Origin of the sequence: Streptomyces sp. NPDC006393 (genome assembly GCF_040628575.1) — a bacterium.
In the GTDB taxonomy this organism is placed as follows: Bacteria; Actinomycetota; Actinomycetes; order Streptomycetales; family Streptomycetaceae; genus Streptomyces.
Window position 1 is genome coordinate 1 of record NZ_JBEXZD010000032.1, and the last position, 56,453, is coordinate 56,453.

51 protein-coding genes, 1 tRNA gene and 2 pseudogenes are annotated in these 56,453 nt (G+C 71.5%); 17 read left to right on the plus strand and 37 right to left on the minus strand.

Annotation, left to right across the window (positions count from 1 at the left end; translation table 11 throughout):
• From ABZ484_RS15810 to ABZ484_RS15870, 13 genes and pseudogenes are all read right to left on the minus strand, one after another.
• Positions 1-391: pseudogene (locus ABZ484_RS15810) on the minus strand (kynureninase); the annotation flags it as partial.
• Positions 384-1,241 (minus strand): tryptophan 2,3-dioxygenase family protein, encoded by an 858-nt coding sequence (locus ABZ484_RS15815; protein WP_358866454.1) that lies wholly within the window; start codon positions 1,239-1,241, stop codon positions 384-386. The pseudogene ABZ484_RS15810 and the gene ABZ484_RS15815, both read right to left, overlap by 8 nt.
• Positions 1,242-1,538: 297 nt before the next feature.
• A complete protein-coding gene (locus ABZ484_RS15820; RefSeq protein WP_030182530.1) occupies positions 1,539-1,952 on the minus strand; it encodes a DUF3151 domain-containing protein in 414 nt (137 codons plus the stop codon).
• 57 nt (positions 1,953-2,009) lie between these two features.
• Positions 2,010-3,596, minus strand: coding sequence for an MFS transporter (locus ABZ484_RS15825; RefSeq protein WP_358866455.1), 1,587 nt, complete (start codon positions 3,594-3,596; stop codon positions 2,010-2,012).
• 126 nt (positions 3,597-3,722) lie between these two features.
• Positions 3,723-4,754: a class II fructose-bisphosphate aldolase gene (gene fbaA / locus ABZ484_RS15830; protein ID WP_358866456.1), complete on the minus strand. Its 1,032-nt coding sequence runs from the start codon at positions 4,752-4,754 to the stop codon at positions 3,723-3,725.
• 211 nt (positions 4,755-4,965) lie between these two features.
• Entirely contained in the window at positions 4,966-5,514 is a 549-nt protein-coding gene (gene pyrE / locus ABZ484_RS15835; RefSeq protein ID WP_358866457.1) for an orotate phosphoribosyltransferase, read from the minus strand.
• A 10-nt stretch (positions 5,515-5,524) separates the two neighbouring features.
• Positions 5,525-6,322 carry an aldose 1-epimerase gene (locus tag ABZ484_RS15840; protein ID WP_358866458.1) on the minus strand — a complete coding sequence of 266 codons (798 nt, stop codon included), beginning with the start codon at positions 6,320-6,322 and terminating at the stop codon, positions 5,525-5,527.
• Between the two features lie 74 nt (positions 6,323-6,396).
• Entirely contained in the window at positions 6,397-7,482 is a 1,086-nt protein-coding gene (locus tag ABZ484_RS15845; protein WP_358866459.1) for an SRPBCC domain-containing protein, read from the minus strand.
• A 168-nt stretch (positions 7,483-7,650) separates the two neighbouring features.
• On the minus strand, positions 7,651-8,328 hold the full coding sequence (locus ABZ484_RS15850; RefSeq protein ID WP_358866460.1) for a response regulator transcription factor: 678 nt from the start codon (positions 8,326-8,328) through the stop codon (positions 7,651-7,653).
• Entirely contained in the window at positions 8,325-9,530 is a 1,206-nt protein-coding gene (locus tag ABZ484_RS15855; RefSeq protein WP_358866461.1) for a sensor histidine kinase, read from the minus strand. The genes ABZ484_RS15850 and ABZ484_RS15855 overlap by 4 nt, the downstream gene beginning before the upstream one ends.
• 460 nt (positions 9,531-9,990) lie before the next feature.
• Positions 9,991-11,646, minus strand: coding sequence for a polyamine aminopropyltransferase (locus ABZ484_RS15860; RefSeq protein ID WP_358866462.1), 1,656 nt, complete (start codon positions 11,644-11,646; stop codon positions 9,991-9,993).
• Positions 11,647-11,883: 237 nt separating this feature from the next.
• Positions 11,884-12,411, minus strand: a complete 528-nt coding sequence (locus ABZ484_RS15865; protein ID WP_358866463.1) for a DUF2617 family protein — start codon at positions 12,409-12,411, stop codon at positions 11,884-11,886.
• A 380-nt stretch (positions 12,412-12,791) separates the two neighbouring features.
• On the minus strand, positions 12,792-13,142 hold the full coding sequence (locus tag ABZ484_RS15870) for a hypothetical protein (protein ID WP_358866464.1): 351 nt from the start codon (positions 13,140-13,142) through the stop codon (positions 12,792-12,794).
• A gap of 141 nt (positions 13,143-13,283) precedes the next feature.
• Between ABZ484_RS15870 and ABZ484_RS15875 the strand changes: the two genes are divergently transcribed.
• Positions 13,284-14,486: a pyridoxal phosphate-dependent aminotransferase gene (locus ABZ484_RS15875; RefSeq protein ID WP_358866465.1), complete on the plus strand. Its 1,203-nt coding sequence runs from the start codon at positions 13,284-13,286 to the stop codon at positions 14,484-14,486.
• A gap of 131 nt (positions 14,487-14,617) precedes the next feature.
• Here the strand turns inward: ABZ484_RS15875 and ABZ484_RS15880 are convergent, their stop codons facing one another.
• Complete coding sequence (locus ABZ484_RS15880) at positions 14,618-15,163, minus strand: YbjN domain-containing protein (RefSeq protein WP_358866466.1); 546 nt, start codon at positions 15,161-15,163, stop codon at positions 14,618-14,620.
• A gap of 138 nt (positions 15,164-15,301) precedes the next feature.
• On the opposite strand from ABZ484_RS15880, the gene ABZ484_RS15885 reads away from it, so the two are divergent.
• Entirely contained in the window at positions 15,302-15,823 is a 522-nt protein-coding gene (locus ABZ484_RS15885) for a hypothetical protein (protein ID WP_358866467.1), read from the plus strand.
• A gap of 63 nt (positions 15,824-15,886) precedes the next feature.
• Here the strand turns inward: ABZ484_RS15885 and clpB are convergent, their stop codons facing one another.
• Entirely contained in the window at positions 15,887-18,484 is a 2,598-nt protein-coding gene (gene clpB, locus ABZ484_RS15890; protein ID WP_358866468.1) for an ATP-dependent chaperone ClpB, read from the minus strand.
• Between the two features lie 154 nt (positions 18,485-18,638).
• Here clpB and ABZ484_RS15895 point away from each other — a divergent pair, with 154 nt between their 5' ends.
• Positions 18,639-19,055: a TIGR03618 family F420-dependent PPOX class oxidoreductase gene (locus ABZ484_RS15895; protein WP_358866469.1), complete on the plus strand. Its 417-nt coding sequence runs from the start codon at positions 18,639-18,641 to the stop codon at positions 19,053-19,055.
• A gap of 195 nt (positions 19,056-19,250) precedes the next feature.
• Here the strand turns inward: ABZ484_RS15895 and ABZ484_RS15900 are convergent, their stop codons facing one another.
• Entirely contained in the window at positions 19,251-19,586 is a 336-nt protein-coding gene (locus ABZ484_RS15900; protein WP_358866470.1) for a hypothetical protein, read from the minus strand.
• Between the two features lie 297 nt (positions 19,587-19,883).
• Here ABZ484_RS15900 and ABZ484_RS15905 point away from each other — a divergent pair, with 297 nt between their 5' ends.
• Positions 19,884-20,897, plus strand: coding sequence for a helix-turn-helix transcriptional regulator (locus ABZ484_RS15905; protein WP_358866471.1), 1,014 nt, complete (start codon positions 19,884-19,886; stop codon positions 20,895-20,897).
• 119 nt (positions 20,898-21,016) lie between these two features.
• Positions 21,017-21,967 (plus strand): helix-turn-helix transcriptional regulator, encoded by a 951-nt coding sequence (locus ABZ484_RS15910; RefSeq protein ID WP_358866512.1) that lies wholly within the window; start codon positions 21,017-21,019, stop codon positions 21,965-21,967.
• On the opposite strand, the gene ABZ484_RS15915 is transcribed toward ABZ484_RS15910, so the two are convergent.
• From ABZ484_RS15915 to ABZ484_RS15945, 7 genes and pseudogenes are all read right to left on the minus strand, one after another.
• Positions 21,930-22,973: a LuxR C-terminal-related transcriptional regulator gene (locus ABZ484_RS15915; RefSeq protein ID WP_358866472.1), complete on the minus strand. Its 1,044-nt coding sequence runs from the start codon at positions 22,971-22,973 to the stop codon at positions 21,930-21,932. The two genes, ABZ484_RS15910 and ABZ484_RS15915, sit on opposite strands and share 38 nt — an antisense overlap.
• A 182-nt stretch (positions 22,974-23,155) precedes the next feature.
• The gene (locus tag ABZ484_RS15920) at positions 23,156-24,262 is read right to left on the minus strand and encodes a substrate-binding domain-containing protein (RefSeq protein ID WP_358866513.1); all 1,107 of its coding nucleotides are present in this window, start codon (positions 24,260-24,262) and stop codon (positions 23,156-23,158) included.
• Positions 24,263-24,701: 439 nt separating this feature from the next.
• Positions 24,702-25,151 carry a helix-turn-helix domain-containing protein gene (locus tag ABZ484_RS15925; protein WP_358866514.1) on the minus strand — a complete coding sequence of 150 codons (450 nt, stop codon included), beginning with the start codon at positions 25,149-25,151 and terminating at the stop codon, positions 24,702-24,704.
• Positions 25,152-25,156: 5 nt separating this feature from the next.
• Positions 25,157-26,329, minus strand: coding sequence for a molecular chaperone DnaJ (dnaJ, locus tag ABZ484_RS15930; RefSeq protein ID WP_358866473.1), 1,173 nt, complete (start codon positions 26,327-26,329; stop codon positions 25,157-25,159).
• A 93-nt stretch (positions 26,330-26,422) separates the two neighbouring features.
• Complete coding sequence (gene grpE, locus ABZ484_RS15935) at positions 26,423-27,118, minus strand: nucleotide exchange factor GrpE (protein ID WP_358866474.1); 696 nt, start codon at positions 27,116-27,118, stop codon at positions 26,423-26,425.
• Positions 27,115-28,962 carry a molecular chaperone DnaK gene (gene dnaK, locus ABZ484_RS15940; protein ID WP_358866475.1) on the minus strand — a complete coding sequence of 616 codons (1,848 nt, stop codon included), beginning with the start codon at positions 28,960-28,962 and terminating at the stop codon, positions 27,115-27,117. Before dnaK ends, grpE begins: the two co-directional genes overlap by 4 nt.
• Before the next feature lie 655 nt (positions 28,963-29,617).
• Positions 29,618-30,586: pseudogene (locus ABZ484_RS15945) on the minus strand (MraY family glycosyltransferase); the annotation flags it as partial.
• 205 nt (positions 30,587-30,791) lie between these two features.
• Here ABZ484_RS15945 and ABZ484_RS15950 point away from each other — a divergent pair.
• Positions 30,792-33,074 (plus strand): (Fe-S)-binding protein, encoded by a 2,283-nt coding sequence (locus ABZ484_RS15950; RefSeq protein ID WP_358866476.1) that lies wholly within the window; start codon positions 30,792-30,794, stop codon positions 33,072-33,074.
• Positions 33,075-33,261: 187 nt separating this feature from the next.
• Here the strand turns inward: ABZ484_RS15950 and ABZ484_RS15955 are convergent, their stop codons facing one another.
• Complete coding sequence (locus ABZ484_RS15955) at positions 33,262-33,591, minus strand: antibiotic biosynthesis monooxygenase (RefSeq protein WP_358866477.1); 330 nt, start codon at positions 33,589-33,591, stop codon at positions 33,262-33,264.
• A 181-nt stretch (positions 33,592-33,772) separates the two neighbouring features.
• On the opposite strand from ABZ484_RS15955, the gene ABZ484_RS15960 reads away from it, so the two are divergent.
• Entirely contained in the window at positions 33,773-34,777 is a 1,005-nt protein-coding gene (locus ABZ484_RS15960; RefSeq protein ID WP_358866478.1) for a Yip1 family protein, read from the plus strand.
• Between the two features lie 156 nt (positions 34,778-34,933).
• Here the strand turns inward: ABZ484_RS15960 and ABZ484_RS15965 are convergent, their stop codons facing one another.
• The 3 genes from ABZ484_RS15965 to dcd all read right to left on the minus strand — a co-directional run bounded on the left by ABZ484_RS15965 (position 34,934) and on the right by dcd (position 36,330).
• Positions 34,934-35,122 carry a hypothetical protein gene (locus ABZ484_RS15965; protein WP_358866479.1) on the minus strand — a complete coding sequence of 63 codons (189 nt, stop codon included), beginning with the start codon at positions 35,120-35,122 and terminating at the stop codon, positions 34,934-34,936.
• A 120-nt stretch (positions 35,123-35,242) separates the two neighbouring features.
• Positions 35,243-35,740 carry a phosphoribosyltransferase gene (locus ABZ484_RS15970; protein ID WP_358866480.1) on the minus strand — a complete coding sequence of 166 codons (498 nt, stop codon included), beginning with the start codon at positions 35,738-35,740 and terminating at the stop codon, positions 35,243-35,245.
• Between the two features lie 14 nt (positions 35,741-35,754).
• Complete coding sequence (gene dcd, locus ABZ484_RS15975) at positions 35,755-36,330, minus strand: dCTP deaminase (RefSeq protein WP_358866481.1); 576 nt, start codon at positions 36,328-36,330, stop codon at positions 35,755-35,757.
• Between the two features lie 501 nt (positions 36,331-36,831).
• Between dcd and ABZ484_RS15980 the strand changes: the two genes are divergently transcribed.
• A tRNA-Gly gene (locus ABZ484_RS15980) sits at positions 36,832-36,905 on the plus strand.
• Positions 36,906-36,954: 49 nt separating this feature from the next.
• Here ABZ484_RS15980 and ABZ484_RS15985 read toward each other — a convergent pair.
• The 4 genes from ABZ484_RS15985 to ABZ484_RS16000 form a co-directional block, all read right to left on the minus strand.
• Entirely contained in the window at positions 36,955-37,191 is a 237-nt protein-coding gene (locus ABZ484_RS15985) for a hypothetical protein (protein ID WP_358866482.1), read from the minus strand.
• Positions 37,192-37,477: 286 nt separating this feature from the next.
• Positions 37,478-37,996, minus strand: coding sequence for an SMI1/KNR4 family protein (locus tag ABZ484_RS15990; RefSeq protein ID WP_358866515.1), 519 nt, complete (start codon positions 37,994-37,996; stop codon positions 37,478-37,480).
• Positions 37,997-38,249: 253 nt separating this feature from the next.
• Positions 38,250-39,890 (minus strand): VCBS repeat-containing protein, encoded by a 1,641-nt coding sequence (locus tag ABZ484_RS15995; protein ID WP_358866483.1) that lies wholly within the window; start codon positions 39,888-39,890, stop codon positions 38,250-38,252.
• Positions 39,891-40,337: 447 nt separating this feature from the next.
• Positions 40,338-41,075, minus strand: a complete 738-nt coding sequence (locus ABZ484_RS16000; protein WP_358866484.1) for a DUF4232 domain-containing protein — start codon at positions 41,073-41,075, stop codon at positions 40,338-40,340.
• A gap of 186 nt (positions 41,076-41,261) precedes the next feature.
• On the opposite strand from ABZ484_RS16000, the gene ABZ484_RS16005 reads away from it, so the two are divergent.
• Positions 41,262-42,692, plus strand: a complete 1,431-nt coding sequence (locus tag ABZ484_RS16005) for a helix-turn-helix transcriptional regulator (RefSeq protein WP_358866485.1) — start codon at positions 41,262-41,264, stop codon at positions 42,690-42,692.
• Between the two features lie 221 nt (positions 42,693-42,913).
• Positions 42,914-44,677, plus strand: coding sequence for a SpoIIE family protein phosphatase (locus ABZ484_RS16010; protein WP_358866486.1), 1,764 nt, complete (start codon positions 42,914-42,916; stop codon positions 44,675-44,677).
• A gap of 44 nt (positions 44,678-44,721) precedes the next feature.
• On the opposite strand, the gene ABZ484_RS16015 is transcribed toward ABZ484_RS16010, so the two are convergent.
• Positions 44,722-45,399: a hypothetical protein gene (locus ABZ484_RS16015; protein WP_358866487.1), complete on the minus strand. Its 678-nt coding sequence runs from the start codon at positions 45,397-45,399 to the stop codon at positions 44,722-44,724.
• A gap of 463 nt (positions 45,400-45,862) precedes the next feature.
• Here ABZ484_RS16015 and ABZ484_RS16020 point away from each other — a divergent pair, with 463 nt between their 5' ends.
• From ABZ484_RS16020 to ABZ484_RS16045, 6 genes are all read left to right on the plus strand, one after another.
• Positions 45,863-46,297 (plus strand): DUF5994 family protein, encoded by a 435-nt coding sequence (locus ABZ484_RS16020; protein WP_358866488.1) that lies wholly within the window; start codon positions 45,863-45,865, stop codon positions 46,295-46,297.
• A 421-nt stretch (positions 46,298-46,718) separates the two neighbouring features.
• Positions 46,719-47,057: a MerR family transcriptional regulator gene (locus ABZ484_RS16025; protein WP_358866489.1), complete on the plus strand. Its 339-nt coding sequence runs from the start codon at positions 46,719-46,721 to the stop codon at positions 47,055-47,057.
• 229 nt (positions 47,058-47,286) lie between these two features.
• A complete protein-coding gene (locus ABZ484_RS16030) occupies positions 47,287-47,490 on the plus strand; it encodes a cold-shock protein (RefSeq protein WP_030173795.1) in 204 nt (67 codons plus the stop codon).
• Between the two features lie 244 nt (positions 47,491-47,734).
• Complete coding sequence (locus tag ABZ484_RS16035; RefSeq protein ID WP_358866490.1) at positions 47,735-49,231, plus strand: DEAD/DEAH box helicase; 1,497 nt, start codon at positions 47,735-47,737, stop codon at positions 49,229-49,231.
• A 78-nt stretch (positions 49,232-49,309) separates the two neighbouring features.
• On the plus strand, positions 49,310-49,717 hold the full coding sequence (locus tag ABZ484_RS16040; protein WP_358866491.1) for a CBS domain-containing protein: 408 nt from the start codon (positions 49,310-49,312) through the stop codon (positions 49,715-49,717).
• A 66-nt stretch (positions 49,718-49,783) separates the two neighbouring features.
• A complete protein-coding gene (locus ABZ484_RS16045) occupies positions 49,784-50,071 on the plus strand; it encodes an SCO5918 family protein (RefSeq protein WP_358866492.1) in 288 nt (95 codons plus the stop codon).
• A 49-nt stretch (positions 50,072-50,120) separates the two neighbouring features.
• Here the strand turns inward: ABZ484_RS16045 and ABZ484_RS16050 are convergent, their stop codons facing one another.
• Positions 50,121-51,494: a deoxyribodipyrimidine photo-lyase gene (locus tag ABZ484_RS16050; protein WP_358866493.1), complete on the minus strand. Its 1,374-nt coding sequence runs from the start codon at positions 51,492-51,494 to the stop codon at positions 50,121-50,123.
• 392 nt (positions 51,495-51,886) lie between these two features.
• Positions 51,887-52,840 carry an RNA polymerase sigma factor SigJ gene (gene sigJ / locus ABZ484_RS16055; protein WP_358866494.1) on the minus strand — a complete coding sequence of 318 codons (954 nt, stop codon included), beginning with the start codon at positions 52,838-52,840 and terminating at the stop codon, positions 51,887-51,889.
• A 150-nt stretch (positions 52,841-52,990) separates the two neighbouring features.
• Here sigJ and ABZ484_RS16060 point away from each other — a divergent pair, with 150 nt between their 5' ends.
• The gene (locus ABZ484_RS16060; protein WP_358866495.1) at positions 52,991-54,127 is read left to right on the plus strand and encodes an LUD domain-containing protein; all 1,137 of its coding nucleotides are present in this window, start codon (positions 52,991-52,993) and stop codon (positions 54,125-54,127) included.
• Positions 54,128-54,207: 80 nt separating this feature from the next.
• Here the strand turns inward: ABZ484_RS16060 and ABZ484_RS16065 are convergent, their stop codons facing one another.
• From ABZ484_RS16065 to ABZ484_RS16075, 3 genes are all read right to left on the minus strand, one after another.
• The gene (locus ABZ484_RS16065; protein ID WP_358866496.1) at positions 54,208-54,906 is read right to left on the minus strand and encodes a hypothetical protein; all 699 of its coding nucleotides are present in this window, start codon (positions 54,904-54,906) and stop codon (positions 54,208-54,210) included.
• Positions 54,907-55,044: 138 nt separating this feature from the next.
• Positions 55,045-55,782 carry a hypothetical protein gene (locus tag ABZ484_RS16070; RefSeq protein ID WP_358866497.1) on the minus strand — a complete coding sequence of 246 codons (738 nt, stop codon included), beginning with the start codon at positions 55,780-55,782 and terminating at the stop codon, positions 55,045-55,047.
• A gap of 61 nt (positions 55,783-55,843) precedes the next feature.
• Entirely contained in the window at positions 55,844-56,389 is a 546-nt protein-coding gene (locus ABZ484_RS16075; RefSeq protein ID WP_358866498.1) for an RNA polymerase sigma factor, read from the minus strand.
• Positions 56,390-56,453: the final 64 nt, after the last annotated feature.

A 56,453-nucleotide genomic window follows, 5' to 3' on the forward strand; every position in this document is an offset into this window, starting at 1 on the left:
ATCCGTCCGTGGGGAACGTCGTCGCGTCCACCAGGATCTCGTCCCGGCCCTCGCCCGCGAGCCGTACGGCGCCCACGAGTGCCTTGAAGACGTTGACACTGGTGGAGTCACCCACCACGATCTGGCCCGGCGCCGCGCCGACCAGCGGGGCGATCGTGTCGCCGATCCGCTCCGGCGCCGTCCACCAGCCGCTCTCCCCCCAGGAGCGGATGCGCAGCTCGCCCCACTCACGGCGGACCACGTCGGCGACCCGGCCGGGGACGTTCGCGGGCAGCGCGCCGAGCGAGTTGCCGTCCAGGTACACCACGTCGTCCAGCACGAACCGCGAGCGCACCGGCGCCAGTTCGTCGGCGGCGTCCAGCTTCTCCGCGCGCAGTGCCAGTTCAGACATGGGACCTCGCCGTCCACAGCTCGGGGAACACGTTCTTCTGCGCCCGCTTCTCCAGCCAGGCCACTCCGGCGGAGCCGCCCGTGCCCTGCTTGGCGCCCATCGCGCGGCGGGTGGCGACCAGGTGGTCGTTGCGCCAGCGCCACACCAGTTCCGCCACGTCCGTCAACGCCTCGCCTAGCCGGGCGAGTTCGTCCTGCCCGTCGCCGGAGTAGAGCTGCGTCCAGACGGTCTCCACCTGCTCGGACGGCTCGTAGCGCAGCGATACGTCACGGTGCAGGACGGTGTCGGGGATCGCGTGCCCGCGCCGGGCCAGCAGCCGCAGCACCTCGTCGTAGAGGCTCGGCTCGTGCAGCGCCTTCTCCAGTTCGGCGTGGGCGCGGGGCGCGCCCCGGTGCGGGACGAGCATCGAGGCGGACTTCTCGCCGAGCAGGAACTCCATGCGGCGGTACATCGCCGACTGGAAGCCGGAGCCCTCGCCGAGGGCGCCGCGGTAGCTGTTGAACTGGGCCGGGGTGAGCTGTCCGAGCGGCTTCCAGGAGGCGTTCAGCGCCTCCAGTTCGCGTACGGACCGCTTCAGCGCGGCGATCGCCGACGGCACGTCGTCGGCGCGCAGGGCTGCCGCCGCGGTCTCCCACTCATGGACGATGACGGTGAACCACAGCTCCATGACCTGGGTGGTGACCAGGAAGACCATCTCTCCGGGATCGTCGGAGAGGGTGTGCTGGAGGTGGGTGAGCACGTCCGCCTTGACGTAGTCCTCGTACGGCGTCGTGCCCTCGAAGTCGAGATGCGGGGTCTCGGGCTCAGCGGCCTCGTCGGGCCGAGGGGTCGGGTGAGCCTGGTGGGACATCGCTGTCTCCTGCATGTACTCCGGGTAGCGGTCCGCCCCTGCCGATGCCGGCACGGGGGCCCCGGTCCCCAACCGAATCCTGCGCAACACCCACGGAGATCGCAAGGCCCGCCTGATCACACAGGCGGGCCAGGTCGGACAGGCGGGGCAGGTCGGACAGGCGGGCCAGACCGCACGGGCCGGCCAGACCACACGCACGGGCCGGCCAGACCACACGGGCGGGCGGGCCAGGCCACACGGGCCGGCCAGGCCGCGCGGCGCGGCCGGCGTACGTCCCCGCGTGTCTCCGCCTACGGCTCAGCCCAGCGTCTGGGCGGCCGTCTCGGAGGAGTCCTTCAGGAACTGCGAGCAGCGCGCGTACTCCTCCTGCTCGCCGATCGCCTGGGCGGCGCGGGCGAGGGCGTGCAGGGCGCGCAGGAAGCCGCGGTTGGGCTCGTGCTCCCAGGGGATCGGGCCGTGGCCCTTCCACCCGTTGCGCCGCAGGGCGTCCAGACCGCGGTGGTAGCCGGTACGGGCGTACGCGTACGACTCCACGGCCGCGCCCCGCTCGAACGCGTCGTCGGCCAGCTGCGCCCAGGCCAGCGAGGACGCCGGGTATCGCGCGGCGACGTCGGCGGGCGAGGTGCCCTGCGCGAGGAGCTCGCGGGGCTCCGGGTCGTCGGGCAGGTGGGTGGGAGGCGGGCCGCCGAGGAGGTTCTCGTGAATACTCATGGGTTCAGTCTGCTGCATCCCTCCCGGCGGAGTGCGCCCGCCCGACGGCCCCTCGTGTCAGGCTCGCTGGTCGGGTTCCAGTGGCGGGGTCGTCACGAAGCCGTGGGTGCGGCACTCGGGACGGCGGCACTCGGGGCCGGGGCGGCGGACGGTCGCGAAGGCGAGGACCGACCCGGCCACCAGCACCGCCGCGATGATCGGCATCGCACGCCGGAACGCGGCGTCGAAGGCGTCCGCCGAGCGGTACGCCTCCGGGCCCATCCCGGCCAGCAGCGGCAGGGCGGCCACCGCGATCAGCCCGGCCGCGCGGGCCGCCGCGTTGTTGATGCCGCTGGCCAGGCCCGCGCGGGAGGTGTCGACGGAGGCGAGGACGGTGGCGGTCAGCGGGGCGACCAGGGTGACCATGCCGGCGCCCATGACCAGCAGGGCCGGCAGGACGTCGGTGACGTAGTCCGCGTCCTTTCCGACGCGCAGCATCAGCAGCATCGCGCCCGCGCACAGCAGCGGGCCGACGGTGAGCGGGATGCGCGGGCCGATCCGGTCGGCGAGGGCGCCCGAGCGGGCCGAGAACAGCAGCATGAGGGCGGTCGTGGGCAGCAGGGCGATGCCCGCCCGCAGCGGCGAGTAGCCGGCCACGACCTGGAGCTGGAGCGCGGTGAGGAAGAAGAAGCCGCCGAAGGCCGCGTAGACGCACAGGGTGACCAGGTTGACCGCGGTGAACTGGCGGGAGGCGAAGATGCCGAGCGGCAGCATCGGGTCGGGCACCCGCTTCTCGACGTAGACGAAGGCGACAGCGGCCGCCACTCCGGCCGTCGCGGTCAGGGCGACGGCCAGAGAGCCGCTGCGGGCCTCGATCAGGGCGTACGTCACCAGGGCGAGGGAGACGGCGCCGAGGGCGGCGCCCAGGACGTCGAAGCGGTGGTGGGCGCGGACTCCCCCGGCCGCAGCGCCGGTTTTCCGCGCCGCTTCGCTCGTTTCCCGGGCCGCTCCGCCGGTTTTCCGCGCCGCTGCGCCGGTTTCCCGGGCCGCTTCGCCGGCTCCGCCGGGCTTGGCCAGGGCGACGCCGCCGGTCGACTCGGGGACGTGCCGCAGGGCGACGGGGACGCAGACCAGGGCGAGCGGGACGTTGAGCAGGAAGACCCAGCGCCAGCCGGGGCCGTTCACCAGCCAGCCGCCGAGGAACGGGCCGACCGCCGCGCCGATGCCGCCGAACCCGGACCACAGGCCCACGGCCCGGCCCCGGTCGTCGGGGTGGAAGGAGGCCTGGATCAGGGCGAGGGAGCCGGGGGTCAGCAGGGCGCCGCCGATGCCCTGGAGGGCGCGGGCGGCGACGAGGACGGTGGAGCCGGGGGCGAGGCCGCACAGCAGGGACGCGGCGGCGAACCAGACCACGCCGAGCACGAAGATCCTGCGCCGGCCGTACAGGTCGCCGAGGGAGCCGCCGAGGAGGATCAGGCCCGCCAGGGTGACCATGTAGGCGTTGACCGTCCACTGGAGGGTGGCGAGGTCCGCGTTCAGGTCGCGGCCGATGCGGGGCAGGGCGACGTTGACGACGGTCGAGTCCAGCATCGCCATGCTGGAGCCGAGCACGGTCGTGAACAGGATCCACCTGCCCTGAGCGGACGACAGCCGGATGTCGGGCATGGGTGGATCATCCCGCGTCCGCCGCCACCCGGCCAGACGAGCGACGGACCCGGCGCTCGGCGCACCGGGTCCGTCACGGACAGGCGAAGAGAGGGAAAGAGGGGGAGGACCGGAGAAGACCGGGCGTTACTTGATCTTCGTGCCCGTCGAGCGCAGGTTGCCGCAGGCCTCCACGACGCGGGCCGCCATGGACGCCTCGGCCAGCTTGCCCCAGGTGCGCGGGTCGTAGGTCTTCTTGGAACCGACCTCGCCGTCGACCTTCAGGACGCCGTCGTAGTTCTTGAACATGTGGTCGGCGACCGGACGCGTGAAGGCGTACTGGGTGTCGGTGTCGATGTTCATCTTCACCACGCCGTTCTCCAGCGCGGTGCGGATCTCCTCCTCCGTGGAGCCGGAGCCGCCGTGGAAGACGAAGTCGAACGGCTTGCTGTCGGCCGGGCGGCCGAACTTCGCCGCGACACCCTCGCTGAGCTCCTTCAGCAGGTCGGGGCGGAGCACGACGTTGCCCGGCTTGTACACGCCGTGGACGTTGCCGAAGGACGCGGCCAGCAGGTAGCGGCCCTTGTCGCCCAGGCCCAGGGCCTCGGCGGTGCGGATCGCGTCGTCGACCGTGGTGTACAGCTTGTCGTTGATCTCGTGGGTGACGCCGTCCTCCTCGCCACCGGTCGGGGTGATCTCGACCTCGAGGATGATCTTGGCGGCGGCGGTGCGGACCAGCAGCTCCTGCGCAATGGTCAGGTTGTCGGCGAGGGTCTCCGCGGAGCCGTCCCACATGTGGGACTGGAACAGCGGGTTGCGGCCGGCCTTGACGCGCTCCTCGGAGACGGCGAGCAGCGGACGTACGTACCCGTCGAGCTTGTCCTTCGGGCAGTGGTCCGTGTGCAGCGCGATGTTGACCGGGTACTTCTCGGCGAGCACGTGCGCGTACTCGGCCAGGGCCACGGCGCCCGTGACCATGTCCTTGCTGTACTGACCGCCGAGGAACTCGGCACCACCGGTGGAGATCTGGACGATGCCGTCGCTCTCCGCCTCCGCGAACCCGCGCAGCGCCGCGTTCAGGGTCTGGGAGGACGTCACGTTGATGGCCGGGTAGGCGAACTTGCCTGCCTTCGCCCGGTCGAGCATCTCGTTGTAGACCTCGGGGGTTGCGATGGGCATCTGTCCGCTCCTTGTATGTGCGGGGTGCGTTCTGCGTGCTTACGGCCCTGACCTAGGGAGTGACGTCATCGTCGGCCCCATCTTCGCAGAAGATGCCGGATGCTTCGGACACCCTGTCCAGCCTGTGGATGACAGGTCGCGCGGCCCGGACCCCGCTCCCCGGACCCCGCTCCCCGGACCCCGCTCCCCGGACCGCGCCGACGGCCGCGCCTCAGTCGAGGCCCAGGTCGTCCTTCGAGTACGCGAACAAGTACGGCACGCCCGCCTTCTCGGCGATCGCCTCGGCGGCGCCCGTCGCCCGGTCCACGATCGTGGCGACGCCGACGACCTCGGCGCCGGCCTCCCGCAGCGCCTCGACGGCGGTGAGCACCGAACCGCCGGTGGTGGAGGTGTCCTCGACGGCGAGGACCCGGCGGCCCGCGACCTCGGCGCCCTCGATACGACGCTGGAGCCCGTGCGCCTTGCCCGCCTTGCGCACGACGAACGCGTCCAGCGTCCTGCCGCGCGCGGCGGAGGCGTGCAGCATCGCCGTGGCCACCGGGTCGGCGCCCAGGGTGAGGCCGCCGACCGCGTCGTAGTCCAGGTCGGCGGTCAGGTCGAGCATGACCTGACCGACCAGCGGGGCGGCCACGCCGTCGAGGGTGATGCGGCGCAGGTCGACGTAGTAGTCGGCCTCCTTGCCCGACGACAGCGTCACCTTGCCGTGCACCACGGCCTTGTCCTTGATCTGCTGCAGCAGCTCGCCGCGAACGTCACTCATGGCAGCCAGCTTAAGCGCGGCGCCAGCTCCAGGTCGTCGTGGCCTCCAGCGGTTCCAGGGGCGTGACCAGGCGCGGGTGGGTGTTCAGGCCGTCGGGCGGGCCGGTCTGCGGTTCCACGCACACCGCGGCCTCCTGCTCGTCGTAGACGACGACCCACTTCTCGGGGCTGGTCACCTTCAGCTCCAGCTGCCCGGGCCAGGTGAGCGTGACGTCGACGCCGTCGGGCATGCCGAAGCAGTCGTCCCAGGGGCCGGGCTTGGGGTCGATGCGGTGACCGGTGGGCAGGTGGTCGTCGCCGCGCTCCTCCTGCCAGGCGGGGGCGAAGTCCGGCCGCACGTCCTGGGCGCCGGGTCCGCCGAGGTTGCGACGGAACCACGGGTGCCAGCCGATCTGCGCCGGGAAGGAGGAGGCATACGTCTCCACGGACATCGTCAGCGTCAGGGAGTCCTCGGTGAGGACGACCACCTGAGTCACCCGGCCGGGGTAGGGCCAGGGGTCGACCAGGTCGTACGTGATCACCGCCTCGTTCGCCGAGACGCGGGCCGTGTGCCAGGCCCCGTCACGGGCGGTGCCGTGGATGGCGTGCGGCGGGGAGTTGAGCGGCATCTGGTGGACGGTGGCGCCGTCCCGGAACCGGCCCTCACGGATCCGGCCGCACCAGGGGACCATGGGGAAGCAGCCGAACCTCTCGCCCTGGCGAAGCAGTTCGAGCCCGCCCACCCGGAGCCCTCCGATGCGGCCGCCGTTGCCCGGCTGCACGGTCGCTTCCGCGTCGCCCGCGGTCAGCGTGATGTCTTCGTTACTCACGGGACGAGGCTACTGGCCCGATCAACAGGGCGTTCCGCGCGCCGTCTCCGCACGCCGTGGCGCGTGCCGCGTCGTCACCGGCGGCGCCTGAGAGCCCGGCCCACGACGATCGCCGAGGCCACGACCAGCGCGGCGGCGGGCGCCGCCCAGCGCAGGGTGGGCGTGGCGGAGACGGTGAGCGGGGCCGGGACGGGTGCGTAGCGGCCGCGCGGCGGGGCGTGGTCCACCTCCTCCGCGCTGCGCCCGATCATCGTCCGCCGTGCGTGCGCCGCCTCGGCGGGCGGTTCGGCGGCCTCCTCGAAGCCTTCGGCGAGGGACATGTCCTCGTCGTCGCGGTCCGGTTCGTCCTGCCCGCCGTCCGCGTCGTCCGCCCCGTCCACCCCGTTCGCCTCAGCTGCTTCGTCTGCTTCAGCTGCTTCGTCTGCTTCGGTTCCTTCGTTTGCCTCGTCTGCTTCGGCCTCGTAGTCGTCGTCCTCGGCGAGGGGATCGAGGGAGGACGGCGGGACCTCGGTGTCGAAGACGGAGACGTGCTCGGCGGAGCCCGGTTCGGACAGGCGCGGTCCGGGGGCCTCCTCCGGGGGCGGTACGGGCGCGTCGTCCGCGTCCGGTGTCGCCTCGAAGTCGCCCGTCGCCAGCGGGGCGAAGTCCTCCGTCGCCAGGGCCTCGGCGGACTCGGCGGACTCGGCGGGCTCGGTGGGCTCAGGGGGTTCGGTGGGCTCAGCGGGCGCGGTGGGCTCCGCCGGTTCCGCCGCCAGGTTCTCCGCGAAACGGTTCAGCAGCCGGATCACCGCGGCCCGTACGGCATCCGGGGCGAGCTCGGTGAGCCGGCCGCCGGCCGAGGCGGTGCCGTCGAAGGCGAGGGCCGAGCCGTCGTCGGTGTCGCGCAGCCGGATGACGAGCGCGATGTCCACGGAGCCCGTGCCGCGGGACTCCGTGGCGGCGCCCTCGACGCCGTACGACCCGTCGTCGCGGGCGGAGACGCGAAGGGTGCCGCGGTAGGTGACGGAGTGGCTGCCGACGCGCACCTTGAGCCGGCCGGCGAGGGGCTCGGCGCCCGAGTCCTGCTGGAGTCCGGGCACCGCCCGGGCGACCCGCGCGGGGTCGGCGAGCGCCGCCCGCAGCCGCCGGACCGGAACCGGAACGAACACCTCGTGCTCCATGTCAGCCGAGCGTACCCAGTGCGGGCCGGGAATACCCTCTCCTCGCCCGCAACGTCCCCACGCCCCGCTCCCCCGTGCCACCCTGCCCTGCTCCCGGCGTCAGGCGCCCGCACCACGGGCCGGCACCACGCGCCCGCACCGCGGGCCGGCGTCGGGGGCCGGCGTCGGTCAGGGGTCGCCGCCGGGGCGCACAAGGCCCGACTCGTAGGCCAGTACCACGGCCTGGGCCCGGCTGGCCAGGCTCAGTTTGGCCATGGCGCGGTTGAGGTGGGTCTTCACCGTGGCCTCGCTGATGAAGAGGCGGTCGGCGGTCTCGGCGTTGGTCAGGCCCCGGGCGACCAGCCGGAGGACCTCCAGCTCGCGGCTCGTCAGCGCGCGCAGGCCGGCCGGCGCCTTCGCGGGCACCGGCGGGGTGTCCGCCCGTTGTGTGAACGCCTCCACCAGCCGCCGGGTGACCACCGGGGCGAACAGGGAGTCCCCGCCGTGCACGGCGGTCACTGCCGCCAGCAGCCGCTCGGGGCCCGCGTCCTTGAGGAGGAAGCCGGCCGCGCCGGCCCGCAGGGCGCCGTACACGTACTCGTCGAGGTCGAAGGTGGTGAGGATCAGGACGCGCGGCGCGGGGTCCGCCGTCTCGGCGAGGATCCGGCGGGTCGCCTCGATCCCCGTCATCCCGGGCATGCGGATGTCCATGAGGATCACGTCCGGCCGGGTCTTCGCGGCCAGGGTCACCGACTCCGCCCCGTCGGAGGCCTCCCCGACGACCTCCATGCCGGGGGCGGCACGCAGCAGCGCGACCAGCCCGCTGCGCACGAGGAACTGGTCGTCGACCACCAGCACTCTGATCATCCCGTGACGGAGTCTCCCCGGCGTGCGGCCTGTTCCGACGTCGGCAGGGTCAGATGCACGCCGAATCCACCCTCGCGCCGCGGGCCGACGACGATCGTCCCGCCGTAGAGCTTGGCGCGCTCGCGCATGCCGATCAACCCGTGGCCGCCAGGTGCGGGCATTCTGTCCGGATCCACCCCCCTTCCCCGTTCCTTCGGGTGCCCGTCGTCGGTGACCGACACCGCCATCTCGCCCGTCCGGTAGGCGAGTTCGACGGTGGCGGCGGCGCCCGGTGCGTGCTTGAGCACGTTCGTCAGGGCCTCCTGGACCACCCGGTAGACACACAGTTGCACTCCGGGCGGCAGCGGTCTCGGCTCGCCGTGCACCCTCAGGTCGACCGGGACGCCGCCCGCACGCACCCGCTCCACCATCTCCTCCAGCCGGTCGAGGCCGGGCGTCGGTTCGGTGGCGGCGCCGTGTTCCCCCGTGCCGTCCGTGCCGTCCGTGCCGTCCGTGCCGTCCGCGCGCAGCAGGCCCAGCATGCGTCGGAGCTCGGCCAGCGCCTCGCCGCCGGCGTCGGCGATGGTGGTGAGCGCCTCGCGCGCGGTGCGGGCGTCGGAGTCGAAGACGAACCGGGCGAGGCCCGCCTGGACGTTGATCACCGCCATGTGGTGGGCGACCACGTCGTGCAGTTCGCGCGCGATCCGCACGCGTTCCTCCGCCACCTCGCGCCGGGCCCGTTCGGCCTGTTCGGCGCGGAGGCGTACGGTCAGCTCGGCGGTCCTGCGGGCGGCGTACCCGAACCGCCAGATCACGAGCGGGTATCCGATCGCCTGGCCCACGACGGACGCCATCGCGTCCGAGTCGCTGGTCACTCCCGCGTAGATCCACACACCGCCCATCAGGGCGGCGCACACCGCGGTGACCCGGTTGGACCGGGTGGCGGCCACCGTGTACAGGGCGACCATCGCGGCGGGTGAGTTCACCACCGGCCAGTACCCGAGGGTGACGTAGAGGGTCCAGCCCAGGTGTACGACGGCGAAGACGGTGAGCGGGGCGAGGCCGCGCAGCACGAGCGGCAGGTTGGTCAGGGCGACCAGAGTCCAGGCGAACGCGTCCAGCGGCGGCCATCCCTGCGTGGCGGCCTCGGCGCCGAGCAGGCACGCGACGGTCGTCGGCGCGAGGGCCGTCAGCCCGTCGACCGTGAGGGGGCGGATCCGCATCGCCGCAGGGTAAACCCGTGCGTGGGCCGCGACGTCAGCTTTTCGCGGTACCGCGAAAGATGCAGGAACCGCGCGGCTACCGCGCAGGGTGGGCAGGAGATCCACCCGACGACGGATTCCGCCGCCTCGGGGCCGCCCGTACGTTCGTGGGGCGACGGTGGCTGGGGGGCCGCCGAACCGGGGGAAGCACGGGGGACCCACGGGGGGACGCTTGGGGAAGGCGGCCCGTTCCGTCCTGGAGAAGGGGCGAACGGGCCGCCCAGCGACCCCGGAAGCACCTCCGCCGCCCCGCTCATGTCCCAGGCCCCGGGCCGCCCTGCTCATGTCCCGGACCTCTGACCCCGGGCACCAGCCTCACCTCGGCACCCGAACCCCGGCCCCAGCCCGAGCTCCGGCTCCGGCCCCAGCCCCGGCTCCGACCCCCACGAGCCGGCCCCGGCCTCGCTACAGGAACGTTGCCTCAGTCGGTGTAGCGCGGGGCGATGAGGGTCGAGGGCGGCAGGTCGGGGACGCGGGTGCCGGCGGCGTCGCGGACGGCCGCGGCGAGGCCGGCCGGGGTGAGCGTGCGCGGGCGCGGGGCGCGGGGATCCAGGGCCAGGACCGGCGGGGTGCGGGAGGCCAGGACGAAACCCCAGTCGCGGGGCGCCCGGGTGGCATCGGTCGTCCGGTCGGGTCCGGCGGCGAAACCGGAGTCGCCGCCGCGCACACGGTAGGCGACCGTCCGCAGGCCGGCCGCCCGGACCGTCGCCTCCACCGTCCAGAACGCGCGCGGGCGCGAGGCCACCGGCCCCGCGTGCACCACCAGCCGCCCGCCGGGCACCAGGGCGCGCCGGGCCAGCCCGTAGAACTCCTGCGCGTACAGCTTCGTGCTCGCCGTGATGCCCGGGTCGGGCAGGTCCTCGATCACCACGTCGTACGCCCCCGCCGGCGCCCCGCGCAGCCAGCCGAAGGCGTCGGCCACGGTCACATGGAGGCGGCGGTCGCCGTACACGTGCCCGTTCAGCCGGGCGAGTCCCGGGTCGGTGCGCGCCAGACGGACGACGGCCGGGTCCAGTTCGACGATGTCCACGCGGCTCACACCGGGGTGGCGCAGCACCTCGCGGGCGGCGAGGCCGTCGCCACCGCCGAGGATCAGCACGCGCGCGTGCGGGCCGGTCATCGCGGGGTGGACGAGCGCCTCGTGGTAGCGGCGCTCGTCCTGGCCGCCGACCCGCAGCCGCCCGTCGAGGAACAGGTCCAGCGGCCGGCCGCGGGTGCCGCCGGTGAGGACGAGCTCCTGGACGCCGGTCTGCTCGGCCACGCGGACGTCGCCGCCGTACACCGCCTGCCGTGCCGCGCGCTCGAAGTCGCCGACCAGGGCGGCGGCCGAGGCGAGCAGGCCGAGCACGGCGAGGTTGGCCACGAGCAGCAGCCAGCGTCCGCGCCGGGTCAGGTCCCGCCGGAACAGGCCGAGCACCAGCGTCCCGCCGGCCACCACGTTGACGGCGCCGGTGAGCAGCGCCCCGGTCAACTGGCCCAGCAGGGGCAGCAGAAGGAACGGGAAGGCGAGACCGCCGACGAGCGCACCGACGTAGTCGGCGGCGAACAGGTCGGCGACCGCGCCGCCCGCGTCCTGCCGGCGGATGCGCTGGATCAGCTCCATCAGCAGCGGCACCTCGGCGCCGATCAGCAGGCCGATGGCGAGCGAGAAGGCGACCAGGAGGCAGCGCGGGCCGTTCGCCCACAGGCCGCCCCAGTCGCCGGTCCAGGCGAAGACGGCGTACAGCGCCATGGCGCTGCATCCGCCGACGAGCGCGAGCGTGGCCTCGATCGCGCCGAAGGCGACGGCGGCGCGTCGGCGCAGCCGCTTCGCGGCGAGCGAGCCGATGCCCATCGCGAACACCATGACGGACAGCACGACGGACGCCTGGGTGACCGAGTCGCCGATCAGGTAGGAGGCGAGCGCGACCAGCTCCAGTTCGTACACGAGTCCGCAGGCCGCACAGACGAAGACGCCCGCGAGGACGAGGAACCGGCCGGTTCCCGGCCGGACGGGCAGCCTCGCGGGGCCGCGCCAGGATGACGCCGGGCAGGGCGGGACCGTGCCGGGCGGGGCCGGGGCGTGCGGATCGATCACGACTGCGACGTTACGTCACGGGTGTGGCACGCTTCGTCACCCACACGTGTGGAAAATGGGGCTGCTGAGGCATCGCTGGTTTGGGGACACGGAGTTGGCGCGGACCCGCGCGGGGACGCCGGTTGACGGGGGCCCGTGCGGGGGACGTCAGTTCGACGGCAACGATCCCTGCGGGGAGGGCGGTCGACGGACGACCGTGCGGGGGACGTCCGTTGACGCATATCGCTTCGGGGAGGGTCAGTTGACGGGAACGGGCGCACGTCGTCGCACGCCCACCCGGGTGCGGGTCGCCACCAACTGGCCGTCCTGCGGGTAGGCGTGCCAGGTCCGCCAGTGCACCTGCCCTTCCCGCTCCTGCGCGAGCAGCGCGGTGAACGCGTGCGGACTGCCCGGGAACACGCCGGCGAGCCCGTGCGGATGGTCGGAGACGAGGGCCAGCAGCTCCTGGGCACGGCCGGCGAACGACCCCGGCGGCAGTTCCTCGACGCGCGCCGCGAACTCGTACTCCCAGTCGCCGACGCGTTTGGCGACGCCGAGCGGCAGCGGTGTACTGGAGCCCGCGATGCACGCCACCGTCTCCGAGCAGATGCCCCGCTCTTCCTCGAGGAGCACCTGGTGGGACGCGCCGAGCAGTCTCAACTGCACTTTCTTCCCCGACAGTTCGAGATCGAGGGTGGCCAGCGCGGGCAGCGGCTCGCGCCCCAGGGCCCAGGCGAGGTCGGCCGCACGCGTGTCGGTGTAGGAGGTGTTGAGGGTCGTGAGCATGGATCGGCTCCGCTAGCACGCAAAGAACGAAGAAAAAGGGGGACTTGGGCCGGCGCACCCCGGTCCACGGGGCGAGAACGGCCCGGTCAGCCCGGTTCGGAAGAGGTGTGAGCAGGACGTCCTGGGGCTGCGTCGGCGTGTGAGAAGGGAATCATGAACGGTGGCGCCGCCACAGCGTTTTTACCCAAGTTCGTAGGCTTTCCATCCCTCAGAGGGCCTACCTGCTCAACTGTTCAACCACGGCGTGCGCCGGGGCGCGCGCGACGGCGCACCGAGCGCCTGACGAGCCCGCGCGAGGGCCTGCCGGGCCGGCGCCAGCGTCCGGCGGCCCGAAACCCGTCCGCCTGGAACCCCGCCGCCCGAAGCCCGGCCGCCCCGTGTCAGCTGCCCCCGCCGCAGCCGCCCCCGCCGCCGCACGACGAACCGCCGCCGCAGGAGGAGGACCCGCCGCACGAGGAGTGGCCTCCACAGGAGGAGTGCCCCCCGCAGGAGTGGTGCCCGCCCGAGTGATGTCCACCCGAATGGTGGCCGCCGGACGACGAACCGCCGCCGTCCCCCGCCGCCCACCAGCCGCCGCCCCCGCCGCTCGCGCTCCCCCCGTACGCCCGTACGCGCCGGCCGCCCTTGGACAGCCGCACGTTCCGGCCGCCACCGGCCCTGCCGCGCGCCGCGGAGGCCGCCGAGACCACGAACAGCACCGCGATCACCGCCAGAACGATGCCGAAGACCATGGCGTCACGCTCCTTCCGTTCCCCCGGGAACCACCCCCGGAACGCCCCCCGTGGGCGCCTGAAATCGGTGCGTGATGCGGGGATGCCCGGCCACCGCACCGGCCAAAGCACACTTGAGGAAGTCCAGAGCTTCGGCGCAGGATGACCGGCATGACCTCCAGCGCACGCCCCTTCCTCAACCGCCGGCTCGCCGAGTTCGGGACGACGATCTTCGCCGAGATGTCCGCCCTGGCCACCCGGACCGGATCGATCAACCTGGGGCAGGGCTTCCCCGACACCGACGGGCCCGAGGAGATCCGGGAGGCGGCGGTGCGGGCGCTGCGCGAGGGGCGCGGCAACCAGTACCCGCCGGGCCCGGGCGTCCCCGAGCTGCGCACCGCTGTCGCGGCGCACCAGCTGCGGCGGTACGGGCTGTCGTACGACCCGGACACCGAGGTGCTGGTCACCGCGGGCGCCACCGAGGCCATCGCGGCCGCGCTGCTGGCGCTGCTGGAGCCCGGGGACGAGGTGGTCGCCCTGGAGCCGTACTACGACTCCTACGCGGCCTGCATCGCGATGGCGGGCGGACGGCGGGTTCCGGTCACGCTGCGCCCGCACCACGGCGAGGGCGGCCCGTCGTTCCGGCTGGACCTGGACGAACTGCGCGCGGCCGTGACCGGCCGGACCCGGCTGCTGCTGATCAACACCCCGCACAACCCGACGGGCACGGTGCTCACCCGCGAGGAGCTGACCGCGATCGCCGAGCTGGCCGTGGAACGGGATCTGCTGGTCGTCACGGACGAGGTGTACGAGCACCTGGTCTTCGACGACGCCGAGCACATCCCGCTCGCCACCCTTCCGGGGATGCGCGAGCGGACGGTGACGATCGGCTCGGCGGGCAAGACGTTCTCGTTCACCGGCTGGAAGGTCGGCTGGGTCACGGCGGCGCCCGGCCTGGTGGCGGCCGTGCGATCGGCGAAGCAGTTCCTGACGTACGTGGCCTCGGGGCCGTTCCAGTACGCGGTCGCCGAGGCGCTGGCGTCGCCCGAGTCGTACTTCACGGCCTTCCGCGAGGACATGCGGGCCAAGCGGGAGGTGCTGGCGGCGGGACTCGCCGAGGCGGGCTTCACGGTGTTCCGGCCCGCGGGCACCTACTTCGTCACCACCGACATCCGCCCGCTGGGCGAGACGGACGGCTTCGCCTTCTGCCGGTCGCTGCCCGAGCGGGCCGGCGTGGTCGCCATCCCGAACGCGGTCTTCTACGACCACCGCGAGGAGGGCGCGCCGTTCGTCCGGTTCGCCTTCTGCAAGCAGGTCCCGGTGCTGGAGGAGGCGGCCCGGCGCCTGAAGGCCCTGGCGGGCTGAGGCGGCGGGCCGTCGCTCGAGGGCTCGCGGGCTCGCGTGCTCACGGCGAGAGCCCGGCCCGGGCACCCGGTCTCGGTGACCTGTGCCCTGGCCGGGCTCTCACTCGCCTGCGGGGCGTGCGGGGCGGCGGGTCACTCCTCGTCGTTCCCGGACCCGCCGTCCTCGGGACCGTCGGTCTCGTTGATCTCCTGCTCCAGGCCGAGCTGCTCGACGAGCCACCGGTCGAACTCCAGCGCGGCCCGCACCCAGCTGACCGTGGAGGAGACGAAGTGCTCGAGGCTCACGCCCATGCCGATCAGCATCTGCGCCTCGCCGATGAGGCGGACGGTGCCGTCGTCGTGGGTGTGGGTGTAGACCTTGGGCCACAGGGTGCGCCGGTTCCAGTCGTCGATGGACTCCAGCAGCTGCGGCTTCTCGTCGATCTTGTGCGGCCGGTCGTAGAACGTCCGCACCGAGAAGACCTGCTGGTCGGCCTCGCCGCGGAACATGAAGTACGTGCGGAACTGCTCCCACGGCGCGACGAGGTCACCCTCCTCGTCGACGAGGTGCTTGAGCTCCATCTGGTCCAGGAGCTGCTTCACAAGGTCCTGATCCGGGACGACGGGGCCCGCCGGTCCTTGGGGCTGCGGCTCGGGCTGGCCCCCGAAGTTCGGAATCGAGGACGGGTCGATGCTCACCGTGTTTTTCCCTTCGTACGGATCCCGCCATCCTCCCCCATGCGGGGAGGGGCGTGGCAAGCCCGCCGGGCCCTTGTCAGCCCTGGGCTGACATGATCCGGCCGACGGGTGGACGTCGGGCGGGTGGAGGTGGGGGTCATGGCCCGGACACGGACCGGAAGGGCGGAGCAGCCCGGCGCCGGCGGGGCGCCGCGGGGCCGGACGAGGTGGTGGCTGGTCGCGGCGGTCGCGGTGCTGCCGGCCATGGCCCTGCTCCCCTTCGTCGTCGCCTTCGTGGGCCTGGCCTTCTCCGACTCCGAGTACCCACTCGGCGGAGGGCCCAAGGCGGTCTCCTGCACGCAGGCGCTGGCCTTCGGCGGAGCGGCCCTTCCGGACGGCGGCACACCTGTCGGGGGGTGCGTGGAGCAGGGCTGGCAGGACGTCTCCTACAGCGCGGACTTCCGGATGCCGCGGGCCGGTGTCGGCGACCGGCTGCGCCGCACCTATCCGGGCGCCCCGGCGCCGGAGACGGAGTTCTGCACCGACGATGCGGATCTGTGTCTGGATCTGAGCTGCCTGAAGGGCCTGCCGATGGGCGTGGGCGCCGACGCCGTACAGGTGAGCGTGGTGTACGAGGACGCGGGCACCGCCCTGGTCCGGTTCGCGGCCTTCACGGTGTGAGCGCGGCGGCCCGCCACCCGACTGCCGGGTGGCGGGCCGCGTGGGCGCACGGCCGCGTGGGCGTTACAGCGTCTTGCCGGTCGCCGGGCCCACCAGCAGGCCCTCGCCGAAGCGGTCGACGCGGACCGTGTCGCCGTCCTTGATCTCGCCGGACAGGATCTCCTTGGCGAGGCGGTCACCGATGGCCGTCTGCACCAGGCGGCGCAGCGGGCGGGCGCCGTAGGCCGGGTCCATGCCCTCGTCGGCCAGCCAGGCCAGAGCCTGGGGCGTGACCTCCAGGGTCAGGCGGCGCTCGGTGAGGCGGCGCGCCAGGCGGTCGATCGCCAGCCGGGCGATCCGGCTCAGCTCGTCCTTGGTCAGGGCCGAGAAGACCACCAGGTCGTCCAGGCGGTTGAGGAACTCCGGCTTGAAGGAGGCCCGGACCACCTCGAGGACCTGCTCCTTCTTCTCCTCCTCGCTCGTGATCGGGTCGATCAGGAACTGGCTGCCCAGGTTGGAGGTGAGGATCAGGATCGTGTTGCGGAAGTCGACCGTGCGGCCCTGTCCGTCGGTCAGGCGGCCGTCGTCGAGCACCTGGAGCAGGATGTCGAAGACCTCGGGGTGGGCCTTCTCCACCTCGTCCAGCAGGACCACGCTGTACGGGCGGCGCCGCACCGCCTCCGTGAGCTGGCCGCCCTCCTCGTAGCCGACATAGCCGGGCGGGGCGCCGACCAGCCGGGCCACGCTGTGCTTCTCGCTGTACTCCGACATGTCGATGCGGACCATCGCCCGCTCGTCGTCGAAGAGGAAGTCCGCGAGCGCCTTGGCCAGCTCGGTCTTGCCGACACCGGTCGGGCCGAGGAAGAGGAAGGAGCCCGTGGGCCGGTCGGGGTCGGAGATGCCCGCGCGGCTGCGGCGCACGGCGTCGGAGACGGCGCGCACGGCCTCGCCCTGCCCGATCAGCCGCTCGCCGATCTCGTCCTCCATGCGCAGCAGCTTCTGCGTCTCGCCCTCCAGCAGACGGCCCGCCGGGATGCCGGTCCAGGAGGCGACGACGTCGGCGATGTCGTCCGGGCCGACCTCCTCCTTGACCATGGTGTCCTTGGCGGCCTCCTCCTCGGCCTGCGAGGCGGCCTCCAGCTCCTTCTCCAGGCCCGGGATCTCCCCGTACAGCAGCTTGGAGGCGGTGTCGAAGTCGCCGTCGCGCTGGGCGCGCTCGGCCTGCCCGCGCAGATCGTCCAGCCGCTCCTTGAGCTCACCGACGCGGTTGAGGGACTGCTTCTCCTTCTCCCAGCGGGCGGTCAGGCCCCGCAGCTCCTCCTCCTTGTCGGCGAGGTCGCGCCGCAGCTTCTCCAGCCGCTCGCGCGAGGCGGCGTCGGTCTCCTTGTCGAGCGCCAGCTCCTCCATGCGCAGCCGGTCGACGGCGCGCTGGAGCTCGTCGATCTCCACGGGCGAGGAGTCGATCTCCATGCGCAGCCGGGAGGCCGCCTCGTCGACCAGGTCGATCGCCTTGTCGGGCAGGAAGCGGGAGGTGATGTAGCGGTCGGACAGGGTCGCCGCGGCCACCAGGGCGGAGTCGTTGATCTGCACCTTGTGGTGGGCCTCGTAGCGGCCCTTGAGCCCGCGCAGGATCGCGATGGAGTCCTCCACGCTGGGCTCGGCGACCAGCACCTGCTGGAAGCGCCGCTCCAGCGCCGGGTCCTTCTCGATCCGCTCCCGGTACTCGTCGAGCGTGGTCGCGCCGACCATGCGCAGCTCGCCGCGGGCCAGCATCGGCTTGAGCATGTTGCCGGCGTCCATCGCGGAGTCGCCGCCGGCGCCCGCGCCGACGACGGTGTGGAGCTCGTCGATGAAGGTGATGATCTGGCCGTCGGACTGCTTGATCTCGGCCAGGACGGTCTTCAGCCGCTCCTCGAACTCGCCGCGGTACTTCGCGCCCGCGACCATCGCGCCGAGGTCGAGGGCCACCAGCCGCTTGTCCTTCAGCGACTCGGGCACGTCGCCCTTGACGATCCGCTGGGCGAGCCCCTCGACGACGGCGGTCTTGCCGACGCCGGGCTCGCCGATGAGGACCGGGTTGTTCTTGGTGCGGCGCGAGAGCACCTGCACGACACGGCGGATCTCCTGGTCCCGGCCGATGACCGGGTCCAGCTTGCCCTCGCGCGCCGCCGCCGTGAAGTCGGTGCCGAACTTCTCCAGGGCCTTGTACTGGCCCTCGGGGTCGGGTGTGTTCACCCGGCGCCCTCCCCTCGCCTTCTGGAAGGCCTCTTGCAGCTTCTTCGCACCGGCGCCCTGCCGGGTGAGCACCTCGCCGGCCGCGCCGCCCTTGGCGGCGATGCCGATGAGCAGGTGCTCGGTGGACAGGTACTCGTCGCCCAGCTCCTTCGCCCGGCTCTGCGCGTCCGCGATCACGGCCAGCAGCTCACGGTTGGGCTGCGGCGGGGCGACGGTCGAGCCGGTCACACTGGGCAGCGACGCGAGCACGCGCTCGGCGCCGGAGCGGACGGACGCCTGGTCGGCGTCCACGGCCGACAGCAGGTCGATGATGTTCTCGTTGTCCTGCCCCTCGAGCAGGGCGAGGAGCAGGTGGGCAGGGGTCAGGTCGGGGTGTCCCCCGGTCACGGCCCGGTTCCCGGCCGCGTTGATCGCGTCCCGGCTCCTGTTGGTCAGCTCGGCGTCCACGGTCGCTTCTCTCCTCCTCGGCGTCAGCGGTCTGCCACGTCTCCCAGTGCTGACTCAATCAACGTGCACAAAGTTGAGTCTATTCCACTCAAGGCAGCACTCAAGAGGGAGGGGCGGACCGGTCGTCCCCGGTTTCGGGTTAGGTTCCCTGTCCATGGCCACCACGTACGCCCTCGACCCGGGCGCTCCCGACCCCGCCTATCTCGGTTTCTGGCGGGAGCGGCACCTGTGCACGCTGACGACCCTCCGCCCCGACGGCACCCCGCACGTGGTGCCGGTGGGAGTGACGTACGACCCTCAGGCGCGGCTGGCCCGGGTGATCACCGACAAGGCGAGCGCGAAGGCGGGGCACGTGCTCACGGCCGGGGAGCGGGGGGCGCCGGTGGCGGTGTGCCAGGTGGACGGCCGGCGCTGGGCCACGCTGGAGGGGCGCGCCTTCGTCCGCACCGAGCCGGAGCGTGTCGCCGAGGCGGTGCGGCGCTACGCCGAACGCTACGGCCGCACTCCTGGCCCGAACCCGTCCCGCGTGGTGATCGAGATCGAGCTGACCCGGGCACTGGGGCGCGGCTGAGGACGACGGGGCCGGCGACGGACCTGACGCGAAGCCTGCGCCGAGCCGGGCGACCGGCGTTTTCCGGCCACGGACCGGATCGCCCCATTCCCGGAGATTCCGGGGAAAACTGCAGCGGCGTCACCGTGTTCAGGTCACGGTGACGCCGCTGCGGGGGGAAGCACCTGAGCGATCTGTTGCGACGGGGGAATCGCGTCAGGCACTGCGGGGGGTGGCTGAGGTGGTTCGTAGGGTGGCGGGCTCCGGCGCCACCTGCCGGTGGTCCCGCTGGTCCAGGTTCACAAAGATCATTCCGTAGCGGACGGCACACCGTACGGGCTGTGGCGCCCCGCGGGGCCGCCGCAGGCACCGGAAGGCCCGTACGTCTCCGTCGTCGTCCCGCGTGACGACGACCGGCTCACCGAAGACGGTCACCATCAACGAGTCACCACTGTGGGGGAGGGCGGTGACCAGGTCGATGAAGTGCCAGCCCGAGCGGTAGGCCGTGGCCATCTCACGGCGGAACGAGCGGTCGTCGGGAGGAGTCGTCACGTCATCCCCTCACGTCGCCATCCGCGGGAGCGATCGGCCAACTCGTGTCACTTGCGGTGTGCACGGCCACTGCCGGCCAGCTGGTGTCCGCCCGAACGTCGCCCTTCTCGCCTGAGAAGCCGGCCCACAGTCCCATGGCCGCAGCGGCGGAGAAGGCGGCAACAAGTACCGAGCGAAGCATTCTCTTGCCCATAGTCGGCTTCGTCCTCACTTGAAGGTCCCCTCTTCCCCCGTCGAGTACGACGATGGCTCATTCGGGCACGTCATGGCCACATAATCGATGCATCATGTTCCTGCATGTTCAGGACCCTGGGGGGTGGAGATTTGGCGACGAATCAGACTAAAAACATACATCCCCATGCGGCCACCGAGATGTGTGAGGAAGGTGCTCGCCTCTACGCGAACGCTCTACGAGCAGGACGCATCGCGCGCACGGAGGCGGAACCCGCCCCCTGCCTCATGGAGTTCGCGCTGCTCCACCCGGACCCGGACGATCCGGACTGGCTGCGCCCGGTTCCCGCGTCCGTGGCGCTGGCCCAGCGGCTGACCCCGCTGGAGCGCGAGATCGCCGAACGCAGGCGTCTGTCAATCCAACTGGCCGACGCCTTCGAGCCGTTCATGACGCTCAGCGCCCATATGACGGCGGGCACGGACTCCCTCACGGTGCTGGAGGGCGGCGACCGTATCAACGCCGCCCTGAACCTGGCCACTTCCCAGTGCCGGACCGAGGTGCTCACGATCCAGCCGAGCGACCGTTACACCGAGCGCAGCCTGCTGAGAGGACTCGAGCGCGACCGGCCCCTGATCGACCGGGGCGTACGGATCCGCACCCTGTACCAGCACACGGCGAGGTACAACCCGGAGAAGCTGGCGTACGTGGCGCAGCTCGCCGACGGCAAGGTGGAGTACCGCACCATCGACGAGCTGGTGGAACGGCTCATCATCTGCGACGAGACGGTGGCCTTCATCCCCACCCGGGACGACCAGCAGGTGGCCCTGGAGCTGCGCCACCCCGGCCTCGTGCGCTATCTGATCAAGGTGTTCGAGTTCATGTGGGACCGCGCCGTGCCCCTGTCCGCGGGCGCCCCCTACGAGACCGCCGCCGACGGCATCACCAGCATCCAGCACTCCATCGCCAAACTGCTCGTCGAGGGCCACGTCGACGAGGCCATCGCCCGTCGTCTGGGCATGAACGTGCGCACCTGCCGGGCCCACATAGCCAAGCTCGCCGGCGCCCTGGGCAGTGGCAGCCGCGCCCAGCTCGGCTTCCTCATCGCCCAGTCCGGGATCCTGAAGCAGGAGGGGCACTGAACGGCGCGGAGGCGGGGGCGACCGACCCGGCGAAGGCGACCGACCCGGCGGAGGGGACCGACGCGGGGGGCACCGCCCGCGCGGACGCGGGAGGCCATCAGGAGCATCCCCCGGACCGCCTGTGCGCGGCGGGCTCGGCGCTGTACGAACGCGCCCTGCGCGAGGGAGGGGTACCGGCCGAGGACGCCGGCCGTGCGCCGTGCCTGATCGACTTCGGCCTGCTGCACCCCGCCGTCGACGACCTGGGCCGTCTGGAACCGGTCGCCCCCGCCACCGCCCTGCACCGCCTGCTGCGCACCGCCGAGGAGCGCGTCACCGCCGAACGGCGCCGGCAGGAGCGACTGGCCAGGGCGTTCGAACCGCTCCTGCGGATCGGGGACCCGCGCGACGGGACGGCCGGCACCCCCGGACTGCGGATCCTCAGCGGTATCGCCCGGATCAACCTGGCCATCACCGAGACCATGGCCGAGGCGACCCGGGAGATGCTGTGCATCCAGCCCAGCGCCCACTACGGCGGCGGGCGCGGAGAGGCCGCGCAGGCCGTCGCCATGGCCCGCGACCAGGCCCTGCTCGACCGCGGCGCCCGCATCCGCACCCTCTACCAGCACACCCAGCGCCATGCGCCGCTCGTCCGCGCCCGCTACGAGCGGCTGCGCGGCGACGCGGAGGCCCGCACCCTGGACGAGCTCACCGACCGCCTCCTCGTCATCGACCGCGCGGTCGCCTTCATCCCCGCCAACGAGGACGGCACCGTCGCCCTCGAAGTGCGCCACCCCGCGCTGATCTCCTACTTCGTCACCACGTTCGACCGTCTGTGGCGGCTGGCCACCCCCATGCACCCGCAGAGCGTCCAGCGGCCGCCGGCCGGCGGCGCCACCCCCCGCCAGCGCGCCATCGCGGGTCTCCTCGTGGAGGGGCACACCGACGCCGTCATCGCCGAGCGGCTGGGCATGAACGTACGCACCGCGCGGGAGCACATCGCCAAGCTCGCCGCCTGGCTGGGCAGCACGAGCAGGGCTCAGCTCGGCTATCTCATCGCGCGATCCGGGATTCTTGATCAGGAACAGTGAGCGGGGCGGGACCGGCGGTGCCCGGCGGCCCGTCCAGGCCGGCCTGGGCGATGCGGACGCCCAGCTGCGTACGGCTGGCCGCGCCCAGCGTCTCCGACAGACGGGCGATGTGCGCACGGCAGGTGCGCACGCTGATACCCAGCCGCTCGGCGATCACCGCGTCCTGGTGGCCCTCCGCGAGCAGCGCCGCGATGGACCGCTCGCGGTGGGAGATGCCCTCGATACCGGTGTCGGGCAGCGGTGCGGTCAGCGGGATCGCCAGCCGCCACAGCCGTTCGAAGACCGTCACCAGGTAGTCCACCAGCGCCGGGTGGCGCAGCTCCAGCGCCATCGTGCGGTCGGCGTTGGCGGGCACGAAGGCGACCGTGCGGTCGAACAGGATCAGCCGGTCGATCACCTCGTCCAGCGTGCGCGCCTCGACCGTGTCGCCCATCAGCTCCAGGTAGTTCAGCAGTCCCTGGCCGTGCCGGGCCACATGCGTGTACAGGTCGCGCATGCGCACGCCCCGGCCGCGCAGCGCCAGCGCCCGGTGCAGGCCCTCCGACAGCTCGTGCTCGCGGCGGATGCCGCCGGGCTGGACGGTCAGCACCTCCGTCCGGCACGCCTCCGTCGCCTCGTCCATGGCCGCCTGGATGCGGGACAGGCCGTCCAGGACGCGGATCGCCGTCCCCTCGGGCGCGGCCCGGGGCTGCTGGACCCGGCTGCCCAGGCCCGCGTACCGCTCGAAGGCCGCCACCGCCGAGCCCACCCGCCGGTGGCTCTCGCTGACCTCCTCGTACATCCCGCGCAGCAGGCGGGTCATGACCTCCTGCGGCGCGGTCGGCACCAGGTAGTCCATGTCGTCGGGGTCCGGGTGCAGCAGGGCCAGTTCGAGCAGACAGGGCACCGGATCGGCGTCCCGGCGCGGCACCCGTCCGCGCCGTACGGCCCGGGAATACACGCGATCCCCGGCCTCACACAGTCGGTCGGCACCGTGTGGATGCTCCTGAGTCCCGCGCCCGGCCATGCCCCATCACACCCCCGGCTTCCGCGTCTTCGCAGCGCAACTATGCGCGGCCCGGACCGGCTGTGCAACACGGCTCCCCACACCCCGGGCACCGGAAACGGCCGGTATCACCCGGTGTGTACGGGTCCCTCGGAGGGCGTGTCGCGGACAACCGGCCGGGGTGCGGCCGACACGGACGGGCCCTACTTCAGCCCGGCGGCCGAGCAGGCGGACTTGTACGAGGCGGTGCAGATGTCGGACACCTTGTAGATGCCGTCGGCCAGGACCGTGTCCTTGATGTTGCCCTTGGTCAGGGCGACGACGGGCACCAACTGGGCGGGGATGTCGTTCCGGGTGGCGTTGTCGACCTTGTCCCGGGTCAGGGCGTCGAACTGGATGTCCTTGCCCTGGACCTTGGCGATGGCCATCTCGGCGGCGTTCTCCGCCTCCGTCGGATAGGACTTGTACACGCTCATGTACTGCTCGCCGGTCAGGATCCGCTGCACCGCGTCGAGTTCCGCGTCCTGGCCGGTGACCGGGGGCAGCTTGGTGACGCCGGCGGCCTTGAGGGCCTTGATGACGCCGCCCGCGACACCGTCGTTGGCGGAGTAGACGCCGGCGATGTTGCCCTTGCCGATCTCGCTGATCGCCTGGGCCATGTTGGCCTCGGCGTTCTCCGGCTTCCAGTCCTTGGTGTCGTAGGACTTGGCGATCGTCACCTTGCCGTTGAGCTGGTTGAGGGCGCCCTGCTTGAACTGCTTGGCGTTCGGGTCGGTCGGCGAGCCGTTCATCATGACGATCTTGTCGGAGCTGTCCGCCTCCGAGCCCAGCGCCTCCAGCAGCGAGCGGCCCTGCACCTCGCCGACCAGCTCGTTGTCGAAGGAGATGTACGCGTCGATCGGGCCCTCGGCGAGCCGGTCGTAGGCGATGACCGGGATGCCCGCGTCCTTGGCCTTCTTCACCTGGGCGGCGATGGCGTGCGAGTCGACGGCGTCGAGCAGGATGACGTCGACCTTCTCGTCGATCATCCGCTGCATCTGGTCGGCCTGCTTGGAGGCGCTCGCCCCGGCGTTGGCGTAGTCCACCACGCCCTGCTTCTTGGTCAGCTCGGCGACCTTGCTCCTGATGATGGGGGCGTCGAACTTGTCGTAGCGGGTGTTGGCGGTCTCCGGCAGCAGCAGACCCACCTTCACGTCGTCGCCCTTGGTCGGGCTCGCGTCGGCGCTGCTGCCTGAACCACCGAGCGCCCCGCAGGCGGCCAGCGAGAAGGTCAGCGTGGGCGCGGCCACGGCTATGGCGATACGACGCATCGAGGTGCTCACTTCTGGTGCCTTCCGGACGAGGGCGCAGCATTGCGACCCAGGTGACTGAAAAGCCAACGCGGAGGCGCCCACCGCCGTCAAGCGGAACCACTTAACGAGATGACAACACCACGCTCCGCTTCTTGCGTGAAGAGCCTGCGAACCCTCACCGAACCGTCTCCAAACGCCCTTTACGGACCCTCCATCCAACGAACGTTCATCGACCGGCAAAGATCCGTACAACCGACCGGGTGTGCGAGCGGACGCACAGCCGACCGAATGAACTCGGCCATGCGCCGACCCCGCACCGGTCCTGTGCGGCCGCGTCCGGGCATGACGAAGGGCCGGAAGGCGGTCACGCCTCCCGGCACGGCGAGGGGCCGGAAGGCTGTCCGCCTCCCGGCCCCTGAATCCACGCGTGTGCGGCCCGCGTACGCCTGTTGGAGGGTCAGTCCGACTGCTGCCGCTTCGGGCGCCAGACGACCAGCGCGCTGGTCTGCTGGACCTCCTGGTAGGGGACCAGGTCGCGGCGGTAGGAGGCGTGGACGGCGGCCTCGCGCTGGCGCATCGTGGCCGCGGCGCCCTCCAGGGCCGCCTGGAGCTCCGCGACCCGGGACTGCAACGCGGCGACCTGGTTCTCCAGTTCGATGATCCGCTTGATGCCCGCCAGGTTGATGCCCTCGTCCTGCGACAACTGCTGCACCTGACGGAGCAGTTCGATGTCGCGGGCCGAGTAGCGGCGGCCCCGGCCGGCGGTGCGGTCCGGGGACACCAGGCCCAGCCTGTCGTACTGACGGAGGGTCTGCGGGTGCAGTCCGGACAGCTGAGCGGCCACGGAGATGACGTACACCGGTGTGTCTTCCGTCAGTTCGTACGGGTTGCGACGGCGGCCGTCCATCTCCCTCATGCTCCCTTCGCGGCCTCGAACAGCTCCGCCCGCGGGTCCTCGCCCGCGGTCGCCTCGCGATACGCCTCCAGCGCGTCACGAGCCTTCCCCGACAGGTCCCCCGGGACACGCACCTCCACGGTGACCAGCAGGTCCCCGCGGGTGCCGTCCTTGCGGACCGCGCCCTTGCCACGGGCTCGCATCGTACGGCCGTTCGGTGTGCCCGGAGGCAGCTTCAGCGTCACCGGCGGGCCGCCCAGCGTGGGCACCCGGACCTCGCCGCCGAGCGCGGCCTCCGGATAGGTGACCGGCACGGTGACCGTGAGGTTGTCGCCCTTGCGCCCGAAGACCGGGTGCTCGCCGACGTGCACCACCACGTACAGGTCGCCCGCCGGGCCGCCGCGCTCGCCCGGAGCGCCCTTGCCGCGCAGCCGGATGCGCTGCCCGTCGTTCACCCCCGCCGGGATGCGGACCTGCATCGTCCGGGACGACTTGGCGCGCCCCGAGCCGTTGCAGACCTCGCACGGGTTCTCCGCGATCAGCCCGCGGCCCTTGCAGTCGGGGCACGGGTCGGTCAGCGAGAAGCCGCCGCCCGAGCCGCGCGCCACCTGGCCGGTACCGACGCAGGTCGGGCACACCCGCGGCGTGCCGTTCTTGTCGCCGGTGCCCGAGCAGGCCTTGCACGGCTGCTGGCTGGACATCCGCAGCGGCACCGTGGCGCCCTCGATGGCCTCCGTGAAGCTCAGCGTGACCTCGGACTCGATGTCCTGGCCGCGCCGCGGCTGCGTGCGCGTGCCGGCGCCCGTGCCGCCCCGGTTGAACAGGCCCCCGAAGACGTCACCGATTCCACCGCCGAAGCCGCCCCCGCTCTGGGCGCCCCCGCCGAAGAGGTCGCCCAGGTCGAAGTTGAAGGAGCCGCCGCCCGCCCCCGGCCCGGGGCGGAAGCCGCCGTTGCCGAACAGGGTGCGGGCCTCGTCGTACTCCTTGCGCTTCTTGGGGTCGCCGAGCACGTCGTTCGCCTCGGAGATCTCCTTGAAGCGCTCCTCGGCCTTGGCGTTGCCCTTGTTGGCGTCCGGGTGGAACTCGCGGGCGAGCTTCCGGTACGCCTTCTTGATCTCGGCCTCGGTGGCGTCCTTGGGGACGCCGAGAACCTTGTAGTAGTCCTTCTCGATGAAGTCCTTGGTGCTCATCCCCGACGTCCCTCCTCTCCTGCGTCGTCACTCGCGACGCCCCCGGCGACCATGGCACCCGCGGGTGCCATGGTGCCTATGGCGCCTTCGCCGTCAGCCCTCCTCAGGGCCACCACTGTCCTTGCCCTCGCCGGCGTCGCCGGCCTCGCCCTGCGCGACGCCCTTGGCCTTGCCGGACTCCTCGGCCGGCTTGACCGTCTGGGCGCCCGGCTGCGGCTCGGCCACCGCCACCCGCGCGGGGCGGATGGTGCGCTCGCCGATCCGGTACCCGGGCTGCAGGATCGCCACGCACGTCGTCTCGGTGACGTCCGGCGCGTAGGAGTGCATCAGGGCCTCGTGGACCGTCGGGTCGAAGGGCTCGCCCTCCTTGCCGAACTGCTGGAGTCCCATCTTGGCCGCCACGGTCTCCAGCGACTCGGCGACGGACTTGAAACCGCCCACCAGTTCGCCGTGTTCCCGCGCGCGCCCGATGTCGTCGAGCACGGGCAGGAGCTCGGTCAGGAGGTTCGCGATGGCGATCTCCCTGACCGCGACCCGGTCGCGTTCGACCCGGCGGCGGTAGTTCTGGTACTCGGCCTGGAGCCGCTGGAGGTCCGCCGTGCGCTCACCGAGCGCCGTACGCACCTGGTCCAGCTGGGCCGTCAGACCGGCCGACTGAGTGGCGTCCCCGGCCGGGGCCGCCCCCTCCTCCTTGGCGGAGGAGGCGGCCTTCGGCTCGGCGTCGTCGGAGGTGGCGCCGGAGGGGACGTCGGGCTGCTGCTCGTCGAAGCCCGGGGTCTCCTCCGTCACGCGGCACCGTCCTTGCGCTCGTCGTCGACGATCTCGGCGTCCACCACGTCGTCGTCGGCCTTCGCCTGGCCGGCACCGGCGTCACCGGCACCACCCGCGGCCTGCGCGGCCTGGGCGTCGGCGTACATCGCCTGGCCGAGCTTCTGGGAGACGGCGGCGACCTTCTCCGTGGCGGTGCGGATCTCGGCGGTGTCCTCGCCCTTCAGCGTCTCCTTGAGCTCGGCGACGGCGGACTCCACCTCGGTCTTGATCTCGCCCGGGACCTTGTCCTCGTTGTCCTTGAGGAACTTCTCGGTCTGGTAGACGAGCTGCTCGCCCTGGTTGCGGGTCTCGGCGGCCTCGCGGCGCTTGTGGTCCTCCTCCGCGTAGCGCTCGGCCTCCTCGCGCATGCGGTCGACCTCGTCCTTCGGCAGCGAGGAGCCGCCGGTGACGGTCATCTTCTGCTCCTTGCCCGTGCCCAGGTCCTTGGCGGTCACGTGCATGATGCCGTTGGCGTCGATGTCGAAGGAGACCTCGATCTGCGGGACACCGCGCGGGGCCGGCGGCAGACCGGTCAGCTCGAACATGCCGAGCTTCTTGTTGTACGCGGCGATCTCGCGCTCGCCCTGGTAGACCTGGATCTGCACCGACGGCTGGTTGTCCTCGGCCGTGGTGAAGATCTCCGAGCGCTTGGTCGGGATCGTGGTGTTGCGCTCGATCAGCTTGGTCATGATGCCGCCCTTGGTCTCGATGCCGAGGGACAGCGGGGTGACGTCGAGCAGCAGGACGTCCTTGACCTCGCCCTTGAGGACACCGGCCTGGAGCGAGGCGCCGATGGCGACGACCTCGTCCGGGTTCACGCCCTTGTTGGCCTCCTTGCCACCGGTCAGCTCCTTGACGAGCTCGGCGACGGCGGGCATACGGGTGGAGCCACCGACGAGGACGACGTGGTCGATCTCGTTGATGGAGATGCCGGCGTCCTTGATGACGTTGTGGAACGGCGTCTTGCAGCGCTCCAGGAGGTCCGCGGTCAGCTGCTGGAACTGGGCCCGGGTGAGCTTCTCGTCCAGGTGCAGCGGGCCCTCGGCGGACGCGGTGATGTAGGGCAGGTTGATCGAGGTCTCGGTGGACGAGGACAGCTCGATCTTGGCCTTCTCCGCCGCCTCACGCAGACGCTGGAGGGCCATCTTGTCCTTGGACAGGTCCACGCCGTGCCCGGACTGGAACTGCTTGACCAGGTAGTCGACGACGCGCTGGTCCCAGTCGTCACCACCGAGGTGGTTGTCGCCGTTGGTGGCCTTGACCTCGACCACGCCGTCGCCGATCTCCAGCAGCGAGACGTCGAAGGTGCCGCCACCGAGGTCGAAGACCAGGATGGTCTGGTCGTCCTTGTCGAGGCCGTACGCCAGGGCGGCGGCCGTCGGCTCGTTGACGATGCGCAGCACGTTCAGACCGGCGATCTCGCCGGCCTCCTTCGTGGCCTGGCGCTCGGCGTCGTTGAAGTACGCCGGGACGGTGATGACCGCGTCGGTCACCTTCTCGCCCAGGTAGGCCTCGGCGTCCCGCTTCAGCTTCTGCAGCACGAACGCGCTGATCTGCTGCGGGTTGAAGTCCTTGCCGTCGAGGTTGATCTTCCAGTCGGTGCCCATGTGGCGCTTGACCGACCGGATGGTCCTGTCGACGTTGGTCACGGCCTGACGCTTGGCCACCTCGCCGACCAGCACCTCGCCGTTCTTGGCGAAGGCGACGACGGACGGCGTGGTCCTGGCGCCCTCGGCGTTGGTGATGACGGTGGGCTCGCCGCCCTCCAGAACGCTGACGACGGAGTTAGTCGTGCCCAGGTCGATGCCGACCGCACGTGCCATGGTGAATTCCTCCAGCTGACTTGAGTGGAACGGACTCAAGTGTGCACGACCCACGCATCCGGGTCAACAGACCTGAGCCAGCTCGACTCAACTCTTATCCATCCCTTACACGCAAGGACTCTCTGACCTGCGGAAACGCGGACTGCCGGGGCGGCGGTGCGGGATATTCAGGTTGACGAGCGGGGCCGGGAGAGAAGATCTGCGAGGCGTGGTCCCGCCGGTCCCGGGCGATGTGGGCGGTGTGCGGATCCCCGAGGGCGTGGGGTGCCCGGAGCGCGCCGGAGCCGCGCAGCCCTTCGGAGGGGGATACGACCGCGGGGGTGCGCGAAGTTCCCGCATCGACGGCGGACCGGCTTCCGGTGCCGTACGGATCGGCGGGAAGGGGCCGGGACCGGGCGGCCGTGCCGTACCCGCCGTACTCCTCGACCGTACGCGACCGGGTGGCCGTGCCGTAGCTCTCGGCCGCCGGGCGCGACCGCGTGCCGGTGCCCTGGCTCTCGGCCGCCGCGCGCGACCGGGCGCCCGTGGCGTATGCCCCGGTCGTGCCGGACCGGGCGCCCGTGGCGTACGTCCCGGTCGTGCCGGACCTGGTGGCCGTGGCGTACGTCCCGGTCGTGCCGGACCTGGTGGCCGTGGCGTGGAGTTCGGTGGGGCGGCGCGGGCCGTACACCTTGACGCACAACAGGCCGAGGACGGCCGCCAGGACCGCGCCCGCCAGCCACAGCCCGCCCACCGGCGCCAGCCAGCCCGTGTGGACCAGGGCGCCGACCAGGACCGCGGCGAACGTCCCGGCGCCGAGCACGACCGTCGCGCCCGGCGGGGTGAGCCCCAGCCGGCGCAGCCGGTGGGCCAGGTGGTCGGGGCCGCGGCGGTGCGCCGGGCGTCCCGCCAGCCGGCGGGAGAGGACGACGAGGACGGCGTCGGCGGTCGCCATGGCGGTGAGCGCGAACAGCACGGCGGCGGTGGACCCGGCGTCGTACCCGGTGCGGACCAGCACCGCCGCGGCGGCCAGCACGAACCCGGTGAACAGGGAGCCGCACGCGCCGAAGGCGATCCGCGCCGGATGCCAGTTGTGCATCAGGAAACCGGTGAGGGCGGCGGCCAGCACGCTCAGCAGCACCGCGAGGTCGTCCATCATCTCGGCCGCCGCGCACACGCCCGCGCCGAACGCGGTGAGCACGCCCACCGTGCCCGCGAGGCCGTCGGCGTGGTCGAGCCCCCGGAAGGCGGCGGCCACACAGGCGATCCAGGCCACCGCGGCGAGACCCGCCGGCAGCCCGGTCTCGTCGTAGGGCACCACGAAGGCCGCCGCGACGGCCGTACCGACGAGCAGGAACCGTGCCTTCAGCCGCCAGACGTCCGCGACCAGCCCGAGCACGGCCACCCCGGCGCCCGCCGCCAGCAGCCTGCCCACCGGGTGGCTCAGCGGCGCCGCACCCGTCCAGCCGCCCGCCGCCGCGACCAGGCAGGTGCTGACCACCACGGCCACCCCGCCGAGCAGCGGCACCGGCCGGACCCTGCGCCGGTCGACCATCCCCAGGCGCAGCGCGGGCACCCGGAGCAGGGCCGAGAGCACGGCGGCGAGGAGGAGGGCGGAGGTGGCGGTCGCGATCCCGTAGAGCACGGTTCTTAAATTAGGGGTATATCGATCGATTGGGTGTGAATAACACGATCGGGACAGAATTGGATCAACAGGAGTCTCTCAGGCGACCCTCAGCGACCCAGATCACCCCGCACCCGGCTACATTGCGACGGAGGATGGAGGTAGTCTCAAACGGACTGCATAAGTTACCGCTTAGTAATTTCGAGGCCGCCTCACAGGAGCCCCAATGCAACTCGCCGCGATCATCGTGTCGCTGGTCCTGATCGTGGTCGGCGTGGCACTGTTCGGCCGCGCCCTCCTGCAGATCTTCAACTACATGCGGCTGGGTCAGTCGGTACCGGCCGGAACGCGGACCAACGATCCCACACAGCGCACCATCACCGTGGTCAGGGAGTTCCTCGGCCACACCCGGATGAACCGCTGGGGCGTCGTCGGTGTGGCGCACTGGTTCGTGGCGGTGGGCTTCTTCACCCTGCTGCTGACGATCGTCAACGCGATCGGGCAGCTGTTCAAGGCGGACTGGATCCTGCCGGTCATCGGCGAGTGGGCGCCCTACAACGTCTATGTCGAGTTCATCGGCACCATGACGGTCGTCGGCATCCTCGTCCTGATCGCGATCCGCCAGCTGAGCCACCCGCGCACGCCGGGGCGCAAGTCCCGCTTCGCGGGCTCCAACTTCGGCCAGGCGTACTTCGTCGAGGCCGTCATCCTCATCGTCGGCGTCTGCATCTTCATGCTGCACGCCCTCGAAGGCGCCCAGCACCACGTGGACTCCTACGAGGCCTCGTTCTTCATCTCGTACCCGGTCGTGTCGTGGCTGAAGGGCATGGACGTCTCCACGCTCCAGAACCTCACCTACTTCTTCGCCGGCCTGAAGATCGCGACCTCCTTCATCTGGATGATCGTGGTCGGCCTGAAGACCGACATGGGTGTGGCCTGGCACCGCTTCCTGGCGTTCCCGAACATCTTCTTCAAGCGCAACGCCACCGGTGAGACCTCCCTCGGCGCGCTGCTCCCGATGACGAGCGGCGGCAAGGCGATCGACTTCACCGACCCGGGCGACGACGACGTCTTCGGCGTCTCCCAGGTCGAGCAGTTCTCCTGGAAGGGCCTGCTGGACTTCTCCACCTGCACCGAGTGCGGCCGCTGCCAGTCGCAGTGCCCGGCCTGGAACACCGGCAAGCCGCTCTCCCCGAAGCTGCTGATCATGTCGCTGCGGGACCACGCCCATGCCAAGGCGCCGTACCTGCTGGCCGGCGGCGGCAAGACGATGGAGGGCGAGGAGAAGGCGAGCGAGGAGCAGCTGGCGGGCGTGCCCGCCTCCGCCCTCGCCGAGGCCGAGCGCCCGCTGATCGGCACCGCCGAGGAGAACGGCGTCATCGACCCGGACGTGCTGTGGTCCTGCACCACCTGCGGCGCCTGCGTGGAGCAGTGCCCGGTGGACATCGAGCACGTCGACCACATCGTCGACATGCGCCGCTACCAGGTCATGATCGAGTCCGCGTTCCCGTCCGAGGCGGGCACGATGCTCAAGAACCTGGAGAAGAAGGGCAACCCCTGGGGCCTGGCCAAGAAGCAGCGCCTGGAGTGGACCAAGGAGGTCGACTTCGAGGTCCCGGTCGTCGGCAAGGACATCGAGGACCTGAGCGAGGTCGAGTACCTGTACTGGGTCGGCTGCGCGGGTGCCCTGGAGGACCGGGCGAAGAAGACCACGAAGGCCTTCGCGGAGCTGCTGCACATCGCGGGCGTCAAGTTCGCGATCATGGGCGGCGACGAGAAGTGCACCGGTGACTCCGCCCGCCGCCTGGGCAACGAGCCCCTGTTCCAGGAGCTCGGCATGGAGAACGTGATGGCCCTGAACACGGCGTTCGGCGAGGAGCTGGACGACGAGGGCAAGGTCACCGAGGAGTCCCGCAAGCCCAAGTCGGCGAAGAAGATCGTCGCCACCTGCCCCCACTGCCTCAACACGCTCGGCAACGAGTACCCGCAGCTCGGCGGCGACTACGAGGTCATCCACCACACCCAGCTGCTCCAGCACCTGGTCGACGAGGGCAAGCTGATCCCCGTCACCCCGGTCGAGGGCATCATCACCTACCACGACCCGTGCTACCTGGGCCGCCACAACAAGATCTACACGCCCCCGCGCGAGATCATCGGCAAGGTCCCGGGCCTGCGCAACGAGGAGATGCACCGCCACAAGGAGCGGGGCTTCTGCTGCGGCGCGGGCGGCGCCCGGATGTGGATGGAGGAGCGCATCGGCAAGCGCATCAACAACGAGCGCGTCGACGAGGCCCTGTCGCTGAACCCGGACATCGTCTCCACCGCCTGCCCGTTCTGCCTGGTCATGCTGACCGACTCGGTCAACGGCAAGAAGAACGAGGGAGCGGCCAAGGAGTCCATCCAGGTCGTCGACGTCGCCCAGCTCCTGCTCGACTCCGTCAAGACCCCGGTCGACCCGGCCGGCGACTCGGAGAGCGAGAGCGCCCCGGAACCGGAACCGGTGAAGTAGGAGCCGGTGAAGTAGGAGCCGGTGGAGCGGAGCCGGCGACGTAGGAGCGGGTGGAGCGGGAGCCGGTGAGGCAGTCCCGCCGCCCGGTCGACGACCGACGCTCCCCTGCCCGTCCTGGGGACGCCCCCCTGTCCGTCGTACGCGTGCGACGGACAGGGGGGCGTCGCCGTTCACCGGCCGGCGGGGCCTACGCGCTCTTGGGCGCGGCCTGCTGCACCACCTCGAAGGACCACAGGGTGGAGCCCGAGGCGGCGGGCCTGGGCCGCTCCTGACCCTCACCCGCACCCCCCTGGTGAGCGGCCTTCATCGGCCCCTCCATCCAGGCCTGGAACGACTCCTCGTCCCGCCACCGGGTGTAGACGAGGTAGGTGTCGGTGCCCTCCACGGGACGCAGCAGTTCGAACCACTCGAACCCGTCGGAGTTCTCGACGGCGTGCGCACGCGAGGCGAACCGCTTCTCCAGGGTCTCCCGCTGCTCGGCGGGCACGGTCAGCACGTTGATCTTGACTACGCTCATGGGCCCATCCTGCCCGCTGCGCCGCCGGAGCGGCCCGGGGACACCCCCGGCCGCCCGCCGCCGACACCCCCGGCCGCCCGCCACCGAGCGCCCGACGGCACCAGTCCCGGCCCCCTGACAGCATCCCCGACACCGCCCCCGGTACTCAGGTAGGAGAGCCGTCCGGCGGTCCCCTTAGGGGATGTCACAGCTCGGCCGCAAAGCCGGTCCCGGACCCCCGGGCCCGGCACGCGGCCGTGCCGGAGCAGGTACGTTCGACGACGTGGCTGGATTCAGGATCGGACGCGGCGCCCGGGACGACCGGGCCCCGCAAGCGCGCCCCCAACAACCCCCGTACGGACAGCGGGCGCCCCGCCAGGCGCCGTCGTACGGCTACCCGTCGGCGCCGCAGCCGTACCCGCAGCAGCAACCGCAGTACGGAGGCGGCGGGTCGGCCGCGGGCCCCTGGCCCCAGGCGAACGGCGGCGGCTACGGCGGCCACGGCGAGCCGGAGTACTTCGGTGATGGCGGCGCCCATCCGCAGGGCGGCCCCGACCCGTACGCGGCCAACAACCCTGGGCACACCCAGGCGTTCGCGATCGGCGAGGACCCGTACAGCCAGGGCGAGACCTACCGCGCGGGCTCGGCCCCGGCCGGCCCGATCGGCCCGCGCCTGCACTGGAAGGACCTCCTGCGGGGCATCGTCCTGTCCCCGCAGCAGACCTTCCTCCAGATGCGCGACTACACGATGTGGGGTCCCGCCCTCATCGTGACGTTCCTCTACGGCCTGCTGGCGGTCTTCGGATTCGACGGCGCCCGGCAGGACGCGATCAACGCCACGCTCTCCAACGCGGTCCCCATCGTCCTGGTCACGGCCGTGGCCATGGGGATCAGCGCCTTCGTCCTGGGCGTGGTCACCCACACCCTGGCCCGCCAGCTCGGCGGCGACGGCGCCTGGCAGCCCACGGTCGGCCTGTCCATGCTCATCATGTCCCTCACGGACGCGCCGCGCCTGCTCGTCGCCCTGTTCCTCGGCGGCGACGCGGGCTTCGTCCAGCTGCTCGGCTGGGCCACCTGGGTCGCCGGCGGCGCCTTGCTGACCCTCATGGTCAGCCGCTCCCACGACCTGCCCTGGCCGAAGGCCCTGGGCGCCTCCGCGATCCAGCTGATCGCACTGCTGTCGATCGTGAAACTGGGCACGTTCTGACGACGCGTGCGCGTGGCCAACGGCACGTGCGCCCGGACATGGATGAACGCGGCCGAAGCGGCTGAACGCGGAAAGGGCCCCGGACCGAACCGGGGCCCTTTCCCGCAGCGGCACTCCACTCATGCCTGCCCCCACGACCCGCCGGACAGCCAACCCTCAGTCGTCCCCGCCGCTCTGCCGTGAGCGAGAGTTCCGGCTCGCGCTGCGGACCAGCTCGCTGCCGAGCAGCGTCGCCTTGGCCACACCACGTGCCCAACGAGGGGCATCGCCCCGGGCCGACCAGTAGACGCAGACGCAGCCGCCGATGACGAGCAGAACGAAGACGAACAATATGAGCACGAGCATGCTCCACCCCTGAATCGTGTGACGGCCCGTGCCGTCCCCTCACGCGGGCCTCACCTCTGGCGGGACCCTTGGCGGCTTCAGCGCGGCTGTGCGCCTTCTCCCGTGACCGCCGTCCAGGACCTAGGCGTCGAGCACCTGCCCCGCCCGCTTCACGACGGGCGGTTCGACCGACCAGGGGAAGTTGATCCAGTCGTCGGTGCGCTTCCAGACGTACTCGCACTTCACCAGCGAGTGAGACTTCTCGTAGATGACGGCGCTGCGCACCTCGGCGACGGTGTCCAGGCAGAAGTCGCGGACCAGCTTGAGCGTCTTGCCGGTGTCGGCGACGTCGTCGGTGATCAGCACCTTCTTGTCGGAGAAGTCGATCACGTTGGGCACGGGGGCGAGCATGACGGGCATCTCGAGGGTGGTCCCGACACCGGTGTAGAACTCGACGTTCACCAGGTGGATGTTCTTGCAGTCGAGGGCGTAGGCCAGCCCACCGGCGACGAAGACCCCACCGCGGGCGATGCTGAGCACTATGTCGGGCTCGTAGCCGTCGTCGGCGATGGTCTGCGCGAGTTCGCGGACGGCGGCGCCGAACCGCTCGTAGGTGAGGTTCTCTCGTACGTCGCTCATGTCGGTGGTGCCCCTCAGACCCGGGTCCGGTGGAAATTGAGGTAGGAACGCGAGGCCGTGGGTCCGCGCTGCCCCTGGTAACGGGAGCCGTAGCGCTCACTGCCGTACGGAGCCTCGGCGGGCGAGCTGAGCCGGAACATGCACAGCTGCCCGATCTTCATCCCCGGCCACAGCTTGATCGGCAGGGTGGCCAGATTGGACAGTTCGAGCGTGACATGCCCGGAGAACCCGGGGTCGATGAATCCGGCGGTGGAATGCGTCACAAGCCCGAGCCGCCCGAGCGAGCTCTTCCCCTCCAGCCGGAAGGCGAGGTCGTCGGGAACCGTGATGACCTCGTACGTACTGGCGAGCACGAACTCCCCGGGGTGCAGGATGAACGGCTCCTCCCCCTCGGGCTCGACGAGCCGGGTGAGGTCCGGCTGCTCCACGGAGGGGTCGATGTGGGGGTAGCGGTGGTTCTCGAACACCCGGAAATAGCGGTCGAGGCGCACGTCGATGCTGGACGGCTGCACCATGGATTCGTCGAAGGGATCGATCCGTACGCGCCCGGCGTCGATCTCGGCCCGGATGTCCTTGTCTGAGAGAAGCACGCCCCGAGGATACGCAAGGCGCGCGGAGCCCCCACAATCAGGACGACCCCACGCGCCGGCATGGCGCTGCTTCTACCGCTTCTCCAAGGTCACCGGCACCGCGCTGCGGAGCCGGGCACACCGCGGGCACCTCACGAGCCGGCCGGGACCGAGCCGCTCGGCCTGCTGCATCGGGAACGAAGCGGTGCTGAACACGTGCCCCTCGGCACAACGGACGACGGTGCGCTCCATCAAGCCCTCAAGTCCCTTCCCCAGAACCGCGTCTGGCCTCCTGCCGCCTGACGACAAAAGCCACACTACGGGATCAAAGAGACGACCCTCCAGGCGGCACTCCGGCCCCACGAGCACCCTGCCCCACACCTTCACCGTACCGCCCCAACTCCGTTCAACCGCAGCCCTCATACCCCCGAAACAACGACGGCCCCACGGCGATCAACGCCGGGGGCCAGGGATGAGGTAGAGTGAGCGAGCACCGGACACCGACCGCGGTCGGCGTCTTACGCGGGTGTAGTTTAATGGTAGAACATCAGCTTCCCAAGCTGAGAGCGCGAGTTCGATTCTCGTCACCCGCTCCACGAAGAAGGCCCAGGTCACAGACCCGGGCCTTTTTGCTGTGCTCTGCGATTACTCGCCGCGTGCCGGATTCGTGCCAGAAGACTTCTCGGCCGCCTTCTTGGCAGCCTCGGCACGAGCCTTCCGGACGGTGGCGTCGAGGCCGGCGGCGACGTCCTCCTGCCGCTCCTCGTCGCGCCCGTGCGACTCCTGGTCGCGGGTCCGGGCCTGGACGGCGAACTGGCCGGAAGATGTGGCCGACGCGCTGGGCCCCGTTGTCCACATCTTCACCGCGAGGGACGTGGACACGATCAGCTCGGTTCTGGAGTGGCACCCGTCCGGGGCGACCGGCGTGCTCGCGGCGACGGTCCGCGGCGTGCGAGGTACATGCGAGATCCGGACGCAGGGTTCCCCGTACCGCTCACGGCACACGACATTCCGCCGCATCACCGAGGCACTGAACCTCAGTGGCTCACAGCGCGACGACTTGCAGGTCCACAAGCCTGCCGATCCGCGGGCCAGCGTAAGGGGCCGTGATCACTCGTGCCGAAGCAGCTCCCGGCCAAAGTCGCTACGCCGACCGCTCGTGCGCCTGTCACGCAGCGTCGAACCAGGGCTTGTTGGCGGCCCAGTGCTCAACCCACCCAGCGAATCCTGGCTCAGCCGTGGTGAACCCGAACTCGGCTCCGAACGGAGTGGCGCCTTCCCCGGTGATCAACCAGACATGTCCACGATGCGGGCCAGTGACGACGAGGTGCCAGTACATGCCGCATCCGTCCGTCCCGAGGACGATCGACCCGTGATCGAAGACCCGGTCCATGAGCAGGTCGGTTTCCTCGGACGGCTCTGAGTCGTCCTCTTCCCACAGCCACTGCGAGGTGAGGGGGAAGGGCTGCCTCAGGACACGTTCCGGCCGGTCATCCCCCCAGTCGTCGGGCAGCTCTGCCAGGCCCACCAACCCGTAGTCCGGCGGCCCGGAGTACGAGCCGTCGGTGATCTCCGCAACGAAGGTCCGATAGGGCTCCGGCAGAACTATGCCGTGCTCCGCTTCGAAGGCGCGCAGCGCTTCCCAGCCCAGTTCGTACGGGCACGGGGACGCGTTGGCCGGTGTGATCGGCTCACTCCGGTTGCTCGGAGTGCCTGGGCGGCTGACCGCCGTGGATCCGTACGGGGATGCTCTGATGAACGAGCAGGAGGCTGCCGTTGCTCTCGGCGAGATCCCCGATCCACGGCAACGGTGCACCGATGAGCGTCGGCTCGCATGGGAAAGGCCCCCGATCGATGTTCCTGGTCAGGGGCCATCCCTGACGGTGGGTGGACCGTTGGTTTCCCGGACCGGCCTCCACCCCCCCCAGGTGCCCGCGGCCTTACTGGAGTTCGCGGTAGATGTTCCAGCCGCCGCCGATTCGAACTCGGGCGCGGAAGGCACCCGACCCTGTGGCGACACCGGTCGAGGAGTAGCGGTAGAGGTTGCCGCTGCGGTCGGCTGCGAGGAGGTCGCCTCTGCCGTCACCGTCCACGTCCCCGATCGCTGCGAGCTTGCTGTAGATCTGCCAGCCGTAGCCCACCTTGAGGCGGGGCTTGAACGGGGCGGAGGCGCTGCCCGTCCCGGCGTACAGGTACAACTCTCCCGCCGGCGTGCGGGCCACGATGTCGGCCCGCCCGTCGCCGGTGTAGTCGCCCGCGCCGACGATCCGGTCGTAGACGCCCCAGCCACCGCCGACCTTGACCCGGGGAGCGAAGTGCGGGACGGACGGCGATTCCTGCTCGGTGTTGCTTCGGTAGAGGTAGAGATAGCCGGACGTGTCCCGTGCAAGCAGGTCGCCCTTGCCATCGCCGGTGAGGTCTCCGGGGCCGGCCAGTGTGTTATAGATACCCCAGCCCTCGCCGATGGTGTACTGGCCATCGGATCCGCCGGTCAGCACGCCGTTCTTGCACATCGCGAGCATGTCGGGGCGGTTGTCGAGACCGATGTCGGAGGCGAGGGTGATCATCCTCATGCCGACGCCCGAAGCGACGTTGCAGTAGTAGGGCGAAGGCGCCTGACGGCGCGGAGCCAGCAAGCCGTTGCCGAGCGACTGATACGTGTAGAGCTTGCCGTCGGTACCGAGAGCCTGGATGCGGGACTTGCCATAGGCAGGATTTCCTCCGGCACCGAAGATCACATCTGCTTCCTGCCAACCGCCACTCCACGTGCCCGGGGTCCGCCGCGCGAAACTGCCATGGCCGAGCCCCTTGTAGATGTAGAGCGACCCGTCGACCGTCCTGGCCACGAGGTCGCCGTTGCCATCACCGTCCAAGTCGTCGCCGCCGGCGATCTGGTTGTACACGCCCCAACCGGAGCCGAGCCCGACGGGCGGCTTGAACGCCGGCTTCACGCCTGCGATTCCGGAGTGGAAGAAGAGCTGCCCCGAGGGCGTACGGGTGACGACATCGCCGACACCGTCGCCATCGTTGTCTGTAACACCAACCAGTTGGTCGTAGATTTGCCACCCACTGGCGATCTTGATGCGCGGCGCGAACGGCGCGGCCTCGTCTCCGGTGGAGGCGTAGAAGTACACATCGCCGCCCGGTGTCCGGGCCAGAACATCCGCCCGGGCGTCACCGTTGAGATCGCCCGGCGACAGCACCTTGTTGTAGATCTGCCAGCCGGGCCCCACACGGGTGCTCTCCGTCACGTAGGCCGCGTTCACGTTCGGCTGGGTTCGCACCATCCTGAGCGTCCCGTCGGCCGAGACCACGAGGAGCTCCGGAGCACCATTGCCGTCCTGGTCGCCGACCGGGACGTAGTCCTTGAAGGAGACATCTCCCGGAAGGTCCTCCTCGAGGAAGAACTCGAACGCCGTGTAACTGATCGCCGGGTTCGTCAGCCGGAGCCGGCCGGTGAACGGGCGATACACGATCTCGCCCAAGCCGTCTCCCGTGAAATCCGCCCGGGGCAAGGCCTTGGGCGGATTCGGCGGAACCGTTTCGGCAACTGCCGGGTGCGACAGCAGCACGCCGGCCATGGCTGCCAGGCTCGTGCAGGCCGCGACGAGACGGGCGCGACTGGCGAACGGACGCCTGCGCGAGGACATTGACATGCTCCCCCCAATGGAGTCTGAGGGACACATGCTAGGGGTGGCCGCATTCCGGAACGCGACCACCCCAACCCTCGGAGCAGCCAAGCAACACCTCCGAGGCGCTCGCACACGGCCGTTCGAGCAGGTCAGCGACGACAGCAGGTCCTCGATGTTCGCAGCTTCCCAAGCTGAGAGCGCGAGTTCGATTCTCGTCACCCGCTCCATGATGGAGGCCCAGGTCAGAGACCTGGGCCTTCCCCCTTGCTGTCCGTCGTCAGCTCCACGCCGCGCGGGCGCAGGCGGTCACGAAGCGGGAGAGCCTGCGGGCGTTGCGCATGGTGGGTCGCCTGCCTGCTCGGGTCTGTGGGCCGGCCCTTCAAGAGCGCCGCGCCGTCACCACTGGACGGCGTCGTCCATCGACTGCTGCCAGTACGTGACCTTGAGCGAGTCGTCCACGTAGACGCCCGTCGCGGGCAGCGAGGGGTGAGCGCCCGTGCCGACGCTCTCGTTGCCGGAGCGGCCGCGGAAATAGACGGTCAGGGAGTTCACGGTGTGGCCGTTCGAGCCACTGCCGTCCGTCGCGGACAGGTTCACGGAGGCGTAGCCGGACTCGCCCGGCTCGAGTGTGACGACTGCCTGCGGCTGCGAGTCCTCGATGACCGGGGGCACCGCCTGGGCCTCGCCGAAGCGGACGGCCGGGTAGCCGTAGAGGTGGCAGGTCTCGCGGCCGGTGTTGGTCACCGTGAGCAGCATGTGGTTCACCGGGCGGTTCAGCGGGGCCGCGACCGTCTTGGTGTTCGCCCCCTCACAGGTGACCGGCTTGCCGGAGGGGACGCGCGCCTTCGACTTGGGCGTGCCCGCAGGCGGCCGGGTCGTGCCGGTGGTGGATCCGGCCTTCGGGGAGGAGGAGTCGGAGCCGGACGAAGAAGCGTTCGAAGACGAAGTGTTCGAAGGAGCAGTGCTCGAAGAAGGAGTGACGGAAGGGGGGTTCGCGGTCGCGGTGGCCGTCGTCGGGGTGCCCGATGCGTGGACGCCTGTTCCGTCCTGGCACGCGGTCAGGGAGAGTGCGGCGAGAACGACGGTCGCGGCGGCGCCGGCGAGACGGGTGCGGGAGGTGCGGAGGCTGGACATGTGCCTTACCCCTTCGGTGTTCGGGTGGGGTTGGAGATCGGATGACGGAAGCTTGTGAGGTGGTCCGTCCCAGTCGCCAGGCACAGCGGGCAGTTGGGGACGCTGGAACAGCGAAATACACTCTGACCAGGGAGAAGATGGTGCCCCTGGAACGCGCGGCTGGAACACGAGGGGACGGGGGAACAGGTGTCGGGGACAACGGGGGCCGGGAAAAGGGAGGCGTTCGCTCAACTGCTTCGGGAGCTCAAGGACCGCTCGGGACTCAGCTACGGGGCGCTTGCCAAGCGGATGCACATGAGCACGTCGACGCTGCACCGCTACTGCAACGGCACGGCGGTGCCTGTCGAGTACGCACCGGTGGAGCGCCTCGCAAGGGTCTGCCGGGCAACGCCGCAGGAGCTGGTGGAGCTGCACCGGCGCTGGATCCTGGCCGACGCGGCGCGAGGAAGCAGGACGGACGAGGCTTCGGCGACAGCGACGCCCGCTGATGCCTCTGGCTCTGAGGATGCCGCTGATGCGGCAGAGACGGCTGGAGCGGTGGCTCCCGGCTCGGCGGACTCACGCGAGTGGGACGAGGGCGAGGACGGTGAGCCGGATGTCGTCGACATGCCGCGCGAGCTCGCGCCGCCGCCTCGTCCCCACCCTGCCCGTCCCAGCCCTGCCCGTCCCCGCCCTGCCCGTCCTCGCCGTACCGTGCTGATCACCTGCGTCGCGGTGGCCGCCGTGCTGGGAGCCGTGGTGTTCACCGTGCGCCCGCTGGTCGGCGGCGGGAACGACACGGGGCGGCAGCAGGCGGCCGGTGTCACCACCACGACCACCGGTACGGCGGACGCGGGGAAGCCGTCCGCCTCACCGTCCCCGAGCGCGAAGGGACACAAGCCGTCCGCATCGGCCTCCGCCTCCACCGCCGAGTCCGAGGGGGCCCAGTCCGAGGGGGCCCAGTCCGAGGGGGCCGGGTCCGGGACTTCCCAGGGCGACAAGCAGGGTGGGGCTCAGCGCGCCGGGGGTGGCGTCGGCGGCGGCGTCCCGCTCAACGTCGGCACCCGCCCCTACGTCTACGACAACCCGTGCAGCCAGCACTTCCTCGTCGACAGCGAACCCGAGCAGGTCGGCCCGCCGGTGGGCGAGCAGTACGCCCCGCGCTGGGCCGCCGCGTACGGGGCGGTGTCCTCGGGCGATCAGCGGGTCGCCCTCACCGTCCAGGGCACCGGCGAGGAGACGGTGGTCCTGGAGGCGTTGCACATACGCGTCCTCTCCAAGGGCGCGCCGCTCGCCTGGAACGACTACTCGATGGGCGTCGGCTGCGGCGGCGGCGTGGACACGAAGTCGTTCGACATCGACCTCGACAACGGCAGCCCCACGGTCACCGTCAAGAACGGCCAGCGCGATTTCCCGTACAAGGTCAGCGAGTCGGATCCGGAGGTCTTCTACGTCACCGCCCACACCAAGGCGCACGACGTGCGATGGGACCTCACGCTGGACTGGTCCAGCGGCGGCCGCCGCGGCACCGTCCACATCGACGACAACGGCGCCCCGTTCCGCACCAGCGCCGACGAGGGACGTCCGGGCTACGACTACCCGCTGGGCGGCAACGAGTGGATCGAACGGGCCAGCTGACGGGGGCGGAAGTCACGCCTCCAGCCGGGGTTCGGCGTCACCTCCGGCACGGGAGGGCTGAGGCACTGTCCGGGTCTGCCCGCGGCGAACGCGGGCAGCGGCCCGTCGGGTCCGCCATGCGGCCGTGTTGTGGGTGCGGGACCATCGGATCAGGGCGTTTCCGCCTCTCGAGTGGGGTCGCGCGGTCCTCGGCGGGAACAGCTCCTGACAGGAAGGCCAGTGTGGTGGAGGGTGTGGCGCCCGGAGGGAAGGGCGAAGGGAAGAGCGAAGGGAGGCGGTCGGCGGCTCGGACGTATCCGTGGTGGCAGGTCGTCGAGCAGCTCGGCACCGCCCTGGCCGTGGTGGACCCGGCAGGGCGGATCGTCGCGGTCAACCCGGCCGCCGAGCGGCTGCTGGGCCGGTCCGCGGCGGCGATGTCAGGGCAGGACGTCCATGACCTGCTCCACCGCGGGCCGGACGGCGCCCGCATTCCCCGGGAGGACTGTCCGCTGCTGCGGGCGCTGGCCGAGGGATGTCCCGCTCGCGGGGACGACGACTTGTGTCTGCGGGGTGACGGAAGCCTGGTCCCGGTCGCCTGGTCGGCCTCACCTCTGACGGACGGCGGCTCCAGGGCCGGCATGGTCGTGGTGTTCAGCGAGTCCGTGCTCGATCGCGGCGCGCATCGGGAACGTGCGGAACGTGCCGCGCGGGCGGCCCGTACGAGTGCACTCGAGGACCTCACCGAGCGGTTGACGCTGGTCGCGGAGATCACCGACGTACTCGGACAGACCCTGGAGGTCGACGAGGCCCTCGCCCGGCTGTGCCGGCTCCTGGTTCCCCGCCTGGCCGACTGGGCGGCGGTGGACCTCCGGGTCGGCTCCCGGCAGGTCCACCGGGTGGCGGTGAAAGGCCCGGAGGGCCGCGAGACCGGGCAGGAGGACTGGCACGGTCGCCTTCCACCGGTCAAGGAGGCGACCCGCTCAGCCCTGGTGCAGGTACTGAACGGAGGCGATCCCGTCCTACAGGACCAGGTCGAGACGGCCGCGCCGCCCGACTCTCCCTTGGCCGCCGTCCACAGCGGCTTCCTCCGGGCCGTGGGCGCGACCTCCGCCGTCACGGTGCCGCTGGGCACCACGCGGCAGCTCACCGGCGCGCTGACGCTGGTACGCACCGACCCCGCGCACCCCTTCGGCACCGGCGACCTGGAGGTGGTGAGCGACATCGGCCGCCGGGTCGGCCTGGTCATCGACAACGCCCGCCGGTTCGGCCGCCAGCGCGCCGTCGCCGAGGCCATGCAGCGCAACCTGCTCGCCCCGCTGCCCCAGCCCGGCCGGCTCCGGCTGGCCGCCCGCTACCAGCCCGCCCCGGCCGGCTCCCAGGTCGGCGGTGACTGGTACGACGCGTTCGAACTGAAGGACGGCACGACCGCGCTGGTCATCGGTGACGTCCTCGGCCACGACCTGACCGCCGCGGCCGGCATGGCACAACTGCACGGCATCCTGCGCTCCCTCACCTGGGACCACACCGGACCGCCCGGCGCCGTCGTCGACCGCCTCGACGACGCCCTGTCCGCCATCACCACCGTCGAGATGGCCACTCTTGTCCTCGCCCAGGTCAAGGGCCACCCGCACACAGGCCCATGGATGTTGGAGTGGACCAGCGCCGGGCACCCGCCACCGCTCTTGCTGACCCCCGACGGGAACGCGCAGTACCTCGAAGCCGGGCAGGGGCTCCTCCTGGGTGCCCGCCTGGACGCCGCCGACGACGAGGGCCGGCCGAGTGCCACCTGTCCCCTGCCCGCGGGTTCCACGCTCCTGCTCTACACCGACGGTCTGATCGAAGTTCCCGGCAGTGACCTCGACACCGGCCTCGACCGGCTGCGCCGCCACGCTCTCACGCTTGCCCAGGAACCGCTGGACACGCTGTGCGACGAGTTGTCGGCCCGGATGCCCCCCGGCAGCACCGATGACATCGCCCTCCTGGCCCTGCGCCTGCCGGCGCCGTGACACCAGGAGCCGATGCCCGGTGCCCGGTGCCCGGTGCTCGCTGCTCAGGCCCCCAGGACCAGCACACGGAACCGGCCGGGTCGGCACGTCGGCGGGGTGTCGTCGGTGTCGTACCGCCACCCCCAGGACCGCAACGCCTCGAACGTCTCGACGTCGGAGCGGTTCAACAGCGTGACACCGACGGCGGCACCGTGGTCGGTGAGCAGCCGCTGCTGCAGCCGCCGGGCGAGGTTCCAGGCACGGTTCTGGTACTGCCTGCGTACGCGGGGCGGGACGAGGATTCCAGAGACCACGAACAGACGTCCGGCCGCGGCCAGGCTGAGCAGACTCCCGGAAAGGTGTCCGTCGAGGCCCTCCCACCAGGGTCCGTCGCCGCTTACCGGGAAGCCGTGGGCGCACCCGATCAGCGTGGTGGTCTCGGCGATCAGCAACTCGAACCCCGGCCGCTGCACGTCGGCCGCCAGCCGTCGCAGAAAGGCGACCCGTGCCTGGTTCCACGCCCACGGGCTGCCGCCGGCGGTCTCGGCGTACAGGTCGCCCAGTTCCGGTAGACGGTCTTCTATCTGACGGCGGCTGAGCGGGCGGACGCGTTCCCCGGCGTGCGGCGAGGAGCCTCGCTCCCGACTCGTCGGACGCGGCCTCCCCGCAGTGGGCCGGTCGGGTCCGCCTTGCTGCCGGCGCGGCTCTGTGCTCGTCGGCCGAACCGGCGCGTTCACGGTCATGGGAAAACCCTGCCCCGGGCTCGGGCGGAACCGGCCGGCCCGGCGTCGTGATCGCCGAGAGCGGCACCGGTGTCGGAGCCGGTGCGCGGCGTGCCCTCGGTGCCCTCCACCGTACTCCCGGCCCCGCACCGCATCGCAGCACCCGACGGTCGTCCACGGCGCCGGACGCACATCGGCAAGCACAGCCACCCGTCCCGGGCCTACGCTTCAGAGCGTTCCTGGCCGGCGGTCCTGAGATCTCTCTATGAGAAGACACGGTCGGACGACTGACTCGCCCGGTTCTCCTCCACCGGGAGTAGCCTGACCGTACCGAGAGCATTTCGTGCAGCGCGACCGGCGGTGCCGTTCCCGGCGAGAGACGAAACGGGCAGTCGCCCCGCGGCTCCCGGGACGGGACCGCATGATGGAACCCAGCAGCACGTCCGCCGGAAGCGGGCCCGCGGCTCTCGCGCACACGTACCGTATGCCCCTGCCCCGTCTGGCCCTCGCCCCGGACGTCAGCCATGGCCCGCTGGACGGGGCCTGGTGGCCGCGCTGCGACGCGCTGGAACTCGAACTCCCCTCGCTGGTCGGATCGTTGGAGCCGGACTCGGGCGCCGCGGTACGGGTCAGCGTGGATCCCGCCGAATGGCCCGACGCCCCGAACACGGTCATGGCACCCGGCCGGGTGATCGCCGTGGAGCCGGCCGGGCCCGGAAGCGAGGCGCATGTCATCACCCTGGACTGCGGCACCGTGGGGCGCTGGGTGCTCCTGGTCGTCCCGCCCGGTGAGCCCGCTGAAACGGCCGCCCGGCTGCTGGCCGCCGCCACCGACCCCGACAACCCGCTGACCGCCGCACGGATGCTGACGCTCGCCGAAACCGGTCGCCTCGACGGCACGACAGAAGAAGGGGAATGAGGCACCCGGCCCCCTGGGGAGCCGCGGACGGGACGACCCACGGATCTCGACCACCGTCCTCGCGGGCGCCGTTGTCGACTCGACGCCAAACGTCCGCGCTCTTCGAGGAGTGCCGTTCCTGACCGCTGCGCGCGGCGTGGGCCGACCGCCGCGCCCGGGGCGGCCGGCTGCGCGTCGTCTGCGACCACCGCACGACGGACCCGGTCTTCCGCTGCGGCGGTCTCCTCGACCGCTTCCCGCGACCGGCCGCTTTGCGGGCTGGGTCCGGCCCGGGCGCACAGGGAAATCTGCCACGGCGAGTCCACATCTCCGTGCCTGCCGGAGTTAGGGTTGTCGCGCGACGCGGATGGGTGCCGGCTCCTTCGGAAACCGGCGCCAGGCACGCCCGGGTCCGTCGCCGCGTCCCCGAAACGAAGGTGCCATGCCCGCTGAGAACACCCCGGTCGCCGGCAACCTCGACGACGACGACTATCCCGCCTACACCATGGGGCGGGCCGCCGACGTTCTCGGCACGACCCCCGCCTTCCTCCGGTCCGTCGGCGAAGCCGGGCTGATCGCTCCTCTGCGTTCGGAAGGCGGTCACCGCCGGTACTCCCGCCGCCAGTTGCGCATCGCCGCCCGCGCCCGTGAGCTGGTCGACCAGGGCACCCCCGTCGAGGCCGCGTGCCGCATCGTCTCCCTCGAGGACCAGCTCGACGACGCCCTCCGCCTGAACCGGGAAATGCGCCGGAAGCTGGACGAGCCCGGCACGGATACCTAGCTCCGCCACCACAGAAATACGCACCGGCGCGGGATGAGAATTATCGAACACTCCCAACGGCGCATGGCCGTTTACATCCGGCCTGTGTTAGCGTGATAGCAGTTGCAGTTTTGATTGCCAGAGATTTTTTCTTTGCAGAGCTTTCCGGATCTGTCCGGAGGGGTGATCATCGCGGCGACTCGGCTCCGCAAAGTGCGGAGTCCGGCACTGCCCCTCAAGGGAGATTCATATGGCATCTGGCATCGTGAAGTGGTTCAACGCGGAAAAGGGCTTCGGCTTCATCGAGCAGGAGGGTGGCGGCCCCGACGTCTTCGCCCACTACTCGAACATCGCCACGCAGGGCTTCCGCGAGCTTCAGGAAGGCCAGAAGGTGACCTTCGACGTCACGCGGGGCCAGAAGGGCCCGCAGGCCGAGAACATCGTTCCCGCCTGACGCTGACGCGAACCGTCGCGAGCCAGTGGCTCGCGCATCACATGGCCGGGGCCCGCGCTCTTGGGGTGCGGGCCCCGGCCCATTGATTTTTCTGCTCTCCGGACTCCCCTGACCGCCGGCCGTACCGGCCACAGCGCCGCGAGATCCGGATCTTCTTTTTTCTTCGGCTCATTCTTGCGAAATTCGTGCGGCCATCACCGCCGGACGGAATTCCTCGATACGCCGCATCGAGGAAGGTTCTTCCATGAACCGCACCCGTCGCACCGGCGGCACTTCCGGTGGTTTCCGCGCGGACAGAAGGTCCACCCGCTCTACAGGCTCCACGCGCTCGACAAGCTCCACGCGCTCGGCGGGATCCGCCCGCGGCAACCGCTTCAAGAGCGGCCAGGGCGCACGCTCCACCCCGCGCCCGCAGGAGTTCGCCCTGCCGGTCACCCTCACCGAGCCGCTGCCCGCGGTCGAGACCTTCGCCGAGCTGGACATGCCGGCACGGCTGCTGGCCGCGCTCCGTACCGAGGGCGTGACCGTTCCCTTCCCGATCCAGGCCGCCACGCTGCCGAACGCATTGGCCGGCCGTGACGTCCTGGGCCGGGGTCGTACCGGCTCGGGCAAGACGCTCGCCTTCGGCCTGCCCGTGCTGGCCCGCCTGGACGGGCAGCGCGCCCAGCCCCGACAGCCGCTCGCCCTCGTCCTCGTCCCCACCCGGGAACTGGCCCAGCAGGTCACCGACGCGCTCACCCCCTACGCACGCGCCCTGCGGCTGCGGCTCGCCACCGTCGTGGGCGGCATGTCGCTCGGCCGCCAGGCCAGTGCCCTGCGCGGCGGCGCCGAGGTCGTCGTCGCGACGCCCGGCCGCCTCAACGACCTCATCGAGCGGGGAGCCTGCCGGCTGGACCAGGTTGCCGTCACCGTGCTGGACGAAGCCGACCAGATGGCCGACATGGGGTTCATGCCGCAGGTGACCGCACTGCTCGGCCAAGTCCCCGCCCGCGGACAGCGGTTGCTGTTCTCGGCCACCCTGGACCGCAACATCGACCTCCTGGTGCGCCGCTACCTCGACGACCCCGTGGTGCACTCGGTCGACCCGTCTGCGGGAGCCGTCACCACGATGGAGCACCATCTGCTGCACGTGCACGACGCCGACAAGGACACCGCCGTGACCGAGATCGCCGCCCGTGACGGCCGAGTGATCATGTTCCTGGACACCAAGCACGCGGTCGACCGGCTGACCCGGCACCTGTTGTCCGTCGGTGTGCGTGCCTCCGCCCTGCACGGCGGCAGGTCCCAGTCACAGCGCAACCGGACGCTCGCCCAGTTCAAGGACGGCCACGTCACGGCCCTGGTGGCCACCAACGTCGCGGCCCGCGGGATCCATGTCGCGGGCCTCGACCTCGTCGTGAACGTCGACCCTCCCGGCGACCACAAGGACTACCTCCACCGCGGCGGCCGTACCGCACGGGCCGGCGAGTCCGGAACCGTCGTCACCCTCGTCCTTCCGCACCAGCGCCGCGCGGTGGACCGCTTGATGGCCGACGCCGGCATCGCTCCGCGTACCGCCCGGATTCGCCCGGGAGAGGCCGAGCTGCACCGCATCACCGGCGCCCGGAGCCCCTCCGGCGTACCGGTCGTCCTCACCGCACCGGTCGACGGCCGGGGCGAGGGCAGCGGATCCGACGGCCGGCCTCGCAGGGACCGGGCCGCCGCCCGGATCCGTCGGCCTGTCCGGAGGAACAACCCATAGCCGGAGCACGGGGAAGCGCTCCCTGCGGTCGGGACGAGCCGACGCCCGTCCTGTCCGCCCGAAGAGAAGGAGAAGCCCTTGACGCCGTTCCCGCCCGGAACACCGCGGGCCGACACCGCCGACGGCACCGGCCTGACCGCCCGCGACGCCATGCACGCTCCCGGACCGCAGGTCGACGACCACACGGCGGTCGACGTGGCCCTGTCCGTGCTCATCGGTGCGCGTGTCCCGCATCTGCTCCTCCGGGACGAGGACGGGCGGTGTGCGGGGCTGGTCACCCGGGCGCAGCTCGTCGCGCACCGCGGCGGCTCGTGGTACAGCGACCGGACGCGGCTGCGGGACATCCCGCTCGACCGCGGGCCGTTCACCTCGTCCATGGCCGTACTCGGCGAGGCGGAGACCGCCATGCGGGCCCGGACCCTGGAGGTCTCCCCCGTCATCGACGAACACGGCTACGCCCTGGGCGTCCTCGCTCTCACCCCCTGACCGTCGTCCGACCGCCGTGGCGCGGTCGGCTCCTCCGTGCTCTTCCCCACCCCTGTGGAGACATCCATGCGCTGTGTCATCGCCAGATTCCCCTTCGACCTGACCAAGAGTGAGGTCGAACAGTCCATGAGCGGCATCACGCCCGAACCCGTCACCGGCGTGTCCGTGACCATCGACCGCCGTGTGTACCCCGTGATGCAGGTAGGGGCAGTGATCACCAAGTTGGACCGCCGTGACATCACGACGAGTGAGATGCGCCGGGCACTGGTCCGTCTCGGCTTCACCTGCCACGACGCACGCCCGGTCACACCGACCTGGGACGCGCGAGCCGGCGAGGACACGCCCAGCTGGTGACTTGCCCGAGCAACCCCAGGTCAGCGGCCTGGGGTTTGTTCATGTCCGGTCAGTCGAGTCTCCGCCGATCCCGGAACCGGGCGGCGGCCGCGGTGAGATCCACGATCGGGGCGGGGTAGTCCAGGCCCGCACGGGTGGCCGCGTCGAGGTGGGGGACGCGGTGGACCGCGGTGGCGTCGAGGTGGTGGAGTTCGGGGAGCCAGCGGCGTACGTACTCCGCGCGGGGGTCGTACCGGCGTGCCTGGACGAGTGGGTTGAGGAGCCGGTTGGGGCGGGTGTCCGTGCCGGTCCCGGCGACCCATTGCCAGTTGAGCTGGTTGTTCGCCACATCGCCGTCGACCAGGAGGTCCAGGAAGTGGCGGGCTCCCGCCCTCCAGTCCACGTACAGCGTCTTGGTGAGGAAGCTCGCCGCGAGCAGGCGGGCCCGGCCCGGCATCCAGCCCTCGTGGCTCAGCTGTCGCATGGCGGCGTCGACGACGGGGTAGCCCGTGCGGCCCTCCCGCCAGGCTTCGAACTCCTGCGTGGCGTGGCGCCAGCGGTCGTGCCGGGGGCGGTAGTCGTGGTCGGCCGCGTCGGGGCGGGCCGCCAGGACCTGGTGGTGGAAGTCCCGCCAGGCGAGCTGGCGGACGAAGGCACGCGACCCGGGGTTGTCCTGGGCGCGGGCCCGGTGCAGCAGTTCGGTGGGTGACAGGCAGCCGAAGTGCAGGTAGGGGGAGAGCCGGGAGGTCGCGTCGGCGGCCAGGTCGTCGTGCCGGTCGCCGTATGCGGACAGCGGGCCCGCCAGCCATGACCGCAGCCTGCGGCGGGCCTCGGATTCCCCGCCGGGGGGCAGGCCCGGCGACGTGGAGCCCGACGCGAGGGACTGTGCGCGAGGAAGGCCGGCCGAGCCCACGTCCGGCAGCCGTACGGCGTCCGGTGCCGGCAGCACGCCGCGCACGGAGAAGCCCTCCCATCGGCGGAAGTACGGGGTGAAGACGGCGAAGTGGTCCCTGTCCCTGCCCGCGGGTGTCAGGGCCCCCGGCGGTACGGCCGTCAACGATGCCTCGTGGACCCGCAGTTCGCGCCGGTCGCCGGCCAGCTCCGCGCGCAGCCGGTCCTCGCGCCGTGCCGCGTAGCGGCTCACCCCGCCCGCGAGGTGCACCACGGCGGCCCCGGTCTCCGCCGCCACCCGGCAGGTCTCCTCGACCACGTCGCCGACGCGCACCACCAGCCGGCCGCCCCGCGCCCGCAGGGCCGCGTCCAGGTCGGCCAGAGTGTCGGCGAGGAACGCCGCCCGGTTGGGTCCGGCGAAGCCGGTGCGGCGGATGCCCGTGTCGACGACGAAGAGCGGGACCACGCGTTCCGCGTCCTTGAGAGCGGCGACCAGGACCGGGTTGTCGTGCACCCGCAGGTCGGCGGTGAACAGGGCGACCGAGACGCGCACGGTTCCTCGACCTCTCAGTGCGTACGGGCCGGTTCACGGGCGGCCCGTACGGCTGCCGCGGCGTGGAACGAGGCCACGCCCCACCGGTGGGCGTGCCCGGCCGGACCGTCCGGATGGAACAGGGCGGCGCACGGAACGCCCGGCGGCCGGCGGCTCCGTACGACGCCCGGCGACTGCCTACGACGGCCGGCGGACGGGGGCGCAGGAAACGGCATGGCTCTCATGTCCTCCCGTCAGTGCCTTCGGATGTGCTCTGTGGCTGAGCCCCTTACCCCCTGAGCCCATGCTTGGGGGCAGGGACGGGCACCGCAACCTCGCCGCTCCCGGCCCGGCCGGGGTGTGGTGGCAAGGGGCGCGGCGCACGCCTGGGCGAAACCACCGTCCAAGGGCGGTCAGGGCAGCGCCCATGGGCGGAGCTTGTCCGGGTTGCGGACGGCCCAGATGTGGGTGATCCGGTCGTCGTCGGCGACCTTGAAGGCGAACACCGTCTCGATGCTGCCGCCGGACTCGATCACCAGGCCCGGCAGACCGTTGACGGTGCGCTCGAGGATCGTCCGGGGCGGTGCGAACCGGGCGATGGCCAGGTAGAGGTGGGCGATCTGCTCGGCGCCCTCGATCGGCAGCAGGTGGGCGATGGCGCGGCCGCCGCCGTCGGAGACCGCGGTGGCGCCCGGGTCGAGCAGGCCGAGCAGGGCCTCGATGTCCTGCGCCTCCCATGCCGCCTTGAACCGCCGGACGACGCTCGCCTGCCGGGCCGCGTCCGGGCTCGCCTCGGTCCGCGCGGCGGCGATGCGGCGGCGGGCCGAGGACGCCAGCTGACGGCACGCCGCCGCGCTGCGGCCGACGATCTCGGCCACCTCGGCGAACGGGTAGCGGAAGACGTCGTGCAGCACGAAGGCGACGCGCTCGGCCGGGGTCATCGACTCGAACACGACGAGGAAGGCCATGGTCACCGACTCGTCGAGGGTGATCCGGTCGGCCGGGTCCACGCCGGGTCCGCCCGCCGCCCCGGCGATCCACTCGGCCGGGTCGGGCAGCGGCTCCGGGATCCATTCGCCGACGTACGTCTCCCGCCGGGCGCGCGCCGAGCGGAGCATGTTCAGGCAGATGCGGCTGGCCACCTTCGTCAGCCAGGCGCCCGGGGACTCGATGGCCTCCTGCCGCTCCCGGGACATGGCGTACCAGCGGGTGTAGGTCTCCTGGACGACGTCCTCCGCGTCGGCCAGGGATCCGAGCATCCGGTAGGCGAGATTGAGCAGCTGCCGCCGCTCGCTCATGATCGTGCCGAGGCCCGGGCCTTGCTGCTCGTCTGCCTGCGGCTGTTCCTGTTCCGACGGACTGGTCATGCGCGCTCCGGCTCCCTCGTTCACGGTCCCTCTCCATTACGACGCATCGACGCGGCGGAATGTGAGGCCGGCGGCTCGCCTCACATTCGGCGGGGCCGCGTTGTCGGACTGGTGAAGAGGAGCACGCCACCCAAGGACAGGACGCTGAGCATGAACGACTTCCAGGAGATCGCCGACCGTGTCGAGATCGAGGCGCTGCGCGGCGAGTTCACCGACGCGGCGATGATGCGCGACCGCGCCCGTCTCGCCGCGCTGTTCACCCCCGACGGCGTTCTGCGGATGCCCAACGTCCCCGTCGAGCTCACCGGCCGGGAGGAGATCCGGACCGGAGGCGAACGCCTGCAGAGCCAGTGGGACTTCTTCGTGCAGAACAGCCACCCGGGCACGATCCGGATCGACGGCGACACCGCCACCGGCCGCACCTACATGCAGGAGATCGCGCGTCTGCTGGACGGCCGCTCGGGCCTGAACTTCGCCGTCTACCACGACACTTACCGGCGTACGCGGGAGGGATGGAAGTTCGCCGAGCGGGTCTACGAGGTCAGGTACGTCGACACCACCCCGCTGGCGGGTGCGGCGCCCGGCCCCGACGCCCGGGCCCATGACTTCGGGGAGGCCGGGGACGCCGGGCGGGCACCGGGCGGCGGTGCGACGGACACGCGGGAGCCAGGGGTGGCCGGCGACTTCGCCGCACCCGCGTCCGCCGAACGCCTGGACCGGACGGTCGCGGCGCTGCGGGCGAACGGCTTCACCGCCGAACTGCTCGACGACGCCGCGGCGGCCCGCGCCCGCGTCAAGGAGCTGATCCCCAAGGGCGCGAGCGTGTTCACCGGGGCCAGCGAGACGCTCCGGCTCTCCGGCGTCGCGGAGGACATCGAGGCGGGCGACCGCTACCAGGCCGTCCGGCCGCGGGTGCTGAAGATGGACCGCGCCACCGAGTTCGACCGGATCCGCCGGCTGGTGGCCACCCCCGACGTCCTCGTCGCCAGCGTCGCGGCCGTCACCGAGACCGGCTCGCTGGTCATCGCCTCGGGCAGCGGCAGCCAGCTGCCGGCCTCCGCCGGCGGCGCCGCACGGGCGATCTGGGTCGTCGGGGCGCAGAAGGTGGTACCCGACCTGGACACCGCGCTGCGCCGGGTCGAGGAGCACGCCCTCCCGCTGGAGAACGAGCGCGCCCAGGCGGTCTACGGGCAGCCGAGCGCGGTCAACCGTCTGCTCGTCCTCAACGCCGAGCCGCAGCCCGGGCGCGGCACCGTCCTGCTGCTGCGCGAGGCCATCGGATTCTGACCGTACGACGCCGAGCGGGTCGCGGTGTCCGGCCCGGTGTCCGGCCCCTGCCCGGGGCCGGACTCGCCGTCGCCGCGAGGTCAGGCGGCCAGGCGGTTGATGGCGGTGGCGGCGATGCCTTCGAAGTAGCCGGGGTCGTCGCTGGGCTGGCCGGAGAGTTCGACGATGCCGAACCGGTGGCCGCTGCGGATGACCGCGACGCCGCCGGCGGCCTCGCCGTCTCCGTCGAAGGCCGGGTACCACCTGCCCTCGCCGGTCTTGAGGGTGATCGCGTGCCCCTGGCCGTAGTACCAGTGGCCGGCCGGCTCGTCCTGGCAGCTGCGCACCAGCTGGTCGAGCCGCTTCTCGTAGGAGGCCGCCGACGTGGTGGTGGAGGTTTCCGCGGCGGATTCGGTCAGCAGGGGGCGCTTGGTGTCGAACGTCCAGGTGACGTCGGCGTAGGCGTCGGCCTTCCCCTCGGTCAGCGTTCGCATCGTCTCCTCGCCGGAGCACGCCGAGAGACCCTGCTTCCCGGTGGTGTCCACGGTCGCGGCGACCGGGCTCAGGCCCGTCTGGCGGAAGTCGGCCTTCTGGATCAGGTCGCCGGTGCCGAGGCGGGGCCCGGCGAGGGTGGAGGCGGTCGCGGCCGCCGCACGGCTCGCGGAGCCCGTGGCCGTGCCGGCGGCGGCGGGGTGCATGCCGATGCCGGCCGCGATCAGTGCCGTACCGACGCAGGTCGCCACCCGTGCGGTACGACCGCGACGCGAGAGCTTCTTGCCGGCTGCTTGGTTGTCGAACATCTCGTCCCCTGTGTGGTCACGACGCGGTGTGCGTCTTCCTACATCCGGGGAGATGCGGCGCGTCCGCGGAATGTTGGACGGCGATGTGCCGCGATCGGTGTGAGCCGGCTCACACCCGTTGGGCGGCGGGGGGTGGGCTCAGAGCTGTGTCACGGCGGCGCGAACGATCCGCGTCATGGCGGCCGTGTCCAGGCAGGCGTCGACCTCCAGGACCCCGTAGTGCGAGCCGTTGCGGAGCACGGCGATGCCTCCGCACGGCTCCTTGCCCCGTGGTGCGGTTCCCGCGGTGTTCAGGTCGCCGTCGTAGGAACCCATCCAGCTCGCGGTGATGCTCGCGGCGACGTCGACCGTGTGCGTCGGCCCGTAGACCCAGTGGGTGGCCGGTTCCGTCTGGCACGGAACCTCCTCCAGCAGGAGGCGTTGGGCGAAGTTCTGTGCCATCGCCGGGCTTCCGGCGTCACCGGCGACCTCGCGCGCGACCTGGTCCTTGACGTTCACCGCCAGCGTGGGGTCGCCGTCGTCCGTGTCCCGGGCCGTCACCAGCCCGCGGAAGTGCGCGTCCCGCACCCCCAGGGTCTGCTCCAGGGTCTTCTCCCCGGCGCAGGCCGCGTTGGCGTATCCGCCGTCCCCGACACGGTCCCGCACGTAGATGTGCCGGGAGATCCCGACCTTCCTGAACTCGGCCGCGGACAGCAGATGCCGGTCCGTCATGGGTCCGGCGGCGGGCCTCGGCGGTGGAGGGCCGCCGGCCGTCGCGGACGGTGCGCTGCCCGACGCCACGGTCGAAGCGGAGCGAGCGGGCAGGACGAACCGACCGGTCAGCACGCCGAGTCCGATGGCTGCCGTCAGGATGACGACGATCGTCCGGGCTCGCACCGCGGCACCTCCGGGCTTCTGATCGAGTCGATGCCGGTGAGCAGTGGCATGTCGGGACGGCTCAGAAACCGCCGCCGAGGCGGTCCCGCATGAAGCGGCGAGCCTGATGGATGCGGTCCTTGACGGTGCCCAGGGGCGCGTCGGTGATCTCGGCGACCTGGAGGTAGGTCAGGTCCCCGAGATCGCGCAGCACGAAGGACTCCGCCAGGGCCGGGTGCCGTTCCTCGAGCGCGGCCAGCGCCTCCATCAGATCCAGGCGGGTCCCCGCGATGACGCTGGTCGTCCGGGGGTCCGCACCCTCGGGAAGGTTCGCATGGCTGTCCTCCGCGCGCCGGCGCATCGAGCGGTACGTGGACCTGGCGGCGTTCGAGGCGATCACGGTCACCCATCCGAGGAACGAGCCCCGCCCGCTGTACTCGTGCAGATGCGTGCTGATGGACAGCAGGGCGTCCTGCGCGGCCTCCTCGGCGTCGGCGTGGTGCGGCAGGAACCTGGAGCAGCGGCGCATGACCGTGGGCCGGAGCCTGACGAGGAGGAGGTCCAGGGACGCCCGGTCACCTGCCTGGGCGGACGCCACGAGCCGGGTCAGATCGTCCTCTTCGGTCACTCCGCCGTCCCCCGTCGTCCTCCGACCGCCGTCCCGCCCGGCGCACCGCGGTTCCGGGCCCCGG

Excerpts from the sequence above, each read along its gene's own strand:
- dnaJ (WP_358866473.1), bottom strand. The coding sequence starts at position 26,329 with ATGAGCACCAAGGACTTCATCGAGAAGGACTACTACAAGGTTCTCGGC.
- ABZ484_RS15875 (WP_358866465.1), top strand. The coding sequence starts at position 13,284 with ATGACCGGCATGACCTCCAGCGCACGCCCCTTCCTCAACCGCCGGCTC.
- ABZ484_RS15850 (WP_358866460.1), bottom strand. The coding sequence starts at position 8,328 with ATGATCAGAGTGCTGGTGGTCGACGACCAGTTCCTCGTGCGCAGCGGG.
- ABZ484_RS16025 (WP_358866489.1), top strand. The coding sequence starts at position 46,719 with ATGCCCGCTGAGAACACCCCGGTCGCCGGCAACCTCGACGACGACGAC.
- ABZ484_RS15970 (WP_358866480.1), bottom strand. The coding sequence starts at position 35,740 with ATGAGCGACGTACGAGAGAACCTCACCTACGAGCGGTTCGGCGCCGCC.
- ABZ484_RS15885 (WP_358866467.1), top strand. The coding sequence starts at position 15,302 with ATGGCCCGGACACGGACCGGAAGGGCGGAGCAGCCCGGCGCCGGCGGG.
- ABZ484_RS16030 (WP_030173795.1), top strand. The coding sequence starts at position 47,287 with ATGGCATCTGGCATCGTGAAGTGGTTCAACGCGGAAAAGGGCTTCGGC.
- ABZ484_RS15965 (WP_358866479.1), bottom strand. The coding sequence starts at position 35,122 with ATGCTCGTGCTCATATTGTTCGTCTTCGTTCTGCTCGTCATCGGCGGC.
- ABZ484_RS15920 (WP_358866513.1), bottom strand. The coding sequence starts at position 24,262 with ATGCGTCGTATCGCCATAGCCGTGGCCGCGCCCACGCTGACCTTCTCG.
- ABZ484_RS16015 (WP_358866487.1), bottom strand. The coding sequence starts at position 45,399 with ATGACCGTGAACGCGCCGGTTCGGCCGACGAGCACAGAGCCGCGCCGG.
- ABZ484_RS15815 (WP_358866454.1), bottom strand. The coding sequence starts at position 1,241 with ATGTCCCACCAGGCTCACCCGACCCCTCGGCCCGACGAGGCCGCTGAG.
- ABZ484_RS16060 (WP_358866495.1), top strand. The coding sequence starts at position 52,991 with ATGAACGACTTCCAGGAGATCGCCGACCGTGTCGAGATCGAGGCGCTG.
- ABZ484_RS16035 (WP_358866490.1), top strand. The coding sequence starts at position 47,735 with ATGAACCGCACCCGTCGCACCGGCGGCACTTCCGGTGGTTTCCGCGCG.
- ABZ484_RS15845 (WP_358866459.1), bottom strand. The coding sequence starts at position 7,482 with ATGGAGCACGAGGTGTTCGTTCCGGTTCCGGTCCGGCGGCTGCGGGCG.
- ABZ484_RS15960 (WP_358866478.1), top strand. The coding sequence starts at position 33,773 with ATGTCACAGCTCGGCCGCAAAGCCGGTCCCGGACCCCCGGGCCCGGCA.
- ABZ484_RS15870 (WP_358866464.1), bottom strand. The coding sequence starts at position 13,142 with ATGGTCTTCGGCATCGTTCTGGCGGTGATCGCGGTGCTGTTCGTGGTC.
- sigJ (WP_358866494.1), bottom strand. The coding sequence starts at position 52,840 with ATGACCAGTCCGTCGGAACAGGAACAGCCGCAGGCAGACGAGCAGCAA.
- ABZ484_RS15855 (WP_358866461.1), bottom strand. The coding sequence starts at position 9,530 with ATGCGGATCCGCCCCCTCACGGTCGACGGGCTGACGGCCCTCGCGCCG.
- ABZ484_RS15895 (WP_358866469.1), top strand. The coding sequence starts at position 18,639 with ATGGCCACCACGTACGCCCTCGACCCGGGCGCTCCCGACCCCGCCTAT.
- ABZ484_RS15955 (WP_358866477.1), bottom strand. The coding sequence starts at position 33,591 with ATGAGCGTAGTCAAGATCAACGTGCTGACCGTGCCCGCCGAGCAGCGG.
- ABZ484_RS15905 (WP_358866471.1), top strand. The coding sequence starts at position 19,884 with ATGTTCAGGACCCTGGGGGGTGGAGATTTGGCGACGAATCAGACTAAA.
- ABZ484_RS15820 (WP_030182530.1), bottom strand. The coding sequence starts at position 1,952 with ATGAGTATTCACGAGAACCTCCTCGGCGGCCCGCCTCCCACCCACCTG.
- fbaA (WP_358866456.1), bottom strand. The coding sequence starts at position 4,754 with ATGCCCATCGCAACCCCCGAGGTCTACAACGAGATGCTCGACCGGGCG.
- dnaK (WP_358866475.1), bottom strand. The coding sequence starts at position 28,962 with ATGGCACGTGCGGTCGGCATCGACCTGGGCACGACTAACTCCGTCGTC.
- ABZ484_RS16000 (WP_358866484.1), bottom strand. The coding sequence starts at position 41,075 with ATGTCCAGCCTCCGCACCTCCCGCACCCGTCTCGCCGGCGCCGCCGCG.
- ABZ484_RS15995 (WP_358866483.1), bottom strand. The coding sequence starts at position 39,890 with ATGGCCGGCGTGCTGCTGTCGCACCCGGCAGTTGCCGAAACGGTTCCG.
- ABZ484_RS15950 (WP_358866476.1), top strand. The coding sequence starts at position 30,792 with ATGCAACTCGCCGCGATCATCGTGTCGCTGGTCCTGATCGTGGTCGGC.
- ABZ484_RS15925 (WP_358866514.1), bottom strand. The coding sequence starts at position 25,151 with ATGGACGGCCGCCGTCGCAACCCGTACGAACTGACGGAAGACACACCG.
- pyrE (WP_358866457.1), bottom strand. The coding sequence starts at position 5,514 with ATGAGTGACGTTCGCGGCGAGCTGCTGCAGCAGATCAAGGACAAGGCC.
- ABZ484_RS16020 (WP_358866488.1), top strand. The coding sequence starts at position 45,863 with ATGCCCCTGCCCCGTCTGGCCCTCGCCCCGGACGTCAGCCATGGCCCG.
- ABZ484_RS15825 (WP_358866455.1), bottom strand. The coding sequence starts at position 3,596 with ATGCCCGACATCCGGCTGTCGTCCGCTCAGGGCAGGTGGATCCTGTTC.
- ABZ484_RS15865 (WP_358866463.1), bottom strand. The coding sequence starts at position 12,411 with ATGCTCACGACCCTCAACACCTCCTACACCGACACGCGTGCGGCCGAC.
- ABZ484_RS16065 (WP_358866496.1), bottom strand. The coding sequence starts at position 54,906 with ATGTTCGACAACCAAGCAGCCGGCAAGAAGCTCTCGCGTCGCGGTCGT.
- ABZ484_RS15915 (WP_358866472.1), bottom strand. The coding sequence starts at position 22,973 with ATGGCCGGGCGCGGGACTCAGGAGCATCCACACGGTGCCGACCGACTG.
- ABZ484_RS16045 (WP_358866492.1), top strand. The coding sequence starts at position 49,784 with ATGCGCTGTGTCATCGCCAGATTCCCCTTCGACCTGACCAAGAGTGAG.